The sequence below is a fragment of the Oceanimonas baumannii genome (assembly GCF_002245495.1).
Lineage (GTDB): Bacteria > Pseudomonadota > Gammaproteobacteria > Enterobacterales > Aeromonadaceae > Oceanimonas > Oceanimonas baumannii.
In genome coordinates, this window is the sequence record NZ_NQJF01000009.1 from 112,686 (window position 1) to 169,511 (window position 56,826).

A 56,826-nucleotide genomic window follows, 5' to 3' on the forward strand; every position below is an offset into this window, starting at 1 on the left:
TTTATGCACCTCCTTATGTTTTGCTTTGCTCTTACAACCTGACCGCTATGGAACGCTGACGAACAGAGTTTTCTTTGACAAAAACTCTGCAAAACTCCATAGTCTTCGCAATTTTATATCATGGCTATCTGTACACTTAAGTTTACAACCACCAGGAGCAAGCAGACGTGAGTGCAAGGGCGCAATTCAGCAGCAAGCTGGGATTTGTAATGGCCGCCGCCGGATCGGCGATTGGCGTAGGAAACATCTGGGGCTTTCCCACTCAGGCAGCCAGCAATGGCGGCGGTGCCTTTTTGCTGGTTTATCTGCTGATGATAGTGCTGCTGGGTTATCCCATGCTGGTGGCTGAAATCACCATTGGCCGCCATGGCCAGGCAGGCCCCTTTCATGCTCTGCAAAAACTGACCGGCAACCGCTCCGGCAAGGCCATTGCCGGTCTGGTGGGGCTGGCAGCCGTCGTCACCGTGAGCCTGATTTTTACCTTTTATGCCATCGTCTCGGGCTGGTTTATCGCCTATGCACTGGATCCGCTGGCAAGGCTGGCCGGGGTGAGTGACAGTGCCGGCTGGCTGACCGCCTTTTCCACTTCGCGCAATCTGGCGTTCACACTATTATTTGCCCTGCTCAGCCTGTATGTGGTGAGCCGCGGCCTGGAGCAAGGCATTGAAAAGTGGTCGAGCCGGCTGATGCCATTGCTGCTGCTGATGCTGATTGTGCTCACCGGCTATATGCTGACCCAGCCCGGTGCCGGCGAAGGACTGAAAGCCTATCTGGTACCCGATTTTTCCCGGGTACTGAACCGGGACGTACTGATCGGCGCCCTGGGCCAGAGCTTTTTCTCGCTGTCGCTGGGGGCTGCCGTCATGATGCTGTACGGTTCTTACCTCAGCCGCCAGTCCAGCATTCCGTCGCTGGCCGCCCAGGTGACCCTGCTTGACACCAGTGTCGCTTTCCTTGCCGGTCTGCTAATTTTGCCGGCCATGTATGTCGCCCAGCACAATGGCGTGGCCATTTTCGCCGAGGACGGCAGCCTGCTCAGCTCCGATACGCTGGTGTTCTCGGTCCTGCCGGCATTATTTGAAACCATGGGCCAGGCTCAGTACCTGATTGCCTTTGCCTTCTTTCTGCTGATGATACTGGCCGCCCTGACCTCGTCCATTTCCATGCTGGAAGCACCTGTCTCCCTGGCAATTGAAAGTACCGGCATGTCGCGCATTAAAGCCACCTGGCTGATGACTGCGCTGTGTACCCTGATAAGCGTCATTATCGTATTTAACTTCGGCAGTCTGTTCGGACTGGTGATCACCGCGACCACCCAGTATGCCCAGCCACTGGTCAGCATGTGCATCACTCTCTATGCCGGCTGGGTATGGCAGCGCAACAAGGTGCTGGCCGAGCTCAAAGCCGGTTGCCCCGATGTAGAACAGGGTCTGTTCTGGAAAATCTGGCCCTGGTATGTGCGCTTTGTGTGCCCAGTACTGGTACTTGTGGTCATCATTCAGTCCATCGGCGGATAAGCCTGACGCTCACTCAAACAACAAAGGGCCGCATCGCGGCCCTTTTCTTTCAATTACTTATCGGGTTTCCTGATCGTCCGGCGCACTCAGGCCGGCAGCCAGCCTGGGGCCTTTCTCCTCATCCGCCAGCGCCAGCAGAAAGGCATATTCCCGGGCCAGCTCATGATACGCTTCAAACCGGCCGGACTTGCCGCCATGGCCGCTGTCCATATCACAGTGCAGCAGCAGCAGGTTGTCGTCGATCTTCATCTCGCGCAATTTGGCCACCCACTTGGCAGGCTCCCAGTACTGAACCTGGGAGTCATGCAGTCCGGTGGTCACCAGCATATTGGGATAAACCTGAGGCTTGACCTGATCGTAGGGGCTGTAAGACTTCATATAGTGATAGGCATCGGCATTGTTGGGATTGCCCCATTCGCCATATTCACCGGTAGTCAGCGGAATCGACTCATCCAGCATGGTCGTCACCACATCCACAAAGGGCACCACAGCAACCACGCCCTTATACAGCTCGGGAGCCATATTGACCACGGCCCCCACCAGCAGGCCGCCGGCACTGCCGCCGGAAGCAAATACCCTGTGCTGGTCGCCATAGCCCTGCTGCACCAGCGATTTGGTGACATCAATAAAGTCGTTAAAGCTGTTCTGTTTGCTCATCAGCCGACCCTGATCATACCAGTCCCGGCCCAGCTCTTCGCCACCACGTACATGCGCAATGGCATACACAAAGCCCCGATCCAGCAGACTTAAGCGGGAACTGCTGAAGTCCGGATCCATGCTGGCGCCGTAAGAGCCGTAGGCATACACCAGCAGCGGATTAATGCCGTCCGATTTAAACAGGTCGGCACGATACACCAAAGATACCGGCACTCGGGTCCCATCCCGCGCGGTTATCCAGAGTCGCTCACTGCGGTAGTCACCGGCATTAAAGTGTTCGCCCACATATTGCTGTTTTAGCTCCCGTCGTTCCCCGGTATCCATATTGATTTCATAAATAGTGGACGGCCGGGTCATGGAAGAATAACCGTAACGCAACCAGGGCGTATCGGATTCGGGGTTAGTGCCCATCCAGCTGACATAAGCCGGGTCATCAAACTCAATCTGATGTTCGGTGTTCTCGCGTCTGTGTTTCCGACGCAGCTGCAACAACCCTTCACTGCGCTCTTCCAGCACCAGCCAGTCACGGAACAGGGCAAACCCTTCCAGCAGTACATCGTCGCGAGCCGGGATCAGTGGCTGCCACTGGCCCGGTTCATCAATGCCATCCGTCACATACAGACCAAAGTTGGCACCATCTTTATTGGAGCGAACGTAAAAACGGCCATCGTAGTGGTCCAGATCATATTCATGACCATGGCGGCGGCCCATAAATAGCTGAGGATCGGCAGAGGGTTCAGCGGCGGGAATCATGCGCAGTTCACTGGCATCGGTGTTCCAGGAACCAATAAAAATATACTCACCCGAGCGGCTCTTGTAGAGGCTGGTATAGAAGCCACTATCCTGCTCTTCATACACCAGCACATCCTGGCTTTGATCGGTGCCAAGCGTATGCCGATAAACCTGAAACGGCAGCAGGGTGCCTTCATCCTGTTTTACATAGAACAGGGTGTTACCGTCTTTGGCCCAGACCAGATTACCGGAGGTGTTTTCCAGCACCTCAGAGTACAGCTCACCGGTTTGCAGCGACTTGAAACGGATCTGATACTGGCGGCGGGATACAAAGTCCTCGGAAAACGCCAGGGTCTGCTGATCCGGGCTCACAGCCATCTGGCCCTGGCCATAATAAGATTGCCCTTCGGCCCGTTCATTGCCGTCGAGCAATAACTCCACCTGCTCTGGCTGACCATCCGGGTAACGCTCGGTAATACCGTATTCCTGCCCCTGCTGATAGCGGGTGCGATACCACCAACCCTGCTTCAGATAAGGCACCGTATTATCATCCTGACGAATGCGCGCCACCATTTCCTGAAACAGCTCTTCCTGCAGCTGGTTCAACGGAGTGAGCACCTGCTCACTATAGTGATTTTCCTGTTCCAGATAGTCGATGACATCAGCAGACTCTCGCTGGTCATCACGCATCCAGTGGTAGTTATCTACCCGTATATCATCATGGTTGTAGAGTACATGGGGGATTTTTTTAGCGACAGGCGGTTTAACGTCCACGTCGGCTCCTTTGGCATAGGGTTTGGCACACGCCACCCATGCTAACATCAGGCAAAGTCGCACCCTATTCCCCATCTGTCACTCCTGGCAAGACTGTCCAAAAAACGAACAAATATTACCTGCGAAGTGACATCCAGGCCAGAAAAACCGGTGAAAATGACCGCTCAACATGAAAATAAAAGTCAAATGAGGCCACATACGCGGCCTTTTTATGGATAGTGATTACTTACGTTGCCAGCGGCCATCGGCCAGTTGCACATACTGCCCGGCAGGGGTGCGCTCGATATTCAGCTGACCAGCACGGCTTTGCACCACCGACAGGCTGGTACCGGTTTTCTTGGCGATATCCCGGTAGCTGTCGAGCCGCTTGCGGTTAATATCATTCACAATGGCACTTACCTGAGCATTGCCCTGTACCGCTCCTACCAGACCGTTTACCTGTTCGCCAATCAGCCCCTGCTGCTTGGCCTGCTGCAAATCCAGCGCCCAGGCCGACAAGCTGAGGGTTGCCGCCAAAATCATAGCCAACCATCTCATATCAGTCTCCTCAGAACAGCTCCTGCTCCTGTTCAAACAGTTTTTCCAGTTCCCGATCCACCCGGACCCGGATCTCGTGATCCACTTTCACATTCAGGTTCACCGTAATGGGTTTGTCGGGAACCACTACTTCCACTCTCGGCGTGCAGGCTGTCAGCAACAAACCTGTCAGCACCATTGCGGTTTGCTTCATTATTCCGTTCCCCCTTGCAGCCGCGCCGGCAACCGCTCACTGAGCTGCTCAGCAAAGCGCAGACTTGCCAGCAACTGTAACAGGTTTTCCTGATGACGGTAATTGAAGTTAACCGGGTGCAACTGCCCGCCTACCGGAGCCCGCCCCTGCAGCCGGGTCATAATAATCGCCTCACCGTCTTCCGACATGGACATGTCGGCATTCAGTCTGTCATAACGCAAATCTTTCAGCATCCCCAGCGTCAGCCCCAATGACAGGTTATCTGCGGCCGTCTCTGTTAATGACTCGCCGGCCTGGTAAGACACCCAGCCGTCATCCCCCCACAAACGGCCATTCTGTACGCTGATCCGGTCATTCAGCACAAAAGGCAGCCGGCCATGCAAACTGCCATCACCGGTCAGGCCGGGTACCGCAGACAGGTTCAGCAATCGGGCAAGGGAAATATCCTGCAGGTGTAGCTCTCCACGTAAGTGAGTGCTCAATCTCATTGGCGACAGCGCCAGCCGGCCATCCAGCACATTAGCAGTAAGCCCCGACAACCAGGGGCTGTTATCACGCCAGCTTAATGAACCGTGAATATTTGTGACCGGCACACCGGTATTCAACTCGGCAATGGTCAGCCCGCTGTGACGCCCTAAACTCAATTGTCCGTTGTGCCGGACCACCTCAACCTGTCCTTTCACCCCCTGGGCATACAGCTCTCCCCGGCGCAGCCGACCGTCTTTCAGAGCCAGAGTCAGTGTCAGCGGCTGCTCACCATCCAGCACATTCTCTGCCCGGCCTGACAACACCAGCTCTCCCTGTTCGACATTCAGCTCAGGCAAGGTTATCCAGCGATTCAGCCAGGCCGCCATTTTTGCCAGTGACAGCGACTGTGGCGGCAGTGTCAGGGCCAGCCCCTCCTGCCAGCGCCAGTCAGTACGCACCTTCAGTTTCGGGTCCAGCTCCAGTGTTATTGTGCCATGGCGATGATCATCCAGCGCCAGTGTCAGTTGTGCCCCAGGCAAATGCTGTTGCTGCCAGTGTCCACCCTGCCAGCGCAGGATCCAGTGGCCAATGCCGGTCAGCGGCAGCGCGCCGGCCGGCTGCAACACCAGTTCGTTCAGCCGCAACTGACGCCAGCTCAGGCGGTCAATTGTCAGACGGGAAGCCGGATCCCACCGCCAGCCATCGGCAGTTATATTCAGCTGCCCGTCCAGTGAAAGCCGGCCAGTCAACGGCTCCGGCAGCGCCGTATCAAAGGCAACTTGCAGGCCCTGTCCGGGTTGCCAGTAGCCCTGCATGCTGACGGGTTTACTCAACGAGGGTAATAAAACATTACCGGGCAATTCTCCGCGCCAGCGCCAGCCGCCTTGCTCGGGGGTGAGGGTAATGGATAGCGGACCGTTTTCAGCCTGCCAGTGCACAATAATGTCACCGTCGCGGTGACGCAGCCGGGCGGGTCCGCTCAGCGCCCTGTCCGGCAGATGCAGCATAAAATGTTCAATGGAGAAATCGACCGGCGGCAGGGTCAGCAATAACGACAATGCATCGCTTTCGCCCTGCGCCCCTTGATTACCACTGCGCGAGCAGGCGAGATCCAGCCCCAGGTAATCCAGGCTGCCACTCACTTCACCATTACGCCAGTGCAGCTCAAGCTGTCGCGCCTGCTCCCGGGGGCAGGCCGGCACCGAGGCCCGCTCCATCTGCGCCGTCAGCTCCAGACCGGCCGGCAGTGCCGCAGCCACCACGCCAGGCAGGCACAGCAATAATCCCAGCAGCACCCGCATCATCATGCCAAACTCCTTGCACGAACATATTCAGCCTTTAAGCTAAACCGAGTAACAGGGAGAAACCGTGAATGGATAGATTTGTACTCTGGGGCATTATCATCATTGCTTTTGTGGTGGTCGGACAACGACTGTACCGGCACTTTTACGATCATATTCAGCCTGAACACAGCCTCAAGGTAGTGATTACCGGTAAACGGATACAAGAGTTTATGGGCCGCACCCCCAAGGAAGAAACCGAGCTGCCGCCACCCCGACGGCAGTTCTATGTGAGTTTCAGCCCGAGACACGAGCAGGAGCGGGAGTTTCAGGTCAGTGAGCACCTTTATGAGCAACTGATCCTGAACAGCAGCGGCACCCTGGTGTTCCGCGGCCGGCGTTTCATTGCTTTTGAACCCGATGACATCAGCCTGGATAGCGACTGAACACCGCCGTGTTGCCCTGCTCGTCAAAGCCAAGCACCTCGTAGGGTGTGCCCGGAATGTCCATGCCCGGCGCACTTTGCGGCATACCGGGAATACTCAGACCACGCACCTCTGGCTGCTGCTGTAGCAGTCGTTTCACGTCTGCCGCAGGCACATGTCCTTCAATCACATAACCATCCACATGCGCGGTATGACAGGAAGCCAGCCGCGGCTCTACGCCGGCCTTCTGCTTGAGCGCCCCCATCAGCTCGGTATCTATGCTGTTTACCTCAAAGCCGGACTCACGCATGTGCTCTACCCAGCTTTCACAACAACCGCAGGTGGGCGACTTGTAAACGGTCACGGACGGCGACGCTGCCAGGGCCGGACCTGCCAGCAACAACGACAGACTCAGTAAGCTCTTTTTCATGATGGTTATCCTGTATGAATCTCCCATCGACAGACTAACAAAACCTGGGTTGCGAGTCGCCTGTTGCCGGTATTCAGGCCGGCGTCAAACGGTTATGCTAGCCGCTTTAATAACGTATAACTCCGGAGCCAATATGTCTTACCTTGCCGTTAAGCATGCGCACATGATGTTTGCCATTATCAGCATTGTGCTGTTTATGCTGAGAGCCTGGCTGGCAGTGCCTTCCCCTGCCCGCATCAATAACAAGCTGCTGAAAATTCTGCCCCATATCAACGACACGCTGTTGCTGCTGTGCGGCATCTGGCTGGCGGTCAGTATTAACCAGATCCCCTTTGGCAACAGCCCCTGGCTGACCGCCAAGGTGATTGGTCTGGTCTGCTATATCATTGTGGGTACCATCGCCATCAAACGGGGTAAAACCCGGGGACAGCGACTGACGGCCGCCCTCGCTGCCATCGCCATTTTTGCCTACATCTATGGTGCCGCCATCAGCAAATCGCCGCTGTCCTGGCTGGCCCTTTAAAACTCACCGTCGGGGCTTACCGGAAATACCGGAAAATGCCCCGGCATCAGCCAGTGCCAGCCCTCCTCCTGATAGAGGGCATTGGCTGACCGGGGATCCAGCATCAACGCCGCCAGCGGACCCAGTGGCTGATCCATGGGCACCAGCAAATCTCCCGGCCCCAGCGTGGCCACGCCAGCTTGTGTGTCTGCCTGTACCCGCCACTTTTCCCGCACTCCCGGCTTGACTCTGGGCTGGGGAATAACGTCAGTAATCCGGATATACCCGGCATGCACCACTTGTGGAGCCCTCACCGTGGTGAAACGAATATGATGCCGCTGCAGCCAGCGCGCCATGCGTTCCCGTTCCCGGGTAATGGCATAGGCTGGCGGCAGGCTGACCGGCTCCCTCGCGATAATGGCATCATGATTGGCAAACACATGGTAGCGGCGCTGGCCATCCGCCTGCCGCACCAGTGGAATGCTCACCTCGGGCTGTGCCTCATTACGGGCAAAGTGCACATCCATGCTCAGCATGCGCCCACTGCCGGCAGCCTGCCAGTGCTGGCGAGCCTGACGTGATACCGTGATCAGCCGTTCACTGTCTTCGGCGGCCAGCTGCAGCAGACTGAACAACGCCAGATACTGTTTGCTGACCCGCTCCGCAATATTGCGTGGCGTGACATAATCGCCCCCTTTGTTATCCAGGCGACTTTCAACCAGCACCGATACCCGCCCCTGCATAGCAGCGTAGTTACGCAAATTGGTAATCCCCAGCCCGCCCCGGGCCACCCGCTGCTCCAGGCTGGTAATTTCTCCCCGGTAGCGCTCTGCCCTCAGGCCTGTCTCGTTCACCTGTTTGATCAGCGCCGGCAACAGGAACCCTGAGGTATAGTCCTGCAGGCGGGCATCGATATTGGGGTTATTACCTGCCTCAAACTGCACCTCTACATCGGTCAACCAGCCCTGCTGTCTGGTCAGCACCCGTTTCCAGATCCCTGATTCATGAGCGTCATACACCAGATCCGGATCAAAGGTATTCAACGCATTCACCAACAGACGGGTTTCACCGGCGTTCATCGCCACATAATCGATATTGGTATTGTCGTTATTGGCGTTATGGCGGCGGGCCAGATCCCGCCCATCCGGATTGGCCATGGCGACCAGCACCAGGTTCAGCCGCTCAAGCAAGGCCAGGTGCCTGCCGGCGACAAACTCCGAGGCCAGTTGCTGCACAGCCTCTGCTCCGGCAGGCTCGTTACCGTGCTGCGCAGCCAGCACCAGCACCGTAGCCTTATCAGTATCGGGCTGATAATGCTGTAGAAAAGCCGGGGAAGCAGAAATCAGCAGCCCATACAGCGGCCGGCCACCGGCAGAATGCCCAAGAGCCACCATACGAGCCTGTTTATTATCAGCCGCCAGGCTAAACAGATACTGGTCAATATCGTGGCTGTCGGGCAGCGACAAATAATTTGCTTCTTTTAGCGGCGTCAAGGGCTCCGAACGGGACCATGATTCACTCCCCCACAGTGCCGCCAGCAGTAACAACCATCTCATACCAACCCCATAAAGTTATATTAATTTCAATAGGTTATAGTATTCAAACGGCAACATAGCAAGATGTTTACAGCGTCAGGTTCAGACCGTAAACCGGCAAGTGTAGAAAAATGGCGACACTCGCTCATGAAAAATATGCGTCAAAACTTGTCGCTAACTCTACCTAGGATACAATCATCCCAAGCAAGAGGGCATCACCATGAGTAAGAAACTGCTGAGACAACTGACCCTGGCGCGCTGTGTTCCATACCGTCCATACAAGCTGACCGCACGCCAGCTGCAAGAAAAACTGGAAGAAGAAGGAATTCAGGTAAGCCTGCGGACCGTACAGCGGGATCTGGAAGAAATGTCAGGCATGGGCCTGTTTGATCTGACATCTGATGATCGCAGCAAACCCCATGGCTGGTGTTTTGAACGCAATGGTTTGAACGACTTCGCCAACTTTATGCCGCTGGGCCTGGCCATGGCACTGAAAACCTGGAACGACCAGGCCGCCGACCTGCTGCCGGCCAGCGTGCTGACCGAACTGACGCCCATCATCGACAAAGCCACTCAGGTTATTAATGACAGCCAGAGCGAGCTGGCCGGTCGCTGGATGGAAAACGTGGTGCAACTGCCCAAACCGTTTGCTGGTAGTCCGGAAATGCGCCGTGCTACTACAATTCGCGACGCGCTGTGGCGGGGCCGCAAGTTTACCGCCGAGATAAAACGCCAGATTAAAGGGCGTACCGTCTGGCTGCGCTATGAGCAGGTAAACCCGCTGGGTATTGTCAGCCGTAAAGACGGCACCATGCTGCTGTGCACCATGACCGATATGGATCCCAAGATTTACGGTATTCCCTTTGAACATATCAAAGACGTGGAACTGACCAGCCGCCCGGTAACCCAGCCGCGGGAATTCAGTACCAATAAACTGGTTCGTGAAAAAGGCTACCAGGAAGAAGCGGAAACCATCCACTTTGTTGGTCGTGTTACCAATAGCGGACGCCCGCTGCTGGAAGACACCATTCCCGGCCACAATCCGCGATTAACCCGTTATGATAAGCAAAGCATGATGGTGGAAACCGACGTGAAAGATTCACCCGAATTTCGCCGGTGGCTGACTGACATGGCGGGTAAGGTTGAAGTTCTGGCACCGGAATCACTGAAGACCGCCAAATAAAGTTACAAACACCGATGATAAGGGCTGACAGGTTCAGCCCTTTTGTATTTCCACGGAGACCAGGATGGACCAAATCCTCTTTGAACCCACCGAACCCGACTGTGACACCATCCGTATCAGCGTCATCGGTGTCGGCGGCTGCGGCGGCAACACCGTTAACCTGCTGGCCGATCACAACCTGCCGGCCCACGTCAGCACCATGGCCATGAATACCGACGCCAAGGCCCTGCAACAAAGCCGGGTAGAAACGCTGCAACTGGGACGGGAACTGACCCGAGGCCTGGGTGCCGGTGCAGAGGCAGAGACCGGCCGCAGTGCCGCCGAAGAAAGCGAACAAGACATTCGTACCCGCCTGCAAGGTGCCGACCTGTGCTTTATTACCGCCGGGATGGGCGGAGGCACGGGCACCGGTGCCGCTCCCGTGGTGGCACGTCTCGCCCGGGAAATGAACATCATGACCGTTGCTATTGTGACCCGTCCCTTTGGCTTTGAAGGTAAAAAGCGGGCGAACATGGCCGAACTTGGCCTCGAAACTCTGGCCGAACATACCGATGCGTTGCTTGTGCTGCCCAACGACTACCTGCTGCGGGTGCTGGGTGCCCGCACACCGCTGCTCAAAGCTTTTTCCGAAAGCAGCAAGGTCATTCAGAACGCGGTGCGCGGTCTCGCCGACATTATTGGCCAGACCGGCCTTATTAATATCGATTTTGCCGATGTTCGCACCATTATGAGCCAACAGGGCAAGGCCGTTATGGGAATTGGCCTGGCCAGCGGCGAAAACAAGGTAGAAGAAGCCACCCTGCAAGCACTGAACAATCCACTGCTGGAAAAAGTGGAACTGGAACGGGCCCGGGGCGTCTTGCTGAATGTGGTCGCCTCCATGGATATCGGCCTGGACGACTTCCAGAAAATCGGCGACAGAGTGGCCGAAAGTGTGGGCGAAGAGGCGACCGTAGTGTCCGGTATTACCTTGGATCCGGACCTGACCGACAGTATTCAGGTCACCATGATCGCCACCGGTATTCAGCCTCCCAAAGAAACGATAGCACCGGTGCACACTCACCATCAGCCCGAACAACAAGGTGAACAGCCGCTGCAGGAAGGGCTGGATATTCCTGCCTTTCTGCGACAGCGCCAGCAATAACGCCGGCACTTACCGCCGCCCACCACGAAGCAATGCCCCTGCCCCTCCCCGCGAAGGCGGGGGCCATGCCGCAAACAGCACCGTATTTAACCCCATGCATGTCTGCACTGGATGCCCATCTTCATGGGCATGACCACACAGCGAACACAAAAAGGCCGACGCAAGCGTCGGCCTTTTTTATGCTGAAACGAGGGATTAACCAAACACGTTCAGACACCAGGTGATGACGGGAATGGCCACAATGTCGATCAGCACGGCACCACAGAGCGGAGCCACGATAAACGCCTTGTGAGAAAATACCCGGTAGCGATCGCACACCGCCCCCATATTGGCCACCGCATTCGGAGTTGCCCCCAGACCATGCCCCACAAAACCAGCGCAGAGCACGGCGGCATCATAGTTGCCGCCCATCAGACGGAACATCACAAAGTAGGCCAGCATCACGATCGCCAGCGTCTGAACGGCCAGAATAATCATCAGCGAGCCCCCCAGATCCGCCAGCTGCCACAATTTCAGAGACATCATCGCCATGGTCAGGAAAATGCCCAGACAGAAGTCACCCACCGCATTATTGGCGCTGTCGGATAGCGGCAGCAGACGTACCACTTCGTTCAGGTTACGCAGCAGAATGGCCACGAACATCGCCCCTACGTAAGACGGCAGAATAATGTCGAGGTGCTCACGCAAATTGCCGCTCAGCCACAGGCCGGCCACCATGGTACACAACACCACGGCCACACTTTTCAGCAGCAGGGTTCCGGTTACCGGCTCGCGGCTCGGCTTTTCCGACTCTTGCAGGGCTTCCAGCTCATGCACCTGCTCAGCTTCGATGTTGACGCCATGGCGCTTGATCAGCAAACGGGCCACGGGGGCACCCAGCAGACCGCCGGCCACCATGCCGAAGGTCGCTGCCGCCAGCGCCGCCGTGGTGGCACCGGTCACACCCAGAGCTTCGGCCTCGGGGCCGAAAGCCGCCGCAGCACCAAAGCCACCTTCCAGAGAGACGGCACCTGCCATCAGGCCCAGCAGCGGATGCTCACCCAGCATGGACGCAATACTGATACCCAGACCACTCTGCAACACCGCCAGCAGCCAGCAGGCCACCAGGTAAACGCCCAGTACCTTGCCGCCTTTTTTCAGCAGAGCCAGGCTTCCGCCCAGACCCACGGTGGCGAAAAAGGCAATCATCAGCGGACTCTGCAACGCCAGATCGAATTTGAACTCCACCTGCGCCCAGTCCCGCGCCAGCCAGGCAAACACGGCAAAACCAAAGCCACCGATCACCGGTGCCGGCACGCACAGCTGGTGCAGCACCGGGATGCGCCGCTGCAGGTACATGCCCAGCATCAGCAGCAACGCCGCCAGGGTGGTAGTGGTCATCACATCGAAAGTAATTACATTCATAAAATTTCCCTATAGATACAGCTTGGGGGCCTGTTACCCGGCCAGGCGGGCCAACAGGCGGGCGGCCACACGGGCCGTTAGTGACTGGTGATCACGGGCCGGATTGAGCTCGGCAATATCGGCCATCATCACCTTGTTACTGGCAAGAATATGTTCCAGCGCAGCTTCCAGCAGACCCATCTCCATGCCCCGCACCGCCGGCGCACTGACGCCAGGGGCCAGACTGGCGGGTAACACATCCAGACAAATGGTCAGATAGATAACATCTACTTCTGCCAATGCCTGATCCAGTGCGTCAAACAGGACATCCGGATTCCAGCCAGCCAGCTGCTCATCCAGCACAATGCGGGTATTCAGCTGCTCGGCCCGTTCAAACAGGGCCGCCGTATTGTGGTAACGGCTGACCCCGATGCAGGTGTAATGAAAGGGAGTACCCAGCTGTTCGCACAGCTGCGCACACTGATTAAAAGGCGTGCCGGAGCTGGCCCGGGCTGAACGACGTAAATCCAGGTGTGCATCAAAATTAATAATGCCTACCCGGGGCAGCGTATCCTGACTCTGCAGGTACTGCATCAGGCCGCTGAAGCTGCCAAAGGCAATTTCATGGCCACCGCCCAGGCCAACCACGCTGTGGCCCTCACCCAGCAAACGGGCAACCTGATCGGCATACAGCGCCTGGGCCTGTTCCAGCTCATCTTCATGACAAATTACATCACCGCTGTCATACACCGCCCGGCGGCCATGCCAGGACAGATTGGCAGCGGCAGCGCGCAGGGCTTTGGGGCCTTCCGCGGCTCCCGGATTACCCTGGTTACGGCGTACACCGGCATCACTGCAAAAACCAAGCAAGGCCACCCCGGCAGGCACATTGCCGGCCAGCGGTTGCACCTGCTGGTGCCAGCGCAGGGCCAGCGGACCTTCGTCAGTATCAACACGTCCCTGCCAGACACTCATGTCGGCCATGTTATAGGTGGTTTGCTTCATGATTGACTCCTGCACGTTCACGATTAATAGCTCATGGCTCCCAGGCGCTGGGCTGCTTCACAGGTCCAGCGAATCCACTGGTTGGCCACAGCGCTCACCCGCTCGGCCGGTGCCATCAGACTGATACTGCCCAACAAATGCTCCCGACCACTCAAAACCGGCGCGCTCACGCCCCACACGTTCTGATCCAGCTCCCCTTCAGATACCGCATAGCCCTGCTCGCGCACCTGGCATAGTTCAGCCTGCAGTGCTGCCTGTTCAGACATCGCCAGGCTGGACAGCACGGTGTCACGCAGATTTTGTTCGGTGAACGCCAGCAGCGCTTTGGCACTGGCTCCCCGCAACAGTGGCTGAGAATGTCCTTTCTGATAACAGCAACGCAGTGCCTGGGAGCTGTCGATCATTTCAACGCACAGGGCACGATGCCCCGACAACATCATTAAGGCGGCACTTTCACCGGTGCGCACTGCCAGCTCACTGAGCAGCGGCCGCGCCCAGGTAAGCACACTGTTATGTTGCTCAAACCCGGCTGCCAGCTGCACCGCCATCGGTCCCGGGGCATAGTGACCACTTTGCCGCTCCTGCACCAGAGACCATCGCGACAGCGTCGCCAGATAACGATAAGTGCTGGAAAGTGGCAGTCCGGTCAGCTCCGCCAGTGCTCTCGCAGTAAGGGGCTCAGCGGCCACGGCCAGCGCCGACAGCAATGCGAATGTCTTGTCCTGAGATGGTGTTTTTTCAGCCATAACGTTCTCCTGGGGGCGCGACCTTCGCTCAGAAAGCGAACGGTGTAAAACTTAATTCTCACAATATGAGAAATAATGGCCATTAAAGTTAAATAATTCCACAAATGTAAAAAAATTAAACATTCTCCCAGAGGGATAAAAACGACTGCCTGTTCTGAAAAAAAGACGAAAAAAAGGGCAGGCCAAACGGCCTGCCCGATATGAAGGAATTCAGCGGATTCTTCGGGTCACCAACCCGAAAAACTGAAACTTCGAAAGCAATCTAGGGTCTCGGGGAGCATTTAATCGTTAAAAAGAGCCCCTTCCCAGTGTTGGATCCCCAATGTTTGATGTTGCTCCCGTTATTGGTTTCCAGCCCATCGAAAGCGTGAAGACTCTCACATCACAGAGCCACTTCTACCCACACCAGGCGATGATCCGAACCCATGCCCCGGCGGGCAGGCCTGCCATTGTTGCGCCAGAACCAGCCACCGGGATCCTGCTCCGGAACAGGCCAGAGTACCCCGCTGGCCAGGGCGGTAAGGCCGGCATCTGGCAGCACATAATCCAGCCGTAACCCATTGATATGCGTCCATAACCGGGCCGGCCCGCGTCTTGGCTCAAAAGGCCGCAAGCGGCAGGCTCCGCGGGATGACGGCTGCAACCGGCCCCGGCTGACCGCCTGATTCAGCAAAGGATCCGCCAGCAATGATCGAATGCCCTCCCGAAAGCCATTGCCGTCCAGCGGATCTGCATTCAGATCTCCCAGAATAACGAAGCCGCTATCCGGTTCCAGGCCTCCCCGGATCCCATGATCATCGACCAGATAATCCCCTCTTCCCGGTCGAATATAATCGTGCCATAGCCGCAATTCATCGTGGTTGCGGCAACTGTTGCGCCGCTCTGGCCCCTCGTCAATGGGTGGAACGGGGTGACTGACCAGCAGGTGGAGCACCCGGCCATCGGGCAGGCAAACTGGCAAATCCACATGGTTTTTGGAAGATAGCGGCAAAAAGTCCAGCACCGAAGACGGATAAAACACACTGCCATGCAATTCAGGTAACCGGGCCCGGGGCATGCTCTTCCATAAAAAGTGGCGGAAACTGCGTAAACGACCGGTATCAAGCGGAAAACGGGAGAGAATGGCAAAGCCGTACTGACCATGAAAGGCACCAAAGCCCAGGCCATCCTGCGGCAGTACCGGCCGCGGCTCCCCGCCCAGAGCCAGCGGCCCGGCCAGCCCGGTGTTTACCGGTGCCAGATAATGATGAGGATATTCAATACCCTGTTCACCCGCAGCCAGATACCGGCGGGCAAACACCGCCAGATGATCGCTGTTTTCCGCCTCACCATCGTGGTCAAACTCGTTTAACAACAGAATATCAGGCCGCACTTGCTGCACCATGGCGGCAATATGATGCAACTGAGGGCTGCCGGCTCCGTTTATTTCGGCTGCCAGTGCGCCGGGAAAACTGCGATCCAGCGCCACATTAAAGCTGGCAATTCTTATTTTCTGCACCCGGGTCATTGCCTTTATCGCTTAAAATGTCATCATTTTGTATTCAATGTTTTCAGGGAAGAAAACCATGTTTAGCACTCTGGCTGCAACCTCTGCCTTGCTGTTTGCACTGCTTTACCTGCTGCGCCGTCGTCAGGAAAGCTTCTGTATTACCATTCGTGATGCGCACCTCAGGGTCATTCGTGGGCAACCCCCCTCCAACCTGCTGACACACTGCCATCAGATGGCCACCGATGCCCGCTCGCTCAAGGGAACCATACGCGGCATGCGACGGGGCAGTCAGGTGGTTTTGATGTGCTCCCGCAGTATTCCCGCTTCCTATCGCCAGGATATTCATCTGTTCTGGCAAAAACAGACGTACTCACACCCCAAAAAGAGTTCAAAATGAGTCTCACTCTTGACTTGCCGGCCATTTCCCGCTTTGCTGGTTATATTTCTTTGCGCGAGACTCGATCATGAAAAAACTTAGCCCGCTGCTGCTGTGTGCCCTGCTTGCCGCCTGTGCCGGAAAACCGGACAGCAGCACCAACGCCCAAACCGATAATAAAGAAAAACCAGCTCAGACCAGCGAACAAGAAGGGCCGATCACGCCCAAGGGCGAGTTTGCACAGATTGATGTAAGCCGCTCTCAGCAAGCGATGGACGATATTGCAGCCGGCAAGGCCGAGGCGATTAATACCATTTTGCAAAGTCCCAACGACTATGCACCGCCAGTACTGTATCTGATGTCGGCCATCATGTTCGATAATGACTATCAGGATCAGGGTACCTTCTGGTACTACGTCGCCCAGCTGCGTGCCCGCAGCGATGCCAACAAATCCGGTGATGATACCACTCACGCTGCCGTCAGCCGGCTGAATCAACAGTTTGGTATACGTATTGGTCCGCATTCCACGAGCAACCCGGACAAGCTGCAGGCCATTGTCAGCCAGGTGCTGCAGTGGGACAGCGAACAAACCCGCAGTTATGATCCTCGCTGGATTGCCCTGCAGGGCCAGGATGTCGCCACTCAGACAACCGTCGACTTTGCGCCCGAAGACAAATGGCAGGAAATTAACGCCCTTACCCGTAACCAGTATCGTCAGGGGCTGGAACAGGCGCTGGCTGACCTGCGCAACAAGCAAACTGAACAGGCCAAATAACACAAGTTCATTCAGTAAAACATCCCGGTCTTTACCGGGATGTTTTATTTTGGCAGGCTCTCTGCCAAATGCTGATACCAAGCAACCGAACCATACCTGTTGTGTTTGCTGATAATGACGGAGAGTACCATTCTATGAGCACTGCCCACCTGCCCCCGGTCCCTGTATGGGACTGGTCGATCCGGCTGTTTCACTGGAGTCTGCCGGTATTACTTGCCCTGCTGTGGTATTACGCCGGTGAAGATATGGATCGGCACATGCAGTTTGCCCAGTTGTTGATGAGCCTGGTGCTTTACCGGGTCATCTGGGGATTTATAGGCACACCCTATGCCCGTTTCGGCCACTTTGTATATCACCCCTGTCATATTGTGGCCTACCTGCGTGCAAGCCTCTCGCCGCAAAAGCCGGTTTACCTCAGCCATAACCCCATGGGCGGCATCATGGTACTGGTGCTGCTGGGCGGTCTTCTGATACAGGCCGGGACCGGGCTGTTTGCCACCGACGATATTTTTTACACCGGCCCGCTTTATGACTATGTCACCGGCGATACTGCCGGACAAATGACCCGCTGGCATAAACAGTGGTTCTACTGGGGGATGCTGGTGCTGGTAGGACTGCACGTTTGTGCCGTGCTGCTCTATCGCTTGCGGGGAGAAAACCTGGTGCGCCCCATGATCACCGGCAGCAAACCCGCACCTGCTGCCGGGGCCGCCGATCAGCTGCCCCGGCAGCAGAGCTTTCCCTGGCTGCGTTTCATTATCACCGCTGCTATCGCCTGGGGGACCGTAGAAGCCCTGTTTCGGCTGTAAGCGGATAAGAAAGGCTGATCAGCTCCCGCGCCATTTGGGTTTGGTACAGATGAAATAAAAGGCATAAAAAAGAGTAGCGAACCGCTACTCTTTTTATTTAATATTAAAAATCGTTTTACGATATTAACGCTATCGCAAACACTATTTATCCAGCTCTTCATCCCTTAATACGAGATAAATCAGCACACCCAGAATCGTCATAAAAAAGCGAAACGCATCTGGCACCCCGTTCCATTGGGACGACATCCACATACCAAACCATTCACCGCCCACCGACATAAAGCCTACCTGCCAGGTAAGAAAGCCCAATGTCAGCCCTGCAATTGCCAGCCCTTTCGCCCGGTTAAATGCGGCTGCACCGGCTTTCCGGTGACACCAGAGCCGCCAGGCACCGAAAAGACACAGCAGGCTGGTCATGCTTTCAAGGATAATAATACCGATATAGCCCAGGTGATGTATCCAGCCCGTTTCAACAGCACGATACTTAATGCTGGCATCAGGAAAAATGGTATCCATCAGGAATACATGGTGTACAAAAGAAAAATTAGTTTCGTAATCGGTGATATTGCCGAAAGCCACCAGGAAAGCAAAAAAGCCGATGGCGGCAACCATCAGGGTTTTGGATATACGAGTAATCATTACAGAAAGTCCTGCCATTGATAAAAACACCATAGACAGGGCATGCCGATCAAGCTGGCCTGTCTATGCCAGAGATCGGGTTCAGAAAAAATGGGTGCTGGATACCCGCAAGAAGCCCTCGGATACTAACCCGACAGCACAAATAAAATCAATTACTTAAGAAAAACTCACCTGACTGGAAATAAAAATGCCGGGGTGGCCCCGGCATGTTAAAGGAGGTCAGTGATCAGTCTTTGCGGTAACCGTCATGACAACCCTTACAGGTTTTAAACATGGCACCGGCCGCCTTGCGGGCCTGAGCCTGGTCAAAGCCTTCCTCAGCAGACACTTTCACCAGGTTCTGCAACGCGTCACCAAAATCTTTGCCCTTGGCCTGCATGCCTTCCATGTCGTCCCAGGCCTTGTCCAGCAGATTGCTGGATTCTACACCGCGGGTTTCCGGGAAATAAGTATCACCCAGCAAACCAGCCGCGTTGCTCAGGTTAATGGCACGCTGATGCAGAGCGGCCGCATCAAAATCGATTTCGCCTTTGGCCATGCCGCCAATCACGCCGGCCTGCGCTGCCATTACCTGATACAGAGACTGACGATATTTTACTGCATCTTCGGGTTTAAACAGATCCGCCTGAGCGGAAACGGAGGCGGCAAACAAACCGGTACTCAGGATCAGTGCTTTCTTCAACATGGCTTTGCTCCTTGGGTATTGGACGGTGCTCAAAGGGCACCATTCTTAATTAGAACGCAACGATATATCACACGCACACAGGGATCTACCGTAAAAACAAGAAAACACTCGGCAAGCCGCAAAGACACCGGTACCACTGTGGTAATGGTGCACGTTGTTATTCGGCTTTCGGTGTTTGAGTGCACTGCGTCAGCAACCGCACAAAAAAGTCACTGCCCTTGCGCCGGGCAAAGTGAATGTTACGCTCGGGAATGGACTCAGGATCATCATAGTCAGCCAGTGCCGTTTCAATGCTGGCTTCACGAATCAGGTGCAGAGTGGGATAGGGCGATCGATTGGTGTAGTTGGCGGCGTCGTTCTGGAGTTCTCCATCAAAACAGTAGTCGGGGTGAAAGCTGGCCAGCTGATACTTACCTTCAAAACCCTGCTCAAACAGCAGCTCATCAGCCAGATCTACCAGGTCAAGATAGGCATAAAAGCCCTCAAAGCCCCGAGGCAGGATAACCAGAGTGGTTTCTACTTCCGGCTGTTCGTCCAGCAACCCGCATTCAGCCAGCAGCGCCTGCAACACCACTTTCGGCTTGTGTTCTTCCACCACCACATAGCGAATGCTGGCCCGTTCCACCTCTCGCCGGGCAAAAGGGCAAAGGTTGTATTTCATGATCACCTTTTTCACCCAGTTGGCGGTGTGCTCAATATACTGCTGTTGTTCCGGCATGGCTTGTTTCCCTGTTGGCTGTGTTTCATCGACGCATAACACCAAACCACCATAATACCCGATGCCACTGCCTTCACGGTTATCTATCATTCCCAGCGCGCCCACCACAGCGCAACTGGCAACAGCAGGTTAAGCAATGCCGTCAGCCAGAAGATCACTCGAAACGAGGCCTTGCGCGTTTTATGGCGCAGCCAACATTGCCCAAGCCAGGCACCGGGCCAACCGCCCAGCAATGCCAGCATATGCAGAGTGCGCTCGGGCACCCGCCAGTTACCGTGAATAGCGGCGCGCTTGTCCCACCAGTACACTCCAAACGTGAGCAGACTGAGCACCAGGTACCACAGCGCCAGCCCGGCATAGACCCGAATCATGTATTTCTCCCGTTTCAACAGTCAGCGCCATATGTAACACAATGTGACCGTTGGCAAGCAAGCCATTGCCTTTTTTAGACGACCAGTCTAAATTAATCACCATGATCACCGATACCCCAAAACGCCGGGGCCGGCCGCCCCGTCAGCCCCGCGATAATCCCGACACACGCGACGCCCTGATTCGTTGCGGCGTGGCGATATTGACCGAGCAGGGCTTTGTGGCCACCGGCATCGACGGTGTGCTCAAGCAAGTGGGCGTGCCCAAGGGCTCCTTTTATCACTACTTCGACAGCAAGGAAGCCTTTGGCCAGGCGGTGATGGAACGTTACGCCGGCTATTTTTCCGCCAAGCTGGATCGCTGGCTGCTGGATGAGACGACCCCGCCGCTACAGCGCATTGAGCACTTTATGCAGGACGCAATGGCCGGCATGGCCCGCCATGCGTTCCGGCGCGGCTGCCTGGTGGGCAACCTCTGTCAGGAAGTTACCATTTTGCCCGCCAGCTACCGCGAGCTGCTGCAGGCCATTCTGCACAGCTGGGAGCAACGGCTGGCGGCTTGCCTGCAACAGGCAGCTGATCTCGGTGACATCGCCGCCGATGCCGACTGCAAACGCCTGGCCGAGCTGTTCTGGATTGGCTGGGAAGGCGCCGTGCAACGGGCCCGCATTGTACAGAGCGACGCCCCCATGGCGCTGTTCGGACAGGAGTTTCTGGCCCGGCTGCCCCGCTGAGGCCTTTTTCACGCTTATTTATAGACGACCAGTCTAAATAAAAGGAGTACACGCTTATGTTCAACGCCATTCTGATAAGCAAAGCCGACGACCAGACCTCCCGGGCCGACCTTACTCAACTGAATACCGCAGATTTGCCCGAAGGCGAAGTCAGCGTACGGGTAGAGTGGAGCACCCTCAACTACAAGGACGCCCTCGCCATTACCGGCAAGGGCCCCATTGTGCGCCGCTTTCCCATGGTGCCGGGCGTGGATCTGGCCGGAGTGGTGGAGCACAGCGCCAGCGACCAGTGGCAACCCGGTGATCGGGTGCTGCTGAACGGCTGGGGCGTGGGTGAAGGGCACTGGGGCGGACTGGCACAGCGGGCCAGAGTAAAGGCCGGCTGGCTGACCCGGCTGCCGGACAATCTCAGCAGTCGCCAGGCCATGGCCATCGGCACCGCCGGCTACACCGCCATGCTGTGTTTAATGGCGCTGGAGCGCCACGGCCTGACCCCGGACAAGGGCGAAGTGCTGGTGACCGGTGCCAGCGGCGGCGTGGGCAGCCTGGCCATCATGCTGCTGGCCCAACGGGGTTACCAGGTGATAGCGTCTACCGGCCGCATGGAAGAACAGGACTACCTCACCGCCCTGGGTGCCGCCGAGGTGATGCACAGGGATGCCCTCTCCGCCCCCGGAAAACCCCTGGCCAAAGCCCGCTGGGCGGCGGTGATCGACTCGGTAGGCAGCCACACTCTGGCCAATGCCTGCGCCCAGACCATGGAAGACGGCCTGGTGGCCGCCTGTGGTCTGGCTCAGGGCATGGACTTTCCGGCCACGGTGGCGCCCTTTATTCTGCGTGGCGTTACCCTGCTCGGCATCAACAGCGTGACCCGTCCTCAAAGCGAGCGGGATCAGGCATGGGCGCGGCTGGCCGAGGAACTGGACACCGGCCTGCTGGAACAAACCACGCGGGAAATTGCCCTGGGCGAGGCCATCGATGCCGCCGATGACCTGCTGGCAGGCCGGGTACGTGGCCGGCTGGTGGTGGATGTAAACCGTTAATCCACCGCCGGCTGCTCATTCGCCTGCTTACGCTGCTGTTGTTGCAGCCGCCACAGCTGGGCGTAGAGGCCGTCTGCAGCAAGCAGTTGCTCGTGGCTGCCCTGCTCGGCAATGCGGCCGTCCTGCATCACCAGAATATGGTCGGCGTCGACAATGGTGGACAGCCGGTGTGCAATCACCAGGCTGCTCTGGCCCCGGGACACCTCGCGAATGGCGCGCAATATGCTGCGTTCGGAGCGGCTGTCGAGGGACGAGGTGGCCTCGTCGAACACCAATATCGGCGGACGTTTCAAAATAGTGCGGGCAATGGCTACCCTCTGCTTTTCGCCGCCGCTGAGTTTGAGCCCGCGTTCCCCCACCAGGGTAGCACTGCCCTCGGGCAGCCTGGCAATAAACTCATCGAGGTGGGCCAGGCGAATAGCCTCGTTCACCTCATCCTCGCTGGCGTCGATGCGGCCATAACAAATGTTGTCGTAAATGGAGGCGTTAAACAGCACCGTATCTTGCGGCACTATGCCGATGGCCCGACGCAGAGAAGCCTGGCTCACTTGCCGTATATCCTGGCCGTCGATCAAAATGGCCCCTTCATTCACCTCGTAAAACCGGAACAGCAGCTTGACCAAGGTGGACTTTCCCGAGCCGCTGGCCCCCACTACCGCCAGCTTTTGCCGGGGCCGCAGGGTAAAGCTGAGATCATGCAGTATTTGCCGGTCGGGCCGGTAGCCAAAACCCACATTGCGAAACTCTATTTCCCCCCGGCTCACCAACAGCTCAGGGGCATTTTCCGCATCATTGATTTGCGGCTGGCGGCGCAGCAGCGCAAACATGCGCTCGATATTGGCCAGTGAGCCCTTCATCTCCCGGTAAACAAAGCCGAGAAAATTGAGCGGCAGAAACAGCTGCATCATAAAGGCGTTGATCAGCACAAAGTCGCCCAGGGTCATGGTGCCCGCCACCACTTGCTGGCCGGCCAGCACCATCATGGCGGTCATGGCCGCGGCGATGATCAGCGCCTGGCCACCGTTGAGGGCAAACAGGCTGAGCCGGTTGTTACGCCGGGCCTGCTCCCACTCGGCCAGATCTTCGTCATAACGGCCCGCTTCGTACAGCTCGTTGTTGAAGTATTTCACCGTTTCAAAGTTGAGCAGGCTGTCCACCGCCCGGCTGTGGGTCTGGGAGTCGGCCTTGTTGGCGGCGCGCACATAGCGAGTGCGCCAGTCAGTGGCCACCACCGACCAGGCCACATACACCACCACGGCGCTCAGGGTGATCAGCGCAAACCACACCGAGTAGTTGATCAGCAGCAATGCCGTGACCAGACCGATCTCCAGCAGGGTGGGCACAATGTTGAACACCATAAACCGCAGCAAAAAGCCCACCCCGGTCACGCCCCGCTCAATGTCCCGCGACAGGCCGCCGGTGCTGCGGTTGAGGTGAAAGTCGAGCTCCAGCCGGTGCAGATGGTTAAACACGCTCAGGCCAATGCGGCGCATGGCCCGCTCGGTCACCCGGCCAAACAGGGCATCGCGAATTTCACCAAACAGCACATTGGCAAAGCGCACCGTGCCGTAGGCCAGCAGCAGTCCCAGCGGCAGCGCCACCACCGTGCTGACGGCGGTGTCCATGCCATCGACAATATGCTTGAGAATAAAGGGCAGGCCCACGCTGGCCAGCTTGGCCGCCACCAAGCAGCACAACGCCAGGGCAATACGCCCCTTGTAGTCCAGCAGGTAGGGGATCAGGGTTTTCAGGGTGCGGATATTGATGGTGGCGTCATCCATATCCGGGTGGTAGGAGCCTCGGCGCATGGGTCACTCTTTTACGTGAAGAATACTGATGATCATACCCCGCTTTGGCGGAGCGGGCAGCCGGACGCATAGCAAACTTCAGAACATATACAGCTCGGTAAAACCGTCACAGGTTAGAAAGAAATACATAAATATTTCTGATAAATCTGCCAGCCTTTCCATAAGCATTATTACTACTTCCATTACAAAGCTGATTACTCCATCCCCCCTCCCTGCTGATAAGTTATCGTCATCGTAAATAAACGGAGACGACTATGTCTTTGCTAGAAGTACTGAATGAATGGCAAGACGATGCTCAGACCATTCGGCGTCACATCCATCGTCACCCAGAGTTGGGTTTTGAGGAAAAAGCCACACAGGCACTAGTCGTAAAGTTGCTTACTACTTACGGTGTCGATGAGATCTGTACTGAATTTGCAGAAACCGGTGTAGTCGCGGTGATCCATGGCAATCAGGGCCTAGGACAACGTATCGGACTGCGTGCGGATATGGATGCCTTGCCCATTGACGAAGAGAACACATTTGAACATCGCTCAGGTTGTGCCGGAAAGATGCATGCTTGCGGCCATGACGGACATACCACCATGCTGCTAATGGCGGCCCGTTACCTGGCCCTGCACCGGGACTTCAAAGGCAGCGCCGTGCTTTTCTTTCAGCCAGCAGAAGAGGGAGTGGGTGGAGCCGAAAGGATGATCTCAGAAGGAGTGCTGGAACGCTATCCTATAGACTCCTGTTTTGCGCTACACAACCTTCCTGGTATCCCGGCAGGCCAGTTCGCTTTCCGGGAGGGTCCCATCATGGCCAGCTCAGATCGGTTGTTCATCACCGTACGCGGAAAAAGTGGTCATGCTGGCATGCCACAAGTAAGCCGGGATCCACTACTGGTTGCCACACATATCTACCAAGGCATTCAGGGACTGGTCAGCCGCACCTTCAGTCCACTGGAGCCAGTCGTCATTTCGGTCACCCAGATCCATGGCGGCGAGACTACTAATGCCATTGCCGACGAAGCCTACCTCAGCGGTACCTTCCGTACTTTGAATCAAAACACCCGGGACAATATTACTCAGCGTCTAGAAACACTGGTGCCCAACCTGGCCCGCGCCTTTGAGATGGATGCAGAGTTTCACCTGGGCCCTGTAACTCACCCACCTACCGTCAATACCCCGGATGAAACCGCACAGGCGGTGCATGCTGCCAGCACGGTAGTAGGTGCCGAAAAAGTGAAGGCCAACACCCAGCCACTCATGGGCAGTGAGGATTTTGCCTATTTTTTAGATAAGGTGCCAGGCTGTTACGGTTTTATCGGAAATGGAGACCATGAACCCGGATGCAGCCTTGGCCTGCATAACAAAAAATACGATTTCAACGATACCATCATACCCACAGGAGCGGCCTATTTCGTGACCCTGGTGCAACAGCTGGGTTGATTTTCTAGCAGGCCTCATTTGAAGGCAACTTTGCTTAACAAGAGAAAGGACTCTGTTTATGTCATCCATGTATTCAAGGACAACCGCCCATCCCAGCAACCTGATCCAGCGCATAGAGCGCATTGGTGACAAACTCCCCCACCCCTTCTATCTGTTCATCTACCTGTGTGCCGTCATCATGGTACTGTCGGCGCTCGTAGCTGCAGCCGGTAGTAGTGTCACACACCCGGGTAACGGCAGTGAAGTAGCTGTGCGCAGCCTGCTGAGCGGGGAAGGTCTGGTATATATTCTCTCTTCCACCGTCGACAATTTCATATCCTTCAAGCCCCTCGGCCTGGTTCTGTGCATGATGCTGGCTGTTGGGCTCATGCAGGAAGTCGGTTTAGCCGATGCAGCCATCAAGGCCTCACTGCTAAATGCACCGCGACAATTCGTCACCGGCACCATTTTTTTGGTGGGCATCATTGGCAACCTTGCATCCGACGCCGCCTTTATTCTGGTCCCTCCTCTCGCCGGTATCGTGTTTGCCGCCACCAACCGAAACCCCATCGTCGGTATTGCAGCGGGCTTTGTCGCTGTTGCAGCCGGTTTTACAGCCAATATTTTTATTGCCGGAACTGACGTGTTGCTGTCAGGTATCACGACCGAAGCCGCGGCCATAGTCCGGGAAACAGAAGTGTCGCCTGCAGCCAACTGGTATTTCATGCTGATATCAGTCCCCTTGCTGGTAGTCGTGAGCACCCTTATCACTGATAAGTATATTGAGCCCCGTTTTTCTTCCCTGCACAGTCGGGAAGGGGTCAGTATCGGGCAAGACTATGGTGTTTCTGCCAAAGATAAAGTGGCTCTTAAATGGACACTGGCTGCAGCTGCAACCTATCTGGGGATCTTCCTGCTGATACTGCTACCAACCGACTCACCATTACGCAACGCCGAGGGCGGGCTGGTACCCTCACCTTTTTTGAGTGGCATCATTCCGGTCATCATGGGATTTTTCATATTCTGCGCAGTTGTATTTGGAACCAAATCAGGTGCGATTCAACGAGCCGACGACGTCCCGAGGTTAATGGCCAAGTCATTAAAAACTGTAGGTAGCTATATAGTCCTAGTGTTCGTCATTGCCCAGTTCATAGCCTGGTTCAACTGGTCCAATTTAGCCATATTCATTGCGGTAAACGGCGCAGAGTGGCTGTCTGATCTGCCACTGCCCAATCTGGTTATGCTGGCACTGTTTATGGTACTGGCAGGTGCGATGAACCTCATTGTCTTCAGCGGCTCGGCGCAGTGGGCCATCATGGCTCCTGTATTTATTCCACTGTTCATGCTGCTAGGGGTAGATCCGGCGAATACCCAGATGGCATATCGTATCGCCGATACAACCACCAACATTATTTCTCCGACGAACCCCTACATTCCCATGGTTCTGGCGCTGATTGCCCGTTACAACCCCGAGGTACGCTTTGGGACTTTTTTGGCAATGATGCTGCCTTATGCCCTGATACTGTTCAGTGCCTGGGGAGCCAGCTTCCTGCTCTACTTCCTTCTGGGTCTTCCGGTCGGCCCCATGTGATTACCCCGCTGCTCCCGGTTTACCCGGGAGCAGCACTTTCCCTGTACTCACCGCTTGCCAGTCCGCCACCTGCTCCTGTATCCGCATGCAAAACTCATCAATCAGTGGGCGTCTGGCATCTTTACGCAGTAACAACCCAACCTGACGATACTGATAGGGTGCACGAATGGGGATAAACCGGATACCAGGCGTATTGTCGAGAGCAGAGATGGTAGAAGACAATATGGCAGAGCCCAACCCGCTGGAGATCATACCTATTAAAGTAGCAGTATGTGAGGCATTGAATTCCGGGTCATAACTGAGCCCAATACGATGAAATGCTTCATCAGCCAAGATTCGCAGACTGTTGCCCTGACTTACCCCAATACCGGCATGTTCATAAGCTTGTTCCCAGCTGACGCTGTCAAAAACAGCCAAGAGATGATCTTCCCGGCAAGCCAAACAGAGGTAGTCTTGGAATAAAGGGATAAAGTCTAGGTCGGCATGATAACTGGGAGTGCTAATGCCTACATCGGCGCGCCCTTCCAGTACTGAACTGGTAATATCATTTATACGCTCTTCAATGAGGCGGAAAGTGAAATCCTGATGATCCTGCTTCATTCGGTTCAATGCTTTGGGTGCCAGAGAAGCGGATAAAGTGTAGAGAGAAGACACTACCAGAGATTTGTGAAAGCCATGGCGACGATTCCGGTTATCCCGCAACAGCTTGTCCAGCCGGTTAACAATGACTCTAGCTTCTCGATAAAGCGCTTCCCCAGCCGGGGTCAGGCCGAGTTCCCGCCCTTCTCGCAATACTAATGCCGCATCAAGTTGCAACTCCAGCCGTTTCAGCATCTGACTAAGGGCTGACTGGGTCAGGTGGATCCGCTCAGCGGCTCGGGTAATATTCCGCTCTTCCACTAGGACAAGAAAAGCCCTGAGCTGGCGATAGCTGATATCCATGCAATGACGCTCCTGGATGAGAAAGTTTTACTATATCACCAGAGAATAAACAGTATCGTAAGCCTGCCAACATCGACCTGGTCAACAAACGACATGTATGAGCGTGACGTTTTGACGTTTCCCCCCCCTGCGATAAGCTGACATTTTCATATTCAGGAAAGAAACAATGGAACAGCTACCACAACAGTGCATTTATCGCCTGCAGCTCAGCAGTAAAGGCGGGCTGCAGCCATTGGAAAGCCAGACCGCGACCTCCACGGAGCCGGTGTGGCTGCACCTGGATTATGAGCAGCCCGAGGCTGCTGACTGGTTACGCAGCACAGATCTGGTCAGCGAAGCCGCCCGCGAGGCGCTGCTGGGCCAGAGCAGCCGGCCCAAGCTGGTACGCCAGGGTGACAACCTGCTGCTGACCCTGCGAGGCATCAACCACAACCAGGGCGACAGCCCGGAAGAAATGGTGGCGCTGCGCATTTACATCACCCCTTCGCTGATTATCAGCAGCCGGCACCGGCCGCTGCTGTCGGAAAAGGACGTGTATGAGCAGCTGGCTAACAGTAATGAGCCGGTAACACTGGGGGACTGGCTGGTGGAGATGTGTGATGCCCTTACCGACCGGGTCGGCGAGTTTGCAGAAAGCCTGCACGACCGCATACTCGGCCTGGAAGAATGCATTATGGACAGGGACATTCCCGGGCATGGCTTGCTGGGCCATATACGCAAGCAGTTAATTCTGGTCCGCCGCTACCTTTCTCCCCAGCTCGATCTGGTAGCGCGCCTGGCCAGCGAGAAGATTGGCTGGCTTAACGACGACGATCGCCGCCGCCTGCTCGACATTGCCGACCGGTTGCGCCGCTGGCTGGACGACCTCGACGCCGGCGTGGCCCGCACCGCCGTGCTGGCGGACGAAGTGAATAACATGATGACCGAAGCCACCAACCAGCGTGCCTATCAGATGTCGATCATGGCGCTGCTGTTTCTGCCCGCCAGCTTTCTTACCGGCCTGTTTGGCATCAACCTGGGCGGCATGCCCGGGGCCGACAACCCCGCCGCTTTCTGGATATTCTGCCTGGGCCTGCTGGCCCTGGGCGGCGGCCTGGGGTTCTGGCTCCACCGCAACCGCTGGTGGTAACTGCTGCTACCCCAGGGTCAGTACCCGATCTGCTACTTTATTTACCAGCGCCGCCTCGTGGCTTACCAGCAGCAGGGCACAGCCCCGCTCCCGGGCCAGGCTGGTGAGCAGCCGAATGGTCTGCTGCTGGGTCACCAGATCCAGCCGCGAGGTGGGCTCGTCGGCAAACAGCAGCACCGGATCCAGCAGCAGGATGCGCAATATCGCCAGCCGTTGCAGCTCGCCCCCCGACACTTCCCGGGGGGAGCGCGCCAGCAAATCGGGAGCAAGCCCCAGCCGGGGCAACAGCCGCTCCACTTCGGCCCAGTCCTTACGATGCAGTTTCACCACATCCCGCAGACTCTGACCCAGACTGCACCAGGGCGCAAAGGCGGCGGGTGGATCCTGATAAAGCTTCTGGTAGCGGGTTCGGGCCAGCTCCGGATCGCGCCATACCGAGCCGGCATCCGGCTCCAGCACCCCCAGGCAGATACTGCCCAGCGTGCTTTTGCCGCAGCCGCTGGGGCCCGCTACCCCCATGACTTCACCGGCACTCAGCTCAAAGGAAAGTTCACTGAACAGGCTACGGCCGCCCCGGGCCTTGGCCAGGCCATCCACCTTCAGCACGGTGTCGCCCCGGTGCAGCGGTGCCAGTGCCGGCCAGGCATCCGGTTCGGCCGCCAGCAAGGCCCGGCCATAGTCGCTGACGGGTGCCCGCAACACCTGTTCCGCCGGGCCGGACTCCTGCACTTCGCCATTGCGCACTATCATCACCTCGCCGCCCAGCTGGCGGGCCACGGCAATGTCGTGTGTAATGGTCAGCAGTCCGCCACCCGCCGCCGCCACCTGTCGGAGCAAGCCGGTTACCTGATCCCGGCTGCCCGCATCCAGGCCTTTGGTGGGCTCGTCAGCAATCACAATGTCGGCACCGCCGGTGCTGGCGGCGGCAAAGGCCAGCCGCTGCATCATACCCCCCGAGAGCTGGCCGGGCAGCCGGTGCAGAGCCTGACCCAGGCCGAGCCGGGTCAGGTCTTGTATGGCCCGCTCCCGGGCCCGGTCACGGTCGTTCCCCGCCACATAGCGATAACCCTCGGCCACCTGCTCCACCGCTGGCATGGTCGGATCCAGCGCCAGCCAGGGCTCCTGGGGTAACATGGCAAGCTCGCGCCCCCACCGTTTTCTGCGGGCGGCGGCAGGCAAACCGCTGAGTTCTTCACCCCGCAGCCAGATCTGCCCCCGGGCCTGCAATCCGGCCGGCAGGTTGCCCATAATGGCCTGGGCGATCAGACTCTTGCCGGAGCCGGTTTCCCCCAGCAGGGTCAGCGGCTGTCCGGCCATCAGGGTAAATGACAACGGCCGAACAATACCGGGCACCGCCAGTTGTTCTACTTTAAGCAGTTCGGTCATGGCTTGCGTCCTCCCGCCAGCAAGTTAAGCGCCAGCACCAGCAGGAACACCGCCGCGATGGGTTGCAGCAATACCCAGGGTGCTTCATGGTAATAAGGCAACAGTTCGGTCATCATCAGGCCCAGCTCGGCAGTGGGCGGGCGCAGCCCTACACTGACAAAACCCAGAGCCGCAATGGCCAGAATGGCGGTGGCGGCACCAAAGGCACCCAGGGTCAGCACTACCGGGGCCAGCGCCGGCCACAGGTGGCGGCGAACAATGTAACCGGCACCGAAACCAAGCAGGCGCGAGGCCTCAATTTGCGGCGACGCCATCAGGGTGCGGGTGGTCAGGCGCACCACCCGGAAATATTCAATCCACAACACCAGGGCAATGCCCACATAAAGGGTCCAGAAGTTGCCCGGCGCAATGGCCACCAGCAGCAACACCAGCAACAAACCGGGCAGTGCCAGCAAGGTGTCGGCCAGCACCCCCAGGGTCCGGTCCACCCAGCCGCCACGCCAGCCGGCGAGCACCCCCAGTAACACGCCAGGCACGGCAGCGGTCAGCACCCCGAACAAAGACAAACCAAGAGACAGCTGCACCGCCGAACTCATGCGCGCCAGCATACTGCGACCCAGGTGATCGGTGCCCAGTGGCTCGGCCAGACTGGGCCCGGCCAGAATCTGGCTGTAATTCTGCCGGGCCGGGTCCAGCTCGGTCAGCAGCGGCAAGCCGATGCCAAACAGCGTCAGTGCCAGCAGCAGAGCAGCACCCAATCGCTGGCGGCGGTTTAAAAAACGACGGCCGGCAGCAGCAGCTACCGGGGCGGCCAAGGTTGCAGTCCGGGTCATGCTTCCCTCCTTCTCGGATCAATACGGTGACAAAGCAGATCCACCAGGGCATTAAGCAGCACGAACATCAGTCCCAGTACCAGGGCGGTACCCTGGATCATGGGCACGTCCCGTGCCACGATGGCGTGCACCAGCGCGTGGCCGATACCGGGCCAGGCGAACAGGGTTTCCACCACCACCACACCTTCTATCAGATACACCAGCTGAATGGCCTGATGGGCCAGTACCGGCACCGCCACATTACGCAGGCCGTGCCGCAGAAACACCCGGCCTTCGCTCAGTCCCTTGGTACGGCCAAAAGCGTAATAGGCGGAGCCGGCCACCCCCTGCATGGCATTGCGGCTTACCCGGCAGGCGACCGCCGCCAGCCCCAGAGCCAGGGTCAGCGCCGGCAGCAGGGTATGGGCCGCACTACCATGGCCGGCCGCAGGCAACCAGCCCAGCTGCACCGCCAGCAGCATCACCAGCAGAATGCCGATCACGAACTGAGGCAAGGCCCGCAGCACCATGGCCAGCAGCAGGGTCAGCCGGTCGATCCGGCCACCGGGCCTGAGCCCGGCCAGGATGCCGAGCGGCGGGCCCAGCAACAGCGACAGCCCCACGGCGGCGGCGGCCAGTCTGAAGGAATGGCCCAGCTGATGACGCAGCTCATCGACCACGGCTTCGCCACTCACCAACGAATGGCCCAGATCCAGCCGCAGCAAATCCCACAGCCAGCGACCCAGGGCCTGCCAGGCGGGCAGATCCAGGCCCAGTTCGGCACGCACGACAGCGGCGGCGGCCGCATTCACATAGTCGTAGCCATAGCGGCCGGCAGCGATACGAAAGGCCATGTCTCCGGGCAGGGCATGGGTGAGGATATAGGTCAGCACCCCCACCATCAGCGCCACCAGGGCAGCCTGCATCAACCGATAGCTCAATACTGGTATCACTGGGCCCACCTCATCTCGCTCACACGGTAGTTACGCTCAAAGGTATCGATGCGAAAACCTTCCACCTTGCTGGAAACGGCAGCGGTTTGCTGGTACCAGGCCACCGGGATCACCGGCAGTTGCTCATGCAGTATGCCGGCGGCCTCCCGGCGTAACCCGGCCACAACCTCGCCGTCGGTCTGTGTCAGCAGTTGCTGCAATATTTCGCCCAGACGCGGGGAATACCAGTTCATGGCACCCCAGTCGCCGCCTTCCGGTCCGAAGTCCAGCAGCAAGGTACCGAGGGGATCCGGAATCAGGGCGAAGTTACGCGCCATCAGTCCCAGTTGCAGGCTGCCATCCCGATGGCTGGCGGGAATTTCACTGGAGTTGGTGACATTGACCGTCAGCGCGACGCCCAGCTCGCGCCACTGTTCCTGCAGGGCAGTGGCCAGCAGCGGCAGCTCGGGCCGATCCGAAAAGGTGGTCATGGTCAGCGCAAAGGGCTCACCATTGCGGATGAGCATACCGTTGCCGTCCGCCTGCCAGCCCAGACCGGCCAGCAGCGCCCTGGCCTGGGTCAGATCCCGTTTTGCTCCGTCCACCTCCTTCAGGTGCCAGTCGGTCAGGGACGGCGGAAATAACTGCCCGGCCGCTGCCTCGGGAGTACGCAGCAGGGCCATGGCCATGCCGGTGCGATCCAGTGCCAGGCTCAGCGCCCGCCGTGCCTCAGGCTCGGCCAGAAAGGGGTGACCGGCGTTAACCTTAAGGGTCACGGTGCGGGGAATGGGCTCCGCCTGCACCTTGAGCCTGGGGTTACGCTGCAACCGGGCCTGACTGGCCGGATCCAGGGTAAACACAACATCGGCATCACCGCTCTCGGCCAGCAGCGCGCGGGTCTCGCCCCGGCCTGCGGCCAGATACGTCACTCGTTCAATAGCCGGAGCCCCGCCCCAGTAATCGTTGAAGGCGACGGCGATGAGTTTTTGCGGCATTTGCAGCTGCTCAATACGGTAGGGACCGGTGCCGATCACTTGCGTGGCGTCACCGGCCTCGTTGTAAGAAGCCGGTGCCAGGATCTGGGCTGAGCTGTGGGCCAGCACCGCCGGCAACGGTGCAAAGGGGCTGGTCAGGCGAATACGGACGGCTTCCTGTTCAGCAGCGATCTCCGCTATCGGTGCCTGGTTGAGCATGCCGGGTTTGGTCAGGGCCAGGCGCAGTGCACCGGCCACCGCCTCGGCGGTAAGTGCACTGCCGTCATGAAAATACACCTCCGGGCGCAGGGCAAAGCGCCAGCTCAGTCGGTCGCCGGAAACCGTCCAGCCTTCGGCCAGACCGGCTTTGGGATGCCCCCTGTCATCCACTTCCACCAGGGTTTCGCCGATCTGCAGCCGGGTGTAAACGTAACCGGCTTTGGCAGGATCGGTACTGCCAATCTCCCAGGGGGCAACAATATCGAGCACGCCTTCGGCGGCATGAGTGGAGGCGGAAACGGCCAGCAGGCCGACGCCAAACAGGGTGTGGCGGAAATGCATCATGGAGAAACCTGGATAAGAATGAGAATGATTAATTTAGTTATAATATAACATCACATTTCATCCTTATCGTCACCCCTGTTGCAAGCATTTTTTATTCACCAGGGTCTTTTTGGCGGTAACCTTAAGAAGCTAAGTTGATGGCAAATACATCAGGGAGAGTACAAGATGAGAAAACTGTTCTGTGGTCTGTGCGGCCTGCTGCTGTGCCAGACCGCTACCGCAGCGGAACCAGACACCGGTGCCCTCTATGAACACCAGTTGGCCCGCTTGCATTCCGATGAAATCCTCGACATGCTCCAGTTTGCCGGCCAGCCGCTGCTGGTTGTGAACACCGCCAGCCATTGTGGTTTTACCGGCCAGTTTGAGGGGCTGGAAGCCCTGCATCAGCAATATAAGGATCAAGGCCTGAACGTGGTGGGATTTCCGTCTAACGACTTTAAACAGGAGGCTAAAAGCGAGGAAGAGACAGCCAGAGTGTGCTTTCAGAACTTTGGCGTTAGCTTTGATATGGCGGCTCCGGTGAGCGTAAAAGGTGATGACGCCCATCCCATTTTCAAAGAGATCACCCGCCAGAGCGGCAAGCAACCACGCTGGAATTTTTACAAGTTCGTGATTGACCGCGATGGCCGGGTCACCGAGGTTTTCTCCAGCATTACCGGGCCGGACAGCAAACGCCTGAAGGCGGCGATTGAGAAGGTACTGTAACGGGCCAAATTCATTATTTCGTCACCTTCGCGAAGGAGCATCATCCCGCGCTGGCGGGGACGGGAGCGGAGGTCCATGACATACCGTACTGGACTCCCGCCTACGCGGGAGTGACGGAAAAAATATGCGGGAGGTGGCGGTAAAACATACGGAAGATGGAAGGAAAATATGCGGGGTGACGTACAAAATCCACCTCCTCCAACACCCGTTATACCGGCCTTAAGCTGGTATTTTTTGCCGGCAAGTTGCCTCGCATAGGAACACGAAGACGAAAAAAAGGGAGCACCTTGGTGCTCCCTTGTTGATCACTCTCCGGCTCAGGCAGCCAGCGGCGTGATACGCACCTGGGCAATGCGGAAGTCTTCCACTTCCGTTACTTCAAAGCGCAGATCTTCGTGCTCGAACACAGTGCCGGCTTCCGGCAGCTGGCCGGCCAGCGCCAGCAGCATACCCGCCAGGGTGGCGTATTCGTCATCCGGATCCACCAGCCCCTTGCGCGACAGCACCTGCTCAAGATAGTGCAGATCCGTGCTGCCCTTTACCAGCCAGCCGTTATCTTCCGTAATCACTTCCGGATCTTCATCTTCGTCGAGAAACTCGCCGACAATGGCTTCCAGCAGGTCGTGTGGCGTAACCAGTCCCTGCACGGTACCAAACTCGTCATTTACCAGCACCATATTGCCCCGGGCATCGCGCAATACGTTAAGCAAACGAATTACGCTGATACTGTCGGGAACAATAATCGGAGCGCCACCTTCGGCCAGCTCGGTCAGGGTTTTACCCGCCTTGAGACCAGTAATCAGATCCTTGGCTCGGACCACACCCAAGAGATTATCAAGCTCACCATCGCACACCGGAAACTGGCTGTGGGATGAGCTCATCAGTTCCGCGACCTGTTCTTCCCGGGTGTCATTCACATCAAGCCACACAATGTCGGAACGAGGGGTCATCACGGTGCGGATGGAACGTTCGGCCAGCGACAGTACACCACTGATCATATTGCGCTCTTCTTCTACAAACCCCTGCGGATCACTTTGTTGAGCAGTGTCCTCCGACTCGTCTGCCGTTTTTCCCTTGCCGCCCATCAACCGGAAAATGGCGTCGGTGGTACGCTCACGCAAGGGGCGATGAGATTCCTGCCGCACTTTATTGCGCTGAGCCAGCTGGTTAAAGAACTCGATCAGAATCGAGAAACCAATCGCCGCATATAGGTAGCCCTTGGGAATATGGAAGCCAAAGCCTTCCGCCACCAGGCTGAAACCTATCATCAGCAGGAAGCTCAAGCACAGTACCACCACAGTGGGGTGAGCATTCACGAAGTCGGTCAGCGACTTGGACGCCGCCAGCATCACTACCATGGCCACCACCACGGCAATCATCATTACCGCCAGGTTATCTACCATACCTACGGCAGTAATAATGGAGTCAAGCGAGAACACCGCATCCAGCACCAGGATCTGGGCAATCACCACGCCAAAGCCGGCATAAACGTTGCTGGTTTCTTCTTCGTGCATGTTACCTTCCAGCCGCTCATGCAGCTCGGAGGTAGCCTTGAACAGCAGAAACACACCACCGGCCATCAGAATCAGGTCCCGTCCGGAGAAACTGAGCTCTCCCAAAGTGATCAACGGTGCCGTCAGCGTGACCAGCCAGGACACGACACTGAGCAGGCCAAGACGCATCACCAGCGCCAGCGACAGCCCGATTATCCGCGCCTTTTCCCGCTGATGAGGCGGCAGTTTCTTCACCAGGATGGCAATAAACACCAGGTTGTCGATACCCAGTACGATTTCAAGAATAACCAGTGTCAGCAAACCCGCCCACACAGACGGATCCATCAGGAATTCCATGTTTTACCTCGTTGAGAGAATGTGGTTAAGCAGATCAGCAAATAACGTGCGCCAGACCGGCACAGTGAGTATAGCCGTGACGACGGCAGGGTCGGAATAAAGCAGTGAACGCCGGGAACAGCAGAGAAAAGCGGGAGAAAGAAAGTTTGGTAATAGTGTGGTGCAAGCAACTTCGCGAGCAATCCATATCGTATACCGGCTTTTGACCGGACCTCTTGGTTAAAATGAAAGCACATAATAATCGTAAAAAATGCACAGGCAAGATTAATTTTTTATGACGACGGCAGCGATATTTTACTTCGCAGCCGTCGTGACAAATCAAACCCGGAAGTGCCCCACCTGATCCTGCAGCTGCTCAGCCAGCCTGGCCAGACTGCCACTGGAGTCGCGGGTTTGATCGGTGCCCACACTAACCTGCTGAGTAATATCGTTAATGTTGGTAATGTTGCGGTTAATTTCTTCTGCCACCGCCGACTGTTGCTCGGCGGCACTGGCAATGCTGGCGTTCATGTCCCGAATGCGGGCTACCGCCGTGGTAATCTTTTCAAGCGCCTGGCGGGCCTCCTGTGCCGACTGTACACTGTCATAGGCCTGATTGCGTCCGGTTTGCATCACCGCAATGGCGTTGCGCGCGCCGTCCTGCAATTGACTGATCATGGCATGGATTTCTGCGGTAGAGTTCTGGGTACGGCTGGCCAGATTGCGCACCTCATCCGCCACTACCGCAAATCCCCGCCCCTGCTCACCAGCCCGGGCCGCCTCTATGGCGGCGTTCAGCGCCAACAGGTTGGTCTGTTCGGCAATATCACGGATCACGCTCAGCACCGAGCTTATCTGTTCACTGTGTTCCCCCACCAACTCCATGGCATGAGCGGCTTTTTCCACCTCACCGGCCAGTTGCTCTATGCTGCGACCGGTATGTTCAACCACCCGGTTTCCCTCTTCGGTGGCATCATCCACCTGCAGCGCCGCATCAGATGCAGACAGGGCACTCTGGGCCACATCCTGCACAGTGGCAGTCATTTCATTCATGGCCGTCGCCACCTGCTCGGTTTCGGTATGTTGCTGCTGTACCGAGCCGGCAGACTGCTCGGTGATTTGTGCCAGCTGCTCAGCGGCGATGGTCACCTCACTGGTAGAATCCGTCACTTCTTTTACCAAGCGATGGACCTTGTCCACAAACACATTCACACTGGTGGCCATGGCGGTCAGTTCGTCATTACCGCCCAGTTGCAGACGGCGGGTAAGATCACCATCGCCCGCAGCCAACTCATTGATCATGCGCTGAGTCAGCCCCAGCCGCTGGCGCAGACTACGGGAAATGCCCAGGTTGATCCCCAACACCACCAATACGGCCAGTGCACCGGCAATCAGTCCACGCATATAGGTATTATCAACCTGCAGCTGCATTTGCTCCCGGCTGCTCACTGCCTGCTGATGTTCACTGCTCATTAATGTATCCAGCTCGGTGCGAATGGCTCGCCAGGCCGGGTTTTCCGTGCGAGCCAGCAAACGGGCCGCCTCCAGCTGCTGATTATCAGCAGCCATGGCCAGTACCTGGTGGCGTGTCTGACTGACCGTTTGCCAGTGGCCGGCTATCAACGCCATGCCAGCCCTGGTAGATTCGCTGGCACCGGCTCCCGTGCTCAGAAACGCCATATCACGCTCAAACTCCGCCTGGGCCTCTTTTACCACCTGGTCGGCCATGGCCAGAGCGGGATTAAAGATTTTATTACGGCTGGCAATGCCCGCCAGCAGGCCGTTGCCATACATGCGGTTTAACGCATCCAGCCGGGGCTGGCTGACTTCCAGAAAGGCCACAAACGTATTTCGAACCTGCTGCACGCCATAAAGCGTTACCCCCAACGCGCCGCCTATCAACACCAGGGTAAGCACAACCGAGGCAAATAACTTTGCCCGAATACTGGATAATGAAAACATGGATGTCCCGCATTAGTCTGTAAATTCTTTTACGCTTATCATGCCGTTAAAATAAGAAGATTAGTTTGATTTAGTCGACCCTTTAACCTTATTTAGGGTGATGAAGGAAAACAAATGGCCAAATTACTGCTGAATGCCGATATGGGAGAAAGCTTCGGTGCCTGGACCATGGGTCAGGACGAAGCCGTGATGCCCTTTGTGGATCTGGCTAATGTAGCCTGTGGCTTTCATGCCGCCGATCCCGATACCATGCGCCGCACCGTGCGCCTTGCCAGTACACACGGAGTCAAAGTCGGGGCTCACCCCGCGTATCCGGATCTGGTGGGCTTTGGCCGCCGTTCTCTGGCCTGCACCCCCGCCGAAGTGGAAAACCTAATGCTCTACCAGCTGGGAGCCCTCAGCGCCATCTGCCGGGCCGAAGGCACGCAGTTGCACTACGTTAAGCCCCACGGGGCACTTTATAACGACATGATGAAAAATGAGGCCACCCTGGCGGCCATCATGGGTGCCCTGGCCGCCTTTGAGCCTGGTCTGCCACTGATGCTGATGGCCACCGCCAACCCGGAACCCGCACAAGCCCTGGCCGACCGGCACGGCATAACCCTCTGGTTTGAGGCCTTTGCCGACCGCGCCTACGACTCCGCCGGTTTTCTGGTGCCCCGCAATCAGTTCGGTGCCGTGCATCATGCTCCCGAGGTTATTCTGGAGCAGGCCCGGCGCATTGCCACCGGAGAGCCCCTTACCACTATCAACGGCAGCCCGCTGACACTCACCGCCCATACCCTGTGCGTGCACGGCGACAACCCGGAGTCAATTGCCGCCGTGGCCGCCATCCGCCGTATGCTGGACGACCCGGCATGAACCCCAGGCTGGAAAACGCCGGCCTCGACGCCTGGCTGGTGCGGCTGTTCGATGACATCGACGAAGCCAACATGAACTGGATCACAGCTCTGGTACAGGACTGCGAGCGAGCCTTTGGACCGCATTTAACCGACCTGGTGCCGTCCTACACCACCCTGCTGGTGCAGTTTGATCCATTCACCCTGGATCACGGAGAAGCCCGCCGGTTACTGCAAAGTCTGCTGGCCAGACTCACCCCGCTGGAAGACAACTCTCAAGACGAAGTAAAAATCCTGCCGGTGTGGTATCACCCCAGCGTAGGACCGGATCTTGCCCGGCTGGAACAACATACCCGCCTGAGTACCGAGCGGATAATCGAGCTGCACAGTGGGCACACTTACCGGGTATTTGCCCTCGGTTTCGCTCCGGGCTTTGCCTTTATGGGCACTCTGCCCGCCGCGCTGGAAACACCCCGGCATAACAGCCCACGACCACGAGTGCCTGCCGGCAGCGTAGCCCTGGCCGGCCGCCAGACCTCCGCCTACCCCAACACCACTCCCGGTGGCTGGAACCTGATGGGGCGTACGCCGGCCAGGCTGTTTAACCCTGCCAGCCAAAACCTGAGCCTGCTGCGAGTGGGCGACCGGGTGCGTTTTGAGCCGATCAGCCAAGGCGAATTCGAGCGGCTGGGCGGCGACACCACATCGATGGAAGCATAATGAGCCTGCTTATTGAAAAACCGGGCCCACTCAGCACCCTGCAGGATGCCGGACGCTTTGGTGTGCGTCACTTGGGCGTGACCCAGGGGGGCCCGGCAGACCTGCATGCCTGGGCCTGGTCCAACTGGCTGGCCGGAAATGCCTGGGGAGCAGCGGCGCTGGAAGTGACCCTGGGTGGCTTAACACTAAGCGCACAGCAGCCCTGCCGGCTGGCAATAACCGGTGCCGATATGCAGGCGCAGGTTAATGGCCAGCCCCTGCCCCACTGGCAGGGCGTTAATCTCAATAGTGGCGATACCCTGAGCCTCGGCATGGCCCGGGCTGGTATCCGAGCCTACCTGGCCGTGGCCGGTGGTTTTCAGGCCCCGCTGGTGCTGGGTAGTAGCGCCTGTGTAGTGCGGGACCACCTGGGTGGACACCAAGGTGACGGCCGTCCGCTGGCGGCCGGTGACACTCTGATATTTGATGAAAAAATGCAGGGAAATGCGTTAAGCCGCCGTCTTCCGGCACAAGAAAAGCGCGATTATGATGACGAGCCCACGCTTGCACTGCTCCCCGGTGCTCAGTTCCGCCATTTTGATGATCACAGCCTGATCGAAGCATTAAACCGGCCGTGGACCGTGGATCCCCGTTCGGATCGTATGGGGATCCGACTGCAAGGATCTATGTTGCACTGCAACATAGGATCGCTGATCTCGGAAGGACTGACCCTGGGAGCAGTGCAGGTGCCTCCGGATGGCCAGCCCATCGTATTACTGAACGACCGTCAAACTATTGGCGGTTACCCGCGACTCGGCACCCTTACCCCCTTGGCCTGCGCCCGTCTGGCCCAATGCCGTCCGGGCCAGACACTGCGGCTGTTCACCATCACCGCAGGCGAGGCTCAGCAAGCTTATCGGGAATTCAGAGCACAGTTTTAACGGGTCCATTAGCAAACAGTGCTGTATCTGACACCGTGCATTTCTGTACTGGATGCCCATCTTCATGGGCATGACCGATATTGAGGCCATGAAGGAACCTCGCCCCGAGGAGACGGGGTCCATTCAGCAAACCGTGCTGTATCTGAAACCGTGCACTTCTGTACTGGATGCCCATCTTCATGGGCATGACCGATATTGAGGCCATGAAGGAACCTCGCCCCGAGGAGACGGGGTCCATTCAGCAAACCGTGCTGTATCTGAAACCGTGCACTTCTGTACTGGATGCCCATCTTCATGGGCATGACCGATGTTGAGGCCGTGAAGGAACCTCGCCCCCGAGGAGACGGGGTCCATTCAGCAAACAGCGCCTATCTGAAAGCGTTCACCTCTGTGCTGGATGCCCATCTTCATGGCATGACCGATGTTGAGGCCGCGAAGCTCGGAAGCCATAACAAATACAAAAAAGCCCGCTATTCAGCGGGCTTTTTATTAGTTCAGGGCAAAGCCTTAGTCGACCTTATCAAAGGTCTTGTTCTCGGTGAAGTCGAGAGACATGAAGCTTTCCAGCGAATCGTCCTTGATGTCCAGCCAGCTGGCCGGCAAGCGGGTCGCCATGGTGCCGGTCACGGTAGAGCGATAGCACTTCTCACGGAAATTCATAATGCCCTGCTGCTTGTCCTGCTGCCATACCTTGAGCAGTGCCGCCTGCTCTTCCACTTTGAATTCGGGATAGTCGGTAGAACCAAGCAGATCACGAATATAGCTGGCCTGAAAATCGATGGAATCACAGCAGCCACCCAGCTGTGCATGACGATCCAGCCAGTGCTGCATGTCGTGCCGGCGCTCATCGGCCACGGGCAGAGCAATCTTGCCCAGGATCACATCGCGGGCATACCAGGCCTGAGCATCAAACATATTGAAGGTGAAATACTGATCCTGCATGCCCAGGTAGATCATCTTCGGATTACTCTGGAAGAAAATACCCTTGTACAGGTTGTCCGGGTACAGGCAGTTGTGGGTCTGCAGCCGCAGTGCATCCGGCAGGAAGGGGAAGTGGAACAGGTAGCCGGTACACATGATGATGGCGTCGAACTCCTTGGTGGAGCCGTCGGAAAAATAGCCGGTGTTGCCGTCGAAATGGGACAGCAGCGGTCGCTCTTCCATACCCTCGGGCCAGTCAAAACCCAGGGGGTTAGTGCGATAGCTGATGGTCACCGATCCGGCACCATACTTGTAGCACTGGGAACCGATGTCTTCCGCCGAGTAACTGGCACCTACCAGCAGCACATGCTTGTCCTTGAACTCCAGCGCATCACGGAAGTCATGGGCATGCAATACCCGGCCGGGGAACTGCTCCACTCCTTCAAAGTAAGGCATGTTCGGCGTGGAAAAGTGGCCGGTGGCCACCACCACATAATCGAATTCGTCGCTTTCCTGCTGGCCGGTCTTGTGATTCATCACGGTCACGGTGAACTTGCCGGTGCTTTCGTTATGGCTTACCCAGCGAACCGGGCATTCGAAACGGATGTATTTAGAAATGGCCTGCTTGTCGATACGACCCATGATGTAGTCTTTCAGCACGGCACGCGGCGGATAGGAAGGAATGGCCCGGCCAAAGTGCTCGTCAAAAGAGTAGTCGGCAAATTCCAGACACTCTTTCGGGCCGTTGGACCACAAATACCGATACATGCTGCCATGAACTGGCTCGCCATTTTTATCTAAACCCGTGCGCCATGTGTAGTTCCACATGCCACCGATGTCACTCTGCTTTTCAAAACAAACGATTTCCGGCAGGTCCTGAACCCCTGCCTTGCGAGCTGCCTCAAACGCTCTCAACTGTGCCAGACCACTGGGGCCAGCGCCCAAAATCGCGATTTTCTGCTTGCTCACATTTAACTCCTTCATACAGCAAAAACCTTGCCATACTAAAGGAATTAACCGCAAAGAAACAGCTACCCGTACAAAAACACCGCAAAAATAAGCAAAAACACGAAACAATTGCGTACTAACTGATTATGTAAAAAAGTGCATTTGTTCGAGCAGACTACTCCATTATTCCATCCAACTTCCGGGCTGCCGTTTGAGGACAAGACGCATCACAAATAGCCGACACCAGGGCCACACCGTGTACACCGGTTCGGGCAATGTCCGGTAAGTTATCCTCATTGATGCCACCAATGGCAACAATTGGTCGAGAACTGACACCCAATGCTCGCTTAAGTCCTGCAATACCCCAGTGCTTTTTAAGATTCGTTTTGGTGGGCGTAGCAAAAATGGCACTCAGCCCCAGATAATCGATCGGCAATGATTCGGACTCGAACAATTGTTGCTCAGTCTCAACCGACAGCCCCAACAGCCGTTCCGACCCCAGCAAACGCCGGGCATAAGCGACAGGCATGTCAGACTGACCCAGATGTACGCCATCGGCATTCACCGCCAGCGCCACATCGACCCGATCATTAATAATCAGTGGCACACCGGAGCCTCTCAGTACCGCTTTCACTGCCTCGGCCCGTTCAATAAAGGCGCGCACATCACCGTGTTTTTCACGCACCTGTACCATGGTAACGCCCCCCAGTACGGCTTCGCGCACGACATACTGCAATGTGTCGACAGACTGCCGGTCGTCTGTCACCAAATATAAACGATAAGGATTCATTGCCTGTTCACCGTGATTTTCAGACATTGCTCCAGCGTATCGGCATCCAGCTGATACAGAGTGTCGAGCAGGTTCAGCTGCAGGCTGCCCGGTCCGGGAGAGCGGGCAGCGGCCAGTTCACCGGCTACACCAAGCACCGCCGCCGCGGCCACGCCCGAGGTCTCACCCACGGCGGCAAAGGCACCGGTCAGCGCCGACAGGGTACATCCCATACCGGTCACAAAGGGCATCATGCTATGGCCATTTTCCAGCCTGATCTCGCTACTTTCACCAAGGATGATGTCTGTTTCGCCGGAGATCACCACATCCGCATGGTAATGGTGCACCAGATGCCGCCCGGCTGCCAAAGCCGCCTCACTGCCATCCTGCGCATCGACTCCCTTGCCCCGTGACGAGGCACCGGCCAGAGCAATAATCTCGGACGCATTGGCGCGAATAATCAGCCGTCCGGCCTGCTCAGCCAACCGGCGCGAGGTATCGGTACGCAAACTGCTGGCACCGCAACCCACCGGATCCAGTACCACCGCCTTGTCATAACGGTTGGCCAATGCCACTGCCAGCTCCATGCGTTCTATCCAGCTGCTGTCCAGGGTACCAATATTGACAACCAGTGCGCCCACCAGTGGCATCAGCTCTGCCAGCTCACCCCGGGAATGAGCCATAATGGGCGATGCTCCCAGTGCCAACAGGCCATTCGCACTGTTGTTCATCACCACGTAATTGGTGATATTAAGCACCAGTGGCTTCTGCTCCCGTACCGCCCTGAGCGCGGTAATAATTTGTTTGGCGTTCATGATATTCACTGTCCCTCGTCATTCGGGTGACCGATGCTACCGGATAGCAGATCAAACATGAACGAAATCTCTGACGTTACCAGCGGGCAGGATAATTCCGGCCGGTACTACGGTGGTACGCCCAGCCTCCCATGATGATAATGCCTGCCCCCAGCGCAACCGGGGACCATAAAAAGTTCCAGTCCTGCCCTCCCAGCATCACGATTAACGGATTGGCTCCCGCCGGTGGGTGGGTGGTCTTGGTCAGCATCATCAGGCTGACCGCCAGACCCACCGCCAGCCCCAGAGACCAGGGCTGCACGCCCATGCTATTCAGTACCATCAGGCCGACCAGGGTCGTGAGCAGGTGACCAAAAAAGATATTTCTTGGTTGCGCCAGCGGGCTCTCCGGCAGACCAAATAGAATCACCATGGTTGCACCAAAAGGCGCCATCAGCCAAAGGCCGGTATTATTCAAGCCATCCAGTCCGGCCAGAGTGGTAATACACAACATGGCCCCCAGGCCGGCCACCATTGCCGGGTAACGCCCTGTAAACCGAAAAAAACCATTTCTGCTGTCCATCATGCACATGCTCCCAAATTGAAAATAAGGTAGACCAGTCTGTCTACCAACCCAATGTAGACAGTTCGGTCTACTTTTGTCAATATGCCGGTATCAACAGGAGAACATCATGGATAAACGCCAGCAGCTTGTGACCACCGCCTTCGACCTGTTTTACCGTCAGGGCATTCATGCCGTGGGCATTAACCAAATACTGCAGGAATCGGGTATCGCCAAAAAAACCCTTTATCACCACTTTGCCGGGAAGGAAGCGCTGGTCGCCGCCGTGATCTCCTACCGGGATCGTGTATTTCTGGAGTGGCTTGAAAAACGCCTGGAACAAGAGAAATTCACCGCAGAGGGGGTGATTGAAGCGTTGTTTACGGCACTGGATGACTGGATAAACGACAGGGAAACCACCCTGACGGCATTCCATGGCTGTTTTTTTATCAATACCTGCGCCGAATACGGCGACCCTGGCCATGAGTTGCACCGGCAGTGTGCACAACACAAGACGGCGGCCACGCGAATGCTGGCATCCTGTTTATTGAAGACGGGACTGGAGGAGCAAGCCGCCGGGGAGCTGGCATACGCCCTGAGCCTGCTGAAGGAGGGAGCCATTGTGCTGGCTCAGGTACAGGGCGACAAACAGGCCGCCCTGCAGGCCAAAGCACTTGCTCTGAGCCTGGCGAGTTCGGTTTATTCAGCCAAAACGCCGTGAACGGCGGTTAACTTCATCGATTTGGCCGTTAAGAGTGCAGTAGTCGTAGAGATAGCCAAGCAGGAACAGTCCACCGGTGAAAAACCAGATGATGGCGGTAATCCACTTGCCCATATACAGCCGGTGCAGACCGAAGAAGCCGAGAAAGGTCATCAGGATCCAGGTAACACTGTAGTCCTTGGGACCGGTGGCATAACGCCGATCGGCAGACCGATCCATGGACGGGATCAGGAAAAGATCCACAATCCAGCCGATAAAGAACAGTCCCAGCGTGAAGAAGTAAATAGTGCCGCTGACAGGGCGACCGTAGTAAAAGCGGTGGGCCCCCATGAACCCGAAGATCCACAATATATAGCCGATCACCTTGCTGTGCGTACTGTTCATGCTGCCTCGGGTCAGTTGTTAAAAACGACCATTCTAGACGTTACATTCCTTAACTTCCATGCCTGTTGTCTAACCGGCGACCCGGATCGTCGTTTTGCGGGAATGGTGTCACACGGAACACTTACCCCGTCCCCGTATACGCGCCTCCAATCCTGGTCATGCCCATGAAGATGGGCATCCAGCACAGAGGGGCACGGTGTCAGATACCGCGCTGTTTGTTGAATGGGCCCCGCCTTCGCTGGGGATGACGTTCCTGCGCGGGAGCGACGTTCCTGTGTGGGGCGACGCCATCTCGCGCCTCCAACCCTGGTCATGCCCATGAAGACGGGCATCCAGTACAGAGGTGCACGGTGTCAGATACAGTGCTGTTTGCGGAATGGCCCCCCGCCTCCGCGGGGGCGACGTTCCTGTGTGGGACGACGCCATCGCACGCCTCCAACCCTGGTCATGCCCATGAAGATGGGCATCCAGTACAGAGGTGCACGGTGTCAGATACCGCGCTGTTTGCTGAATGGGCCCCCGCCTTCGCTGAGGATGACGTTCCTGCGCGGGGGCGACGACATTTCATTAGAAATGCGGGGATGACAACAGCCCAACAACACCTTACCGGCTGGCAGAGTAGCTGTTATCCCAGTCCTTCCATACCGGCTGCAGACCGGTGGCGGCAATGGCCCGGGCCACCTCGGCGGGGGTGCGTTCGTCGTCGATTTCGAACTGTTCCAGTTCTTCCTTAACGTTCTCTACATAACCACCCGGCTGGGTCTTGGAGCCGGCGCTGATACTGGTGATACCAAGGGGGATCACCTTGTCGCGGAATTCCTGGGCTTCCCGGGTCGACAGGCTCAGCTCCAGCTCGCCATCGAGCAGGCGGTAGGCGCAGATCAGCTGCACCAGCTGGCGGTCGGTCATGATCGACTTGGGCTGCAGGCCGCCGGTGCAGGGCCGCAGCCGCGGGAACGATACCGAGTAGCGGGTCTTCCAGTAGTGCTTCTGCAGGTAGCGCAGATGCGAGGCGGTATAAAAGCTGTCGGTACGCCAGTCTTCCAGACCGTAGAGGGCACCGAGGCCGATTTTATCGATGCCGGCCTTACCCAGGCGATCCGGGGTTTCCAGACGCCAGCGAAAGTCCTTTTTCTTGCCGCGAATATGGTGCTCGTCGTAGGTCAGGTGCTGGTAGGTTTCCTGATACACCATCACACTGTCGAGGCCGTACTGGCGCAGCTCGGCGTATTCTTCCTGAGGCAACGGCTGCACTTCCATCATCACGTAGCTGAAGTGGCGCTTGATGATGGGCAGCATTTCCTTGAAATACTCCAGACCTACCTTGCCCTCATGCTCACCAGTAACCAGCAGCACGGTATCGAAGCCCATGGCCTTGATAGCCAGACATTCCTGCTCGATTTCCTCAGCACTCAGGGTTTTGCGCTTGAGCCGGTTGCTCATGGAAAAGCCGCAATAGGTACAGTCGTTGGCACACAGGTTGGACAGATACAGGGGAATGTAAAAACCTACGGTATTGCCAAAGCGCTGCCGGGTCAGCCGGTACGACTGCTGAGCCATCTGCTCGAGGTAAGGCTCGGCTGCCGGCGAGATCAACGCCATAAAGTCGTTCAGATCCCGCTTGGGCTTGGCCAGCGCCCGCTCCACATCTCTGGGCTGCTTGCCGTAGATGCTCATTTTGATGTCATCCCAGTCCATGGATGACCAGACATCGAAGAAAGTCATAGGGTCTCCAGGAAGGACGTCAGCGGACTGGAAGCCTGGGCCTGCTGGCTTTGTCCGGCCAGACCCGCTTCGTAGCCCATACGACCGGCAATCACTGCCCGGCGGAAGGCATCACCCATGACCACGGGGTCACCGGCTACGGCAATGGCGGTGTTCACCAGCACGGCATCGGCACCCAGCTCCATAGCATAGACGGCGTGGCTGGGCGCACCGATGCCGGCATCCACTACCACCGGTACATTGGACTGCTCAATAATGATTTCCAGGAAGTCATGGGTCACCAGGCCTTTGTTGGAGCCGATGGGGGCACCCAGAGGCATAACGGCGGCACAACCTGCTTCTTCCAGCCGCTTGCACAGTACGGGATCGGCACCGCAGTAAGGCAGCACCACAAAGCCTTCCTTCACCAGCTGCTCGGCAGCCTTCAGGGTCTCGATGGGATCGGGCAGCAAATACTTGGGATCCGGGTGTATTTCCAGCTTGAGCCAGTGGGTACCCAGGGCTTCCCGGGCCAGACGGGCGGCAAACAGGGCTTCGTCCGCATCCTTGGCGCCGGAGGTGTTGGGCAGCAGGTTCACGCCCAGCTCCAGCAGTGGCGGCAAAATGTCGTCGCTGTGGTTTTTCAGATCCACCCGTTTCAGCGCCATGGTCACCAGTTGCGAGCCGGAGGCGGACAGGGCGTCCTGCATCAGACGGCCGTTGGCAAACTTGCCGGTGCCGGTAAACAGGCGGGATTCAAAGGTTTTATCGGCAATCTTCAGACTCATTTCAGCCTCCGGCAATGGCGTGGAACAGGGTAATGTTGTCGTTGTGGGCGAGCTGCTGCTCGGCCCACTGGCTGCGCGCCACCACTTCGCGGTTGAGCGCCACTGCCACCCCGGGCTTGTCCTGCTCCAGTTCGGTCAGCAGCTGCGCCAGAGTGGTTCCCTCAGTCAGGGGATGTTGTTCGTCGTTCAGAATAATGTGCATGGTGTTAGCTCCCCTTGGGTCCACATACCGGACAGGCCGGATCCTTCGGCACCTTGAGGCTGTGCCAGCGGTGTGCCTTGGCGTCGAACAGCTTGAGTTCCCCCCAGGGCACGGTGCCGGTGCCGGTTAAATACTTGATGGCTTCCAGTGCCTGCAACAGGCCAATGGTGCCCACCACGGGGCCAATCACCCCGGCATTGCTGCAGGTCAGCCGCTCCTCTATTTCCGGGCCATACAGGCAGCGATAGCATCCATGGTCGCGGGACGGATCCAGCGCCAGCAGCTGGCCTTCAAAGCGAATGGCCGCACCCACCAGCAGGGGTTTGCCCTGAGCATGACAAGTAGCGTTCAGGGCCTGGCGCACCGTCATGTTGTCGGTGCAGTCCAGTACCAGATCCACCTCGGCCACAAAGCCGGCCAGGCTGTGCGCGTCCATCTTCTGATTGACTGCCACCAGCTCGATCTCCGGGTTCAGCTTTTGCAGCTTTTCCCGGGCCACTTCGGCCTTGGCCATTTTCAGGCTGTCAACGTCATACAGGGTCTGGCGCTGCAGGTTGCTGACCTCGATCTGGTCGAAGTCGGCCAGCCACAGGGTACCGACCCCGGCCGCCGCCAGATATTGAGATGCCGGCGAGCCCAGCCCGCCCAGACCGACGATGAGCACGGAGGCGTTCTTCAGCCTGAGCTGCCCTTCCTCACCCACCTCTTCCAGCAACAGATGCCGGCTGTATCGCATGAATTCGCTATCGCTGAGCATGTTTAGCCCTCCACCATGTGCAGCAGTTCCCGGGTGGTCGCGTCCGGATCGGCCGCCTCGGTAATAGCGGTGACCAGAGCAATACTGCCCACACCGGTTTGTGCTACCAGAGGAACTCTGTCCTTGCTGATGCCGCCAATCGCTACCAGCGGGAATTCGTCCTGCATCAACGCCACATAGCGGTGCAGCCGCTCCAGGCCCTGCGGGCGGGACGGCATGTCTTTGGTTCTGGTAGGGAAAATATGCCCTAAGGCCAGATAGGACGGCTTCAGCTCCCGGGCCCGCAACATTTCATAATAGCCGTGGGTCGAAAGCCCCAGCTTAAGGCCGGCAGCGCGAATGGCTTCCAGATCTGCCACTTCAATATCTTCCTGCCCCAGATGCACGCCGTAGGCGTTGTGCTCAATGGCCAGCCGCCAGTAATCGTTGATAAACAGCCGGGCGTTGTAACGCCGGCCCAGCGCAACGGCGGCCTTGATATCTTCCACCACTTCGGCGTCGGCTTTGTCCTTGATACGCAGCTGCAGAGTGCGCACGCCCTGTTCCAGCAGTCTCTCCAGCCAGGCAACCGTGGTCACCACCGGGTACAAACCCAGCTTGTGAGTGTCCATGGCGGCAAAGGCACCCTGGGGATGCGGACCACTGATACCCAGTTGCTCCGCCAGGGCACTGCCCGGCATCACCACGGCGGGGAAGTCTTCCAGCCTGGTGGGCCAGCCCAGATGGGCCACCGGACCGGCACCGGCACCGACGCCTTCGGCGGCTTTCAGGCCCTGATTGACATAAGCCTTGGCCAGTACCAGGGCGTCTTCAATCGGGTAGTCCTGGGCCACGGCGGTGGCAATGGCCGACGACAGAGTACAGCCGGTGCCATGACCGTGGCGGGTTTCCAGGCGCGGGCTGGCCAGCCAGATCTCCCGCTCGCCGTCACTGTAGAAGTCGATAGCCTGATCGCCGGCCCAGTCGAGGTGCCCACCCTTGACCAGTACGGCACCCACGCCCATTTCCCGCAGGGCGGCGGCACCAGCGCGCAAGGCCTGAGGAGAGTCGGGCGTGATGCCCGACAGTGCTTCCAGCTCTATGGCGTTGGGGGTGATCAGATCCACTTCCGGCAGCAGATGCTGCTTGATGGCCGGCAGCAGATTGGGCTCGGCCATGGACTGACCGGTGCTGGCAATCGCCACCGGGTCCAGTACCACCCAAGGCTGCCACTGGCGACGGTATTCTTTCAGGTAACGTGCCAATACCTCGGCACGCAGTCCGCCCGGCAGCAGACCAATCTTGATGGCAGCGGCCTGCATGTCGGTGGACAGGGATACCAGCTGGCTGGTAAAGGCCTGCATCAGCACCGGCTCCACCATGGACACCGATACCGAATTCTGGGCGGTGATGGCGGAGATCACCGAGCAGCCGTGGCCGCCCAGTGCCTGTATGGTGTGCAGGTCGGCCTGAATGCCGGCCCCGCCACCCGAGTCGGAACCGGCAATGGTCCAGACAATGGGTTTGGTCATAGAGATTCTTGCTCCAGTTTGTCGGCCTGGTGATACAGTTCACCGCCGCGTTTCTTGAATTCTTCCGACATCTTCGCCATGCCGGCCTGCACCAGTTCAGGCTGGCCGTCCATGCCCACCAGCTGCACCTGAATGTTGTTCTCCAGGCTGGCAGCGTAGTCGCGCACGTCCTGGGTGATCTTCATGGAGCAGAACTTGGGTCCGCACATGGAGCAGAAGTGCGCCACCTTGCCCGATTCCTGAGGCAGGGTCTCATCGTGGTATGCCCGCGCCGTTTCCGGATCCAGAGCCAGGTTGAACTGGTCGTTCCAGCGGAACTCGAAGCGCGCCTTGGACATGGCGTTATCGCGGATCTGGGCACCCGGGTGGCCCTTGGCCAGGTCGGCGGCATGGGCAGCGATCTTGTAGGTAATCAGGCCCTGTTTAACGTCTTCCTTATTGGGCAGGCCCAGGTGCTCCTTGGGTGTAACGTAACAGAGCATGGCACAGCCATACCAGCCAATCAGCGCTGCACCGATGCCGGAGGTAAAATGATCGTAACCCGGAGCGATGTCGGTGGTCAGCGGACCCAGGGTATAGAAGGGAGCTTCATGGCAGTGCTCGAGCTGCTCTTCCATGTTGCGCTTGATCATGTGCATGGGGATGTGGCCGGGACCTTCAATGATCACCTGTACATCGTATTCCCAGGCAATCTTGGTCAGCTCACCCAGGGTATACAGTTCGGCGAACTGAGCTTCGTCGTTGGCATCGGCCACCGAGCCCGGACGCATGCCGTCACCCAGCGACAGGGAAACGTCATAGGCGGCACAGATTTCACAGATCTCGCGGAAATTCTCGTACAGGAAGCTTTCCTTGTGGTGGGTCAGACACCACTTGGCCATGATGGAACCACCGCGGGACACGATACCGGTCACGCGTTTGGCGGTCATGGGCACATAACGCAGCAGTACGCCGGCATGAATGGTGAAATAATCCACGCCCTGCTCGGCCTGTTCGATCAGAGTGTCGCGGAACACTTCCCAGTTCAGGTCTTCGGCTACGCCGTTCACCTTTTCCAGCGCCTGATAGATGGGTACGGTACCGATGGGCACCGGGCTGTTGCGCAGGATCCACTCACGGGTTTCGTGAATGTAGCGGCCGGTGGACAGGTCCATCACGGTATCGGCACCCCAGCGGGTGGACCAAACCAGTTTTTCCACTTCTTCCTCGATGGAAGAAGTCACCGCCGAGTTGCCGATGTTGGCGTTGATCTTCACCAGGAAGTTGCGGCCGATAATCATGGGCTCGGCTTCCGGGTGGTTGATGTTAGCGGGAATGATGGCGCGCCCTTCGGCCACTTCCTTGCGCACGAACTCAGGGGTGATGTTTTCCGGCAGGTTGGCACCGAAGCTCTCGCCCGGATGCTGCTTGAGCAGCAGCTCGTCCCGCACCCGCTCCCGGCCCATGTTTTCGCGAATGGCGATGTATTCCATCTCGGGGGTGATGATGCCTTTGCGGGCGTAGTGCATCTGAGTGACGCACTGGCCGAGTTTGGCCTTGCGCGGCTTGGGCAGGTGCTCGAAACGCAGGTGATCCAGGCCGTCGTCGGCCATGCGCTGCTGGGTAAAGTGGGAGGTGGCGCTTTCCAGTTCTTCGGTATCGTTACGTTCCAGGATCCACTGCTGACGCAGCTGAGGCAGACCCTGACGTACATCGATTTCGGACTCGGGATCACCGTAGGCTCCGGAGGTGTCATACACCGGCACTGGCGCATTGGGCTCGAAAATCGGGTTTTCTTCGCTGCCGCCCTTGAAGCTGTCGGCCAGGGCGATTTCACGCATGGCGACTTTCATATCCGGGCGTGAGCCTTCGAGGTAGATACGGGAAGAATTCGGAAAGGGTTCGCCCTTCAGGTTGTGAATGTATTCCTGGGCCTGGCTGCGAACTTCACGACGGTTTACTTTTTTTGACATAGCAATCTCACTTTGCGTCCATAGGGTGAAAATGCTTGTCGGGAGTGTTGAGAAAGAACCGGCGTACATCCGGTGGCTGGTTCTTACTTGCTTCCCTTCGCAGGTATTAGCCTGATCAGGTTCAACGGATCCCGCAGTTCGCGGTCTCAGCCCGTAAGGGCACTCCGACAAGATGAGCGCAGTATAACCAGACCGAGTTCACAAAATCAAAGGTGATTCGTTGCCATCCGGCGGCCGAAAAGGCATCGGGTCATTACTTTTTTGCATAAGCGGCTGATGGTGAATGACCTGCCACCCCTCAATACGAAGTATCGGTGCGGTTACACTCCGCCGACACGCTTCAAGCCCATCCATGGGGCGCTCGGCACATGCCGTCCATGGCATGTAACGGTCGGCTCCGGTAATCCCCACTGCTACTTCGTGCAACATCGGTGCTGTCTGCTTGCTGTCAGTCAGCTTCATGCATTCCAAGGAGGACAAAGGGTGTCTGCTTCGCCGTGCCCTTTGCGCCATGGATGGCGCAACGGAGCCCCCATGGAAGGGTTTATGGCGTGCCGGAGAAGCAGTGCGCTTTGGCCGACGACATTGCACGCCCCCCTGCAGGTTCAGGCCGCCGCCAGCCCCAATGCCAGCCCGGTGGTCAATATCAGGGTCCCCCTGGCGGTCAGCGCCAGTGCCCGATTCAGCTCGGCCCCCTCGCGGGTCAGCACCAGCCTGAACCCTTGCGCCAGTGGCCACAGTCCTGCCAGCGCTACATAGCCCCAGCCGGTCATCAGCCGCTCGGCGGCCAGCACTGCCAGTGCCAGCACCGCCCCCTGCCAGGCCCGGGCCCGGTGCAGCCCCAGCCGCAATGCCAGGGTACGTTTGCCGGCGGCGCGGTCCCCTGCCATATCACGAATATTGTTGATATTGAGCACCGCCATCGACAGCAGCCCCGCCACCAGCGCCGCCCAACCGCCGGTAGCGGTGAGCTCGGGCCGCATCAGCCAGCCGGTGCCCAGCACCGCCACCAGGCCAAAAAACACAAACACCGCCGCATCTCCCAGCCCCAGGTAACCATAGGGACGCCGGCCCAGGGTATAACCCAGGGCAGCCAGCACCGATAGTGCACCCAACAGTAGAAAACCGAGCCAGGCAGAAACATCGCAGCCCAACGCCAGCGCCAGCAGGGCCAGCCCACTTGCCAGCGACGCCGCTGTTACCTGTATCATGGCCCGGCGCAACTGCAGCGGGGACACTTGCCCCGAGGCCAGCACCCGCACCGGCCCGATGCGCTCAGCGCCGTCGGTACCACGCACACCATCACCATAGTCATTGGCCAGATTGGACACTATCTGCAACAGCAGCGCTGTCAGCAATGCCAGTACCAATATGCCAGGCACCACAGTACCGGCAGACGCCGCGCCCAGCACAATGGATGCCACTGCCAGCGGCAGAGTTTTGGGACGAATGGCCAGCAGCCAGGTTTTCAGGGGCATAAAAAGAATTCCCGCGTTAAATATTGGCCTGATGATACTCACCTGCCCCTGCAATAAACACCACTGTCGCTCGCCTGAACAGCATGTTACCTTTATGTAAAAGTAAATGAATGAGAACCACCCCATGTCTGTTTCCGTTTACCGCTACTCCCTGCCGCTGACCAAGGAAAAAGTAATCGATGGCATAGCCCTGCGTCGCCGCCATGGCTTTTATGTAAACATGAACGGGCATTGGGGCGAGGTCGCTCCGTCTGCCACCGCCGATCCCGCGGCTACCGAAACCGAACTGCTGGCCGCCAGCGAACAACTGGATGCTGGCCTGGAGCCCAACGCCACCCTTCCCTGGGTGCGTTTTGGGCTGGGCTGTGCCCAAACCCCGTTGGTTACTTCTCCCGCCACCAGCCTGCCGCTGCTGGAAGGTGAACGGGAAAGCATTATCCGCGCCTGGCGCTGCCGCCGGGTGCATCCCACCCAGGCCTGGCTGACTCTGACCGGCGATGTGCAGTTTGACGCCGGCCTGGTCCGGGAGTTGTCCATCCTGGTACCCGGGCTCAGGCTGATACTGGATGCCGGCGGCCGGTTAAACGAACAGCAGCTTATCGGGTTGTGGCGACACATTGACGGCCGATCCGTTGACTGGCTGCTGGATCCCGGTGCGGATGAAGCAATAACCCGTGCACTGGCCCGGGAACACGGCTGGCCGGTGGCACTCAGCGCCGACCGGTGCGGCAACGGAACACCCGCCGTTTTTGAAGAGCTCAAGGCGTTGGTGCTGCGCCCTTCCCTGCTGGGTGAACCGGCGCTGTGCCGGCAGCTTGCAAACGCCGCCCGGGCCAAAGGGTTAAAGGTGATGCTGGCAGGCAATCTGGAAAGCGGCCTGGCACACCAGCATATCGCACAACTGGCGGGCGAGCTGACCCCGGAGCGCCCTGCCCTGCTCGACGGCCTGCGTTATCTGCTGCACAGCGGCGTTACCACGCAAGGCCAGCCGGACCCACAGCACCTCACCCTGATTTATGGCCCTGACTGTCTATAAAACCGGCATAAACGACGCACCAAACTGGTGCAAAAGGCAAGGTTTTCTTGGCATCCTGAGGGTAAATCCGTATAGTCAGGCCGATATTTCGACAGGTTCCCAAACTCATGTTTCAAGACAATCCCCTGCTGGCCCAGCTCAAGCAACAAATCCGCGATACCCTTCCCACCAAGGAAGGCATGGTCAAAGGCACCTCCAAAGGCTTTGGCTTTCTCGAAGTCAGTGACAAGGAAAGCTACTTTATTCCGCCGCCGCACATGAAAAAAGTCATGCATGGCGATCACATTACCGCCGTGCTGCGCACCGAAAACGACAAGGAACTGGTCGAGCCCGAGACCCTGATCGAGCCCGGCCTGACCCGTTTTGTGGCTCGGGTGAAGTGGTTCCGTGACCGGCTCAATATCGTGCCCGATCACCCGCTGATGAAAGACGCCATCAAGGCCCGTACCATCAAGGGGATGAACGACAAGGACCTGAAGGAAGGCGACTGGGTACTGGCGGAGCTCAAGCGTCACGCCTTGAAAGATAACGGCTTTTTTGCCGACGTTGTCGAGCTGATCGCCGGCGTAGACGATCCTATCGCCCCCTGGTGGGTAGTGCTGGCCCGCAACAGCCTGGCCAATCAGGCACCGCAGGATCGGGATGAATGGGATCTGCTGGAAGAAACCCTGCCCCGCCAGAACCTGACCGACGTGCCCTTTTTCACCATCGACAGCGAGTCCACTCAGGATATGGACGACGCCCTCAGCGTGAAAAAGCTCGACGATGGTGGCTGGGAGCTGCTGGTCGCCATTGCCGACCCCACTGCCTATGTTGCCCACGACAGCGAGATGGACAAGGTTGCCGCCGAACGTGCCTTTACCGTGTATCTGCCGGGCCGCAATATCCCCATGCTGCCACGCACTCTGGCTGACGAGTTGTGTTCTCTGAAAGAAGGGGAAGACCGCCACGCCCTGTGTGCCCGCATTCATATCGACGCTGATGGTAAAGTGGCCGATGACGCCGACTTTTTCGCCGCCCGCATTCGCTCCCATGCCCGTCTGGCCTACAGCAAGGTCTCCGACTGGGTGGAAGGCACCGGTGACTGGCAGCCCGAGAGCGAGGTGATTGCCGGACAGCTGCGCGATCTCACTGATCTGACCCGCGCCCGCAACAACTGGCGCAGCACCCACGCCATTGTGTTCCCGGATCGTCCCGACTTCCGCTTTGAGCTGGATGACGCCAGCAACGTAGTAGCCATTCATGCCGATCACCGCCGCATTGCCAACCTGATGGTGGAAGAGTCCATGATTGCCGCCAACCTGGCCTGCGGCAACTGGCTGACCAAGCATTGTGGCACCGGTGTATTTAACGTACATGCCGGCTTCGACGAAGAAAAACTGACCCAGCTGCAGGAGCTGCTGAAGGAGCACGAGGCTCCGGTAGATCCTGAAAAACTCACTACCCTGGAAGGGTTCTGCGAGCTGCGCCGCTGGCTGGATTCCCGCGACACCAGCTATCTGGACAACCGGGTACGCCGCTTCCAGTCTTTTGCTGCCATGAGCGTGACGCCTGGCGAGCACTACGGCCTGGGTCTGGATGCCTACGCCACCTGGACCTCACCCATTCGTAAATACGGCGACATCATTAA

The 56,826-nt window shown here is 57.7% G+C and carries 55 protein-coding genes and 1 riboswitch (1 of these 56 cut by a window edge); of the genes, 20 read left to right on the forward strand and 35 right to left on the reverse strand.

What is annotated here, in order from left to right:
* Positions 1 to 167: 167 nt before the first annotated feature.
* On the forward strand, positions 168 to 1,517 hold the full coding sequence (locus tag B6S09_RS11875) for a sodium-dependent transporter (RefSeq protein WP_094278704.1): 1,350 nt from the start codon (positions 168 to 170) through the stop codon (positions 1,515 to 1,517).
* A 57-nt stretch (positions 1,518 to 1,574) separates the two neighbouring features.
* Here B6S09_RS11875 and B6S09_RS11880 read toward each other — a convergent pair whose 3' ends face one another.
* From B6S09_RS11880 to B6S09_RS11895, 4 genes are all read right to left on the reverse strand, one after another.
* Positions 1,575 to 3,728: a S9 family peptidase gene (locus B6S09_RS11880; RefSeq protein ID WP_243832882.1), complete on the reverse strand. Its 2,154-nt coding sequence runs from the start codon at positions 3,726 to 3,728 to the stop codon at positions 1,575 to 1,577.
* 174 nt (positions 3,729 to 3,902) lie between these two features.
* A complete protein-coding gene (locus tag B6S09_RS11885) occupies positions 3,903 to 4,217 on the reverse strand; it encodes a YdbL family probable chaperone protein (RefSeq protein WP_243832883.1) in 315 nt (104 codons plus the stop codon).
* Between the two features lie 10 nt (positions 4,218 to 4,227).
* Entirely contained in the window at positions 4,228 to 4,410 is a 183-nt protein-coding gene (locus B6S09_RS11890; protein ID WP_094278706.1) for a YnbE family lipoprotein, read from the reverse strand.
* Positions 4,410 to 6,185 carry an intermembrane phospholipid transport YdbH family protein gene (locus B6S09_RS11895; protein WP_094278707.1) on the reverse strand — a complete coding sequence of 592 codons (1,776 nt, stop codon included), beginning with the start codon at positions 6,183 to 6,185 and terminating at the stop codon, positions 4,410 to 4,412. The genes B6S09_RS11890 and B6S09_RS11895 overlap by 1 nt, the downstream gene beginning before the upstream one ends.
* A gap of 65 nt (positions 6,186 to 6,250) precedes the next feature.
* On the opposite strand from B6S09_RS11895, the gene B6S09_RS11900 reads away from it, so the two are divergent.
* Positions 6,251 to 6,604, forward strand: coding sequence for a DUF2500 domain-containing protein (locus B6S09_RS11900; RefSeq protein ID WP_094278708.1), 354 nt, complete (start codon positions 6,251 to 6,253; stop codon positions 6,602 to 6,604).
* Here B6S09_RS11900 and B6S09_RS11905 read toward each other — a convergent pair.
* Entirely contained in the window at positions 6,585 to 7,013 is a 429-nt protein-coding gene (locus B6S09_RS11905) for a DUF411 domain-containing protein (RefSeq protein ID WP_094278709.1), read from the reverse strand. The two genes, B6S09_RS11900 and B6S09_RS11905, sit on opposite strands and share 20 nt — an antisense overlap.
* Positions 7,014 to 7,146: 133 nt before the next feature.
* On the opposite strand from B6S09_RS11905, the gene B6S09_RS11910 reads away from it, so the two are divergent.
* On the forward strand, positions 7,147 to 7,536 hold the full coding sequence (locus B6S09_RS11910) for a SirB2 family protein (RefSeq protein WP_094278710.1): 390 nt from the start codon (positions 7,147 to 7,149) through the stop codon (positions 7,534 to 7,536).
* Here B6S09_RS11910 and B6S09_RS11915 read toward each other — a convergent pair.
* On the reverse strand, positions 7,533 to 9,071 hold the full coding sequence (locus B6S09_RS11915) for a M14 family zinc carboxypeptidase (protein ID WP_243832885.1): 1,539 nt from the start codon (positions 9,069 to 9,071) through the stop codon (positions 7,533 to 7,535). The two genes, B6S09_RS11910 and B6S09_RS11915, sit on opposite strands and share 4 nt — an antisense overlap.
* Positions 9,072 to 9,270: 199 nt before the next feature.
* Between B6S09_RS11915 and B6S09_RS11920 the strand changes: the two genes are divergently transcribed.
* Together B6S09_RS11920 and ftsZ are read left to right on the forward strand one after the other, a co-directional pair.
* Complete coding sequence (locus tag B6S09_RS11920) at positions 9,271 to 10,233, forward strand: helix-turn-helix transcriptional regulator (RefSeq protein ID WP_094278712.1); 963 nt, start codon at positions 9,271 to 9,273, stop codon at positions 10,231 to 10,233.
* Between the two features lie 64 nt (positions 10,234 to 10,297).
* Positions 10,298 to 11,377: a cell division protein FtsZ gene (gene ftsZ, locus B6S09_RS11925; protein ID WP_094278713.1), complete on the forward strand. Its 1,080-nt coding sequence runs from the start codon at positions 10,298 to 10,300 to the stop codon at positions 11,375 to 11,377.
* Positions 11,378 to 11,572: 195 nt separating this feature from the next.
* Here the strand turns inward: ftsZ and gltS are convergent, their stop codons facing one another.
* The 4 genes from gltS to B6S09_RS11945 form a co-directional block, all read right to left on the reverse strand.
* Positions 11,573 to 12,781: a sodium/glutamate symporter gene (gene gltS / locus B6S09_RS11930; RefSeq protein ID WP_094278714.1), complete on the reverse strand. Its 1,209-nt coding sequence runs from the start codon at positions 12,779 to 12,781 to the stop codon at positions 11,573 to 11,575.
* Positions 12,782 to 12,814: 33 nt separating this feature from the next.
* Positions 12,815 to 13,765, reverse strand: coding sequence for a formimidoylglutamase (gene hutG, locus B6S09_RS11935; protein WP_094278715.1), 951 nt, complete (start codon positions 13,763 to 13,765; stop codon positions 12,815 to 12,817).
* 23 nt (positions 13,766 to 13,788) lie between these two features.
* Entirely contained in the window at positions 13,789 to 14,511 is a 723-nt protein-coding gene (locus tag B6S09_RS11940) for an IclR family transcriptional regulator (RefSeq protein ID WP_094278716.1), read from the reverse strand.
* A gap of 382 nt (positions 14,512 to 14,893) precedes the next feature.
* Positions 14,894 to 16,009, reverse strand: a complete 1,116-nt coding sequence (locus B6S09_RS11945; RefSeq protein ID WP_094278798.1) for an endonuclease/exonuclease/phosphatase family protein — start codon at positions 16,007 to 16,009, stop codon at positions 14,894 to 14,896.
* A gap of 67 nt (positions 16,010 to 16,076) precedes the next feature.
* Between B6S09_RS11945 and B6S09_RS11950 the strand changes: the two genes are divergently transcribed.
* The 3 genes from B6S09_RS11950 (at position 16,077) to B6S09_RS11960 (ending at position 17,960) form a co-directional block, all read left to right on the forward strand.
* The gene (locus B6S09_RS11950; protein WP_094278717.1) at positions 16,077 to 16,397 is read left to right on the forward strand and encodes a DUF3634 family protein; all 321 of its coding nucleotides are present in this window, start codon (positions 16,077 to 16,079) and stop codon (positions 16,395 to 16,397) included.
* 67 nt (positions 16,398 to 16,464) lie between these two features.
* Positions 16,465 to 17,151, forward strand: coding sequence for a hypothetical protein (locus tag B6S09_RS11955; protein ID WP_094278718.1), 687 nt, complete (start codon positions 16,465 to 16,467; stop codon positions 17,149 to 17,151).
* Positions 17,152 to 17,285: 134 nt separating this feature from the next.
* Complete coding sequence (locus B6S09_RS11960) at positions 17,286 to 17,960, forward strand: cytochrome b/b6 domain-containing protein (protein ID WP_094278719.1); 675 nt, start codon at positions 17,286 to 17,288, stop codon at positions 17,958 to 17,960.
* 141 nt (positions 17,961 to 18,101) lie between these two features.
* Here the strand turns inward: B6S09_RS11960 and B6S09_RS11965 are convergent, their stop codons facing one another.
* The 4 genes from B6S09_RS11965 to B6S09_RS11980 all read right to left on the reverse strand — a co-directional run bounded on the left by B6S09_RS11965 (position 18,102) and on the right by B6S09_RS11980 (position 20,373).
* Entirely contained in the window at positions 18,102 to 18,599 is a 498-nt protein-coding gene (locus B6S09_RS11965) for a DUF2165 family protein (protein ID WP_094278720.1), read from the reverse strand.
* Between the two features lie 226 nt (positions 18,600 to 18,825).
* Positions 18,826 to 19,284, reverse strand: coding sequence for a c-type cytochrome (locus tag B6S09_RS11970; RefSeq protein WP_094278721.1), 459 nt, complete (start codon positions 19,282 to 19,284; stop codon positions 18,826 to 18,828).
* 157 nt (positions 19,285 to 19,441) lie between these two features.
* A complete protein-coding gene (locus B6S09_RS11975; protein ID WP_094278722.1) occupies positions 19,442 to 20,002 on the reverse strand; it encodes a DUF1415 domain-containing protein in 561 nt (186 codons plus the stop codon).
* 86 nt (positions 20,003 to 20,088) lie between these two features.
* Positions 20,089 to 20,373 carry a DUF1294 domain-containing protein gene (locus B6S09_RS11980; protein ID WP_094278723.1) on the reverse strand — a complete coding sequence of 95 codons (285 nt, stop codon included), beginning with the start codon at positions 20,371 to 20,373 and terminating at the stop codon, positions 20,089 to 20,091.
* Between the two features lie 101 nt (positions 20,374 to 20,474).
* Between B6S09_RS11980 and acuR the strand changes: the two genes are divergently transcribed.
* Both acuR and acuI read left to right on the forward strand, forming a co-directional pair.
* Positions 20,475 to 21,104 (forward strand): acrylate utilization transcriptional regulator AcuR, encoded by a 630-nt coding sequence (gene acuR, locus B6S09_RS11985; protein ID WP_094278799.1) that lies wholly within the window; start codon positions 20,475 to 20,477, stop codon positions 21,102 to 21,104.
* A 56-nt stretch (positions 21,105 to 21,160) separates the two neighbouring features.
* Positions 21,161 to 22,147: an acrylyl-CoA reductase (NADPH) gene (acuI, locus tag B6S09_RS11990; protein ID WP_094278724.1), complete on the forward strand. Its 987-nt coding sequence runs from the start codon at positions 21,161 to 21,163 to the stop codon at positions 22,145 to 22,147.
* Here the strand turns inward: acuI and B6S09_RS11995 are convergent.
* Positions 22,144 to 23,955, reverse strand: coding sequence for an ABCB family ABC transporter ATP-binding protein/permease (locus tag B6S09_RS11995; RefSeq protein WP_166670357.1), 1,812 nt, complete (start codon positions 23,953 to 23,955; stop codon positions 22,144 to 22,146). The genes acuI and B6S09_RS11995 overlap by 4 nt on opposite strands.
* 254 nt (positions 23,956 to 24,209) lie before the next feature.
* Here B6S09_RS11995 and B6S09_RS12000 point away from each other — a divergent pair, with 254 nt between their 5' ends.
* Entirely contained in the window at positions 24,210 to 25,385 is a 1,176-nt protein-coding gene (locus tag B6S09_RS12000; protein WP_094278725.1) for a M20 aminoacylase family protein, read from the forward strand.
* 73 nt (positions 25,386 to 25,458) lie between these two features.
* Here the strand turns inward: B6S09_RS12000 and B6S09_RS18655 are convergent, their stop codons facing one another.
* Positions 25,459 to 25,611: a hypothetical protein gene (locus B6S09_RS18655; protein ID WP_244900104.1), complete on the reverse strand. Its 153-nt coding sequence runs from the start codon at positions 25,609 to 25,611 to the stop codon at positions 25,459 to 25,461.
* Here B6S09_RS18655 and B6S09_RS12005 point away from each other — a divergent pair.
* A complete protein-coding gene (locus B6S09_RS12005) occupies positions 25,543 to 26,955 on the forward strand; it encodes an AbgT family transporter (RefSeq protein ID WP_244900103.1) in 1,413 nt (470 codons plus the stop codon). The genes B6S09_RS18655 and B6S09_RS12005 overlap by 69 nt on opposite strands.
* On the opposite strand, the gene B6S09_RS12010 is transcribed toward B6S09_RS12005, so the two are convergent.
* A complete protein-coding gene (locus B6S09_RS12010; protein ID WP_094278727.1) occupies positions 26,956 to 27,897 on the reverse strand; it encodes a LysR family transcriptional regulator in 942 nt (313 codons plus the stop codon).
* 166 nt (positions 27,898 to 28,063) lie between these two features.
* On the opposite strand from B6S09_RS12010, the gene zntB reads away from it, so the two are divergent.
* Entirely contained in the window at positions 28,064 to 29,026 is a 963-nt protein-coding gene (gene zntB / locus B6S09_RS12015) for a zinc transporter ZntB (RefSeq protein ID WP_094278728.1), read from the forward strand.
* A 6-nt stretch (positions 29,027 to 29,032) separates the two neighbouring features.
* Here the strand turns inward: zntB and B6S09_RS12020 are convergent, their stop codons facing one another.
* Genes B6S09_RS12020 through B6S09_RS12035 form a run of 4 tightly spaced genes read right to left on the reverse strand, consistent with a single transcriptional unit; the run spans position 29,033 to position 33,694 of the window.
* Entirely contained in the window at positions 29,033 to 30,412 is a 1,380-nt protein-coding gene (locus B6S09_RS12020) for an ABC transporter ATP-binding protein (protein WP_094278729.1), read from the reverse strand.
* Entirely contained in the window at positions 30,409 to 31,245 is an 837-nt protein-coding gene (locus B6S09_RS12025) for an ABC transporter permease (protein WP_094278730.1), read from the reverse strand. The genes B6S09_RS12020 and B6S09_RS12025 overlap by 4 nt, the downstream gene beginning before the upstream one ends.
* Positions 31,242 to 32,177: an ABC transporter permease gene (locus B6S09_RS12030; RefSeq protein ID WP_094278731.1), complete on the reverse strand. Its 936-nt coding sequence runs from the start codon at positions 32,175 to 32,177 to the stop codon at positions 31,242 to 31,244. Before B6S09_RS12030 ends, B6S09_RS12025 begins: the two co-directional genes overlap by 4 nt.
* The gene (locus B6S09_RS12035; protein WP_094278732.1) at positions 32,174 to 33,694 is read right to left on the reverse strand and encodes an ABC transporter substrate-binding protein; all 1,521 of its coding nucleotides are present in this window, start codon (positions 33,692 to 33,694) and stop codon (positions 32,174 to 32,176) included. The genes B6S09_RS12030 and B6S09_RS12035 overlap by 4 nt, the downstream gene beginning before the upstream one ends.
* Positions 33,695 to 33,859: 165 nt before the next feature.
* Between B6S09_RS12035 and B6S09_RS12040 the strand changes: the two genes are divergently transcribed.
* A complete protein-coding gene (locus B6S09_RS12040; RefSeq protein ID WP_094278733.1) occupies positions 33,860 to 34,399 on the forward strand; it encodes a glutathione peroxidase in 540 nt (179 codons plus the stop codon).
* Positions 34,400 to 34,716: 317 nt separating this feature from the next.
* Here the strand turns inward: B6S09_RS12040 and B6S09_RS12045 are convergent, their stop codons facing one another.
* Both B6S09_RS12045 and B6S09_RS12050 read right to left on the reverse strand, forming a co-directional pair.
* The gene (locus tag B6S09_RS12045; RefSeq protein WP_094278734.1) at positions 34,717 to 36,249 is read right to left on the reverse strand and encodes a TerC family protein; all 1,533 of its coding nucleotides are present in this window, start codon (positions 36,247 to 36,249) and stop codon (positions 34,717 to 34,719) included.
* Positions 36,250 to 36,567: 318 nt separating this feature from the next.
* Positions 36,568 to 38,190 carry a methyl-accepting chemotaxis protein gene (locus B6S09_RS12050; RefSeq protein WP_094278735.1) on the reverse strand — a complete coding sequence of 541 codons (1,623 nt, stop codon included), beginning with the start codon at positions 38,188 to 38,190 and terminating at the stop codon, positions 36,568 to 36,570.
* A gap of 114 nt (positions 38,191 to 38,304) precedes the next feature.
* Between B6S09_RS12050 and B6S09_RS12055 the strand changes: the two genes are divergently transcribed.
* From B6S09_RS12055 to B6S09_RS12065, 3 genes are read left to right on the forward strand one after another with little or no spacing between them, the layout of a single operon-like run.
* A complete protein-coding gene (locus tag B6S09_RS12055) occupies positions 38,305 to 39,051 on the forward strand; it encodes a 5-oxoprolinase subunit PxpA (RefSeq protein WP_094278736.1) in 747 nt (248 codons plus the stop codon).
* Positions 39,048 to 39,749, forward strand: a complete 702-nt coding sequence (gene pxpB, locus B6S09_RS12060; protein WP_094278737.1) for a 5-oxoprolinase subunit PxpB — start codon at positions 39,048 to 39,050, stop codon at positions 39,747 to 39,749. Before B6S09_RS12055 ends, pxpB begins: the two co-directional genes overlap by 4 nt.
* Positions 39,749 to 40,669, forward strand: coding sequence for a 5-oxoprolinase subunit C family protein (locus B6S09_RS12065; RefSeq protein ID WP_094278738.1), 921 nt, complete (start codon positions 39,749 to 39,751; stop codon positions 40,667 to 40,669). Before pxpB ends, B6S09_RS12065 begins: the two co-directional genes overlap by 1 nt.
* Before the next feature lie 507 nt (positions 40,670 to 41,176).
* Here the strand turns inward: B6S09_RS12065 and B6S09_RS12070 are convergent.
* The 4 genes from B6S09_RS12070 to B6S09_RS12085 all read right to left on the reverse strand — a co-directional run bounded on the left by B6S09_RS12070 (position 41,177) and on the right by B6S09_RS12085 (position 44,687).
* Positions 41,177 to 42,559: a trimethylamine monooxygenase gene (locus B6S09_RS12070; protein WP_094278739.1), complete on the reverse strand. Its 1,383-nt coding sequence runs from the start codon at positions 42,557 to 42,559 to the stop codon at positions 41,177 to 41,179.
* A gap of 154 nt (positions 42,560 to 42,713) precedes the next feature.
* Positions 42,714 to 43,328, reverse strand: a complete 615-nt coding sequence (thiE, locus tag B6S09_RS12075) for a thiamine phosphate synthase (RefSeq protein ID WP_094278740.1) — start codon at positions 43,326 to 43,328, stop codon at positions 42,714 to 42,716.
* Complete coding sequence (gene thiM, locus B6S09_RS12080; protein WP_094278741.1) at positions 43,325 to 44,122, reverse strand: hydroxyethylthiazole kinase; 798 nt, start codon at positions 44,120 to 44,122, stop codon at positions 43,325 to 43,327. Before thiM ends, thiE (B6S09_RS12075) begins: the two co-directional genes overlap by 4 nt.
* Positions 44,123 to 44,198: 76 nt before the next feature.
* A complete protein-coding gene (locus tag B6S09_RS12085) occupies positions 44,199 to 44,687 on the reverse strand; it encodes an HPP family protein (protein WP_323132974.1) in 489 nt (162 codons plus the stop codon).
* A 106-nt stretch (positions 44,688 to 44,793) separates the two neighbouring features.
* On the opposite strand from B6S09_RS12085, the gene B6S09_RS12090 reads away from it, so the two are divergent.
* Complete coding sequence (locus B6S09_RS12090) at positions 44,794 to 45,384, forward strand: TetR/AcrR family transcriptional regulator (protein WP_094278742.1); 591 nt, start codon at positions 44,794 to 44,796, stop codon at positions 45,382 to 45,384.
* Here B6S09_RS12090 and B6S09_RS12095 read toward each other — a convergent pair.
* From B6S09_RS12095 to menA, 8 genes are all read right to left on the reverse strand, one after another.
* A complete protein-coding gene (locus B6S09_RS12095) occupies positions 45,367 to 45,768 on the reverse strand; it encodes a TM2 domain-containing protein (protein ID WP_094278743.1) in 402 nt (133 codons plus the stop codon). The two genes, B6S09_RS12090 and B6S09_RS12095, sit on opposite strands and share 18 nt — an antisense overlap.
* A gap of 603 nt (positions 45,769 to 46,371) precedes the next feature.
* Positions 46,372 to 47,493 (reverse strand): 2-iminoacetate synthase ThiH, encoded by a 1,122-nt coding sequence (gene thiH, locus B6S09_RS12100; RefSeq protein WP_094278744.1) that lies wholly within the window; start codon positions 47,491 to 47,493, stop codon positions 46,372 to 46,374.
* On the reverse strand, positions 47,490 to 48,260 hold the full coding sequence (locus tag B6S09_RS12105) for a thiazole synthase (protein ID WP_094278745.1): 771 nt from the start codon (positions 48,258 to 48,260) through the stop codon (positions 47,490 to 47,492). The genes thiH and B6S09_RS12105 overlap by 4 nt, the downstream gene beginning before the upstream one ends.
* Position 48,261: 1 nt before the next feature.
* A complete protein-coding gene (thiS, locus tag B6S09_RS12110; RefSeq protein WP_094278746.1) occupies positions 48,262 to 48,462 on the reverse strand; it encodes a sulfur carrier protein ThiS in 201 nt (66 codons plus the stop codon).
* A 4-nt stretch (positions 48,463 to 48,466) separates the two neighbouring features.
* Positions 48,467 to 49,219: a HesA/MoeB/ThiF family protein gene (locus B6S09_RS12115; protein WP_094278747.1), complete on the reverse strand. Its 753-nt coding sequence runs from the start codon at positions 49,217 to 49,219 to the stop codon at positions 48,467 to 48,469.
* A gap of 2 nt (positions 49,220 to 49,221) precedes the next feature.
* Positions 49,222 to 50,730 (reverse strand): thiamine phosphate synthase, encoded by a 1,509-nt coding sequence (gene thiE, locus B6S09_RS12120; protein ID WP_094278748.1) that lies wholly within the window; start codon positions 50,728 to 50,730, stop codon positions 49,222 to 49,224.
* A complete protein-coding gene (thiC, locus tag B6S09_RS12125) occupies positions 50,727 to 52,682 on the reverse strand; it encodes a phosphomethylpyrimidine synthase ThiC (protein WP_094278749.1) in 1,956 nt (651 codons plus the stop codon). The genes thiE (B6S09_RS12120) and thiC overlap by 4 nt, the downstream gene beginning before the upstream one ends.
* Positions 52,683 to 52,756: 74 nt before the next feature.
* Positions 52,757 to 52,859: riboswitch (TPP riboswitch) on the reverse strand.
* 428 nt (positions 52,860 to 53,287) lie between these two features.
* The gene (menA, locus tag B6S09_RS12135; RefSeq protein WP_094278751.1) at positions 53,288 to 54,160 is read right to left on the reverse strand and encodes a 1,4-dihydroxy-2-naphthoate octaprenyltransferase; all 873 of its coding nucleotides are present in this window, start codon (positions 54,158 to 54,160) and stop codon (positions 53,288 to 53,290) included.
* Between the two features lie 124 nt (positions 54,161 to 54,284).
* Between menA and B6S09_RS12140 the strand changes: the two genes are divergently transcribed.
* Together B6S09_RS12140 and B6S09_RS12145 are read left to right on the forward strand one after the other, a co-directional pair.
* On the forward strand, positions 54,285 to 55,196 hold the full coding sequence (locus B6S09_RS12140; RefSeq protein WP_094278752.1) for an enolase-like domain-containing protein: 912 nt from the start codon (positions 54,285 to 54,287) through the stop codon (positions 55,194 to 55,196).
* Positions 55,197 to 55,303: 107 nt separating this feature from the next.
* Positions 55,304 to 56,826 carry the 5' portion of an exoribonuclease II gene (locus tag B6S09_RS12145; protein ID WP_094278753.1) on the forward strand. The gene runs 457 nt beyond the window's last position, so only the first 1,523 of its 1,980 coding nucleotides appear in the window; its start codon is at positions 55,304 to 55,306; its stop codon lies beyond the right edge, outside the window.

Coding starts and splice junctions, on each gene's coding strand:
- B6S09_RS11880 (WP_243832882.1), bottom strand. CDS start 3,728: ATGTTAGCATGGGTGGCGTGTGCCAAACCCTATGCCAAAGGAGCCGAC.
- B6S09_RS11885 (WP_243832883.1), bottom strand. CDS start 4,217: ATGAGATGGTTGGCTATGATTTTGGCGGCAACCCTCAGCTTGTCGGCC.
- B6S09_RS11890 (WP_094278706.1), bottom strand. CDS start 4,410: ATGAAGCAAACCGCAATGGTGCTGACAGGTTTGTTGCTGACAGCCTGC.
- B6S09_RS11895 (WP_094278707.1), bottom strand. CDS start 6,185: ATGATGATGCGGGTGCTGCTGGGATTATTGCTGTGCCTGCCTGGCGTG.
- B6S09_RS11900 (WP_094278708.1), top strand. CDS start 6,251: ATGGATAGATTTGTACTCTGGGGCATTATCATCATTGCTTTTGTGGTG.
- B6S09_RS11905 (WP_094278709.1), bottom strand. CDS start 7,013: ATGAAAAAGAGCTTACTGAGTCTGTCGTTGTTGCTGGCAGGTCCGGCC.
- B6S09_RS11910 (WP_094278710.1), top strand. CDS start 7,147: ATGTCTTACCTTGCCGTTAAGCATGCGCACATGATGTTTGCCATTATC.
- B6S09_RS11915 (WP_243832885.1), bottom strand. CDS start 9,071: ATGAGATGGTTGTTACTGCTGGCGGCACTGTGGGGGAGTGAATCATGG.
- B6S09_RS11920 (WP_094278712.1), top strand. CDS start 9,271: ATGAGTAAGAAACTGCTGAGACAACTGACCCTGGCGCGCTGTGTTCCA.
- ftsZ (WP_094278713.1), top strand. CDS start 10,298: ATGGACCAAATCCTCTTTGAACCCACCGAACCCGACTGTGACACCATC.
- gltS (WP_094278714.1), bottom strand. CDS start 12,781: ATGAATGTAATTACTTTCGATGTGATGACCACTACCACCCTGGCGGCG.
- hutG (WP_094278715.1), bottom strand. CDS start 13,765: ATGAAGCAAACCACCTATAACATGGCCGACATGAGTGTCTGGCAGGGA.
- B6S09_RS11940 (WP_094278716.1), bottom strand. CDS start 14,511: ATGGCTGAAAAAACACCATCTCAGGACAAGACATTCGCATTGCTGTCG.
- B6S09_RS11950 (WP_094278717.1), top strand. CDS start 16,077: ATGTTTAGCACTCTGGCTGCAACCTCTGCCTTGCTGTTTGCACTGCTT.
- B6S09_RS11955 (WP_094278718.1), top strand. CDS start 16,465: ATGAAAAAACTTAGCCCGCTGCTGCTGTGTGCCCTGCTTGCCGCCTGT.
- B6S09_RS11960 (WP_094278719.1), top strand. CDS start 17,286: ATGAGCACTGCCCACCTGCCCCCGGTCCCTGTATGGGACTGGTCGATC.
- B6S09_RS11965 (WP_094278720.1), bottom strand. CDS start 18,599: ATGATTACTCGTATATCCAAAACCCTGATGGTTGCCGCCATCGGCTTT.
- B6S09_RS11970 (WP_094278721.1), bottom strand. CDS start 19,284: ATGTTGAAGAAAGCACTGATCCTGAGTACCGGTTTGTTTGCCGCCTCC.
- B6S09_RS11975 (WP_094278722.1), bottom strand. CDS start 20,002: ATGCCGGAACAACAGCAGTATATTGAGCACACCGCCAACTGGGTGAAA.
- B6S09_RS11980 (WP_094278723.1), bottom strand. CDS start 20,373: ATGATTCGGGTCTATGCCGGGCTGGCGCTGTGGTACCTGGTGCTCAGT.
- acuR (WP_094278799.1), top strand. CDS start 20,475: ATGATCACCGATACCCCAAAACGCCGGGGCCGGCCGCCCCGTCAGCCC.
- acuI (WP_094278724.1), top strand. CDS start 21,161: ATGTTCAACGCCATTCTGATAAGCAAAGCCGACGACCAGACCTCCCGG.
- B6S09_RS11995 (WP_166670357.1), bottom strand. CDS start 23,955: ATGCGCCGAGGCTCCTACCACCCGGATATGGATGACGCCACCATCAAT.
- B6S09_RS12000 (WP_094278725.1), top strand. CDS start 24,210: ATGTCTTTGCTAGAAGTACTGAATGAATGGCAAGACGATGCTCAGACC.
- B6S09_RS12010 (WP_094278727.1), bottom strand. CDS start 27,897: ATGGATATCAGCTATCGCCAGCTCAGGGCTTTTCTTGTCCTAGTGGAA.
- zntB (WP_094278728.1), top strand. CDS start 28,064: ATGGAACAGCTACCACAACAGTGCATTTATCGCCTGCAGCTCAGCAGT.
- B6S09_RS12020 (WP_094278729.1), bottom strand. CDS start 30,412: ATGACCGAACTGCTTAAAGTAGAACAACTGGCGGTGCCCGGTATTGTT.
- B6S09_RS12025 (WP_094278730.1), bottom strand. CDS start 31,245: ATGACCCGGACTGCAACCTTGGCCGCCCCGGTAGCTGCTGCTGCCGGC.
- B6S09_RS12035 (WP_094278732.1), bottom strand. CDS start 33,694: ATGATGCATTTCCGCCACACCCTGTTTGGCGTCGGCCTGCTGGCCGTT.
- B6S09_RS12040 (WP_094278733.1), top strand. CDS start 33,860: ATGAGAAAACTGTTCTGTGGTCTGTGCGGCCTGCTGCTGTGCCAGACC.
- B6S09_RS12045 (WP_094278734.1), bottom strand. CDS start 36,249: ATGGAATTCCTGATGGATCCGTCTGTGTGGGCGGGTTTGCTGACACTG.
- B6S09_RS12050 (WP_094278735.1), bottom strand. CDS start 38,190: ATGTTTTCATTATCCAGTATTCGGGCAAAGTTATTTGCCTCGGTTGTG.
- B6S09_RS12055 (WP_094278736.1), top strand. CDS start 38,305: ATGGCCAAATTACTGCTGAATGCCGATATGGGAGAAAGCTTCGGTGCC.
- pxpB (WP_094278737.1), top strand. CDS start 39,048: ATGAACCCCAGGCTGGAAAACGCCGGCCTCGACGCCTGGCTGGTGCGG.
- B6S09_RS12065 (WP_094278738.1), top strand. CDS start 39,749: ATGAGCCTGCTTATTGAAAAACCGGGCCCACTCAGCACCCTGCAGGAT.
- thiE (WP_094278740.1), bottom strand. CDS start 43,328: ATGAATCCTTATCGTTTATATTTGGTGACAGACGACCGGCAGTCTGTC.
- thiM (WP_094278741.1), bottom strand. CDS start 44,122: ATGAACGCCAAACAAATTATTACCGCGCTCAGGGCGGTACGGGAGCAG.
- B6S09_RS12085 (WP_323132974.1), bottom strand. CDS start 44,687: ATGATGGACAGCAGAAATGGTTTTTTTCGGTTTACAGGGCGTTACCCG.
- B6S09_RS12090 (WP_094278742.1), top strand. CDS start 44,794: ATGGATAAACGCCAGCAGCTTGTGACCACCGCCTTCGACCTGTTTTAC.
- B6S09_RS12095 (WP_094278743.1), bottom strand. CDS start 45,768: ATGAACAGTACGCACAGCAAGGTGATCGGCTATATATTGTGGATCTTC.
- thiH (WP_094278744.1), bottom strand. CDS start 47,493: ATGACTTTCTTCGATGTCTGGTCATCCATGGACTGGGATGACATCAAA.
- B6S09_RS12105 (WP_094278745.1), bottom strand. CDS start 48,260: ATGAGTCTGAAGATTGCCGATAAAACCTTTGAATCCCGCCTGTTTACC.
- thiS (WP_094278746.1), bottom strand. CDS start 48,462: ATGCACATTATTCTGAACGACGAACAACATCCCCTGACTGAGGGAACC.
- B6S09_RS12115 (WP_094278747.1), bottom strand. CDS start 49,219: ATGCTCAGCGATAGCGAATTCATGCGATACAGCCGGCATCTGTTGCTG.
- thiE (WP_094278748.1), bottom strand. CDS start 50,730: ATGACCAAACCCATTGTCTGGACCATTGCCGGTTCCGACTCGGGTGGC.
- thiC (WP_094278749.1), bottom strand. CDS start 52,682: ATGTCAAAAAAAGTAAACCGTCGTGAAGTTCGCAGCCAGGCCCAGGAA.
- menA (WP_094278751.1), bottom strand. CDS start 54,160: ATGCCCCTGAAAACCTGGCTGCTGGCCATTCGTCCCAAAACTCTGCCG.
- B6S09_RS12140 (WP_094278752.1), top strand. CDS start 54,285: ATGTCTGTTTCCGTTTACCGCTACTCCCTGCCGCTGACCAAGGAAAAA.